Origin of the sequence: Paenibacillus nasutitermitis, from assembly GCF_014641075.1 — a bacterium.
Taxonomy (GTDB): domain Bacteria; phylum Bacillota; class Bacilli; order Paenibacillales; family Paenibacillaceae; genus Paenibacillus_Z; species Paenibacillus_Z nasutitermitis.
Map to the genome: position 1 here is coordinate 1 of NZ_BMHP01000012.1, position 57671 is coordinate 57671.

Here is a 57671-nt window from a genome sequence, read left to right on the forward strand (position 1 = left end):
AGAAATGCGTGCAGCTGACGAATACTAATCGGTCGAGGGCTTATCCTAACACATTCAACCTTCTAAACGTTTCGCAAACGTTCGTATCCAGTTTTCAGGGTGTAACTTGCCCGATTGATGATCGGTTAAGCCGATACATCCCGTTTGGTAGCAATGGCGAAGGGGAACCACGCGTTCCCATCTCGAACACGACCGTTAAGCCCTTCAGCGCCGATGGTACTTGGACCGCAGGGTCCTGGGAGAGTAGGACGTTGCCAAGCACGAGAAACCGACCGCAGTTTGCGGTCGGTTTTTTGTTGTTTCCGGGTTTATTTGTTCCCAGGTTTATTTATGTTTTTATTGTTTCCCTGTTTTTATTGTTGAAGATCTTTTTATTAAGAATGCCAGCCCGTTTTGCCGTTGATGATGATTGATGCGGCATGCATATGACCGCCTATGATCCCTAATACGTATAATTGTCTATGACCATTCTTACATAATAAAAAGCAGCCAGGAGCTGCTCTTTGATGTAGCCATTAATATGTACCGATATGCATCACCGATGGTAATAGCTTACATCCGTCGCCTGGATGCGAAGGACCCCGTCCCGTCGGCTTTTTCTCAGACTGTGCAGCAGGATCATCCGTGGTGCCAGCATCCATAGATGCCAGCAAATCATACTGATCATTTGGGCTTCATTGGCCCAAGGATAGGCCACGCCAATGGCGCATAACCCAAGCCAAAGCATATGACGGTGCAGGCGGCGAAAGAGAGCAAGTTCGATATGGGCAATCGGGATGTATCCGACCCAGGGTAATAGGATCCTCCAGCCCCAACGGCGATTGTCCGGTTCGTCTACTCGCACCAGAGTCAGACGGATAATGATAAACTGGATCAGCAGAGTCGCAACGATTCCAAGGACAATGGCTAGCGCTCCGTCTTTCTGATAAAGAACCAGCTGAAAGATCGAAATTATGAATGCTATGCTTAAATAGCTCCACATCAGCTCGCTTCGAATCATGATTTTACGAATTAGCTGATATTGATAAATTGTCGCTTTTTCCTGTTCGGCGAGCGTCCCTCTCATTGACTCTATGTCCCCTCCATCCTACTAGTGAATGTATCGGAAATTGGATGACTTTTATGAAGAGCGGGGGAGGCAAACAATATTTTGATATCCTTCACCCTTTTCACTCGTGTATCATATGATGTAGGGCTATTTGAAACGGGCTATGAAACAAGTATATGATGCTAGACTATGCGGCATACTAGTAGCAATGAGTAATTTTTGAAAAGTCGAGGTGAAGCAACGTGGAAGAGCCGATTGGAAGCTGCTGTATTATTTGTGGTCATGAAAAGTTGGAAGGTCTTCGTATTATTAATGAGTTTATTTGCGAATCCTGTGAATTGGAAATGGTCAGAACGGAAGTCCAGGATGCCAAGTATCCCTTCTTTATTCATCAGCTGAAGCAAATCTGGATTCAGAAGAATGCCTGATTGTTTAGTGAAGGGAAAGAAGCATCGACTTAAATCCCCGTTTACCCGAACAGCTGGCCTGTAATGGGGTGGCGGGGATATTTATTTGGCCTAACTCATACCAATGGCATCATCCCAATGATCGATGAAGGAGTATTATATTTGATATGAATACCAGTAAAACTCTCTCTCTCTTCCATGCTCCACTATATAAGGCATTAATAAATTTGTACGACTCAAACCCAGGCAGCTACCATGTACCTGGACATAAATATGGGCAATCGTTGGATATGCTGAAAGAACTTGATCCGGATGCCTTCCATATATTTAAGACGATTATGGCTCTGGATGTGACAGAGCTCTCTGTTACGGATGACCTTCATAGTCCGGCAGCGGTTATTGCGGAGGCCCAGAATTTGGCAGCTATGACCTTCGGTGCGGAGCAAACCTTTTTTTTGATTGGTGGCAGTACAGCAGGCAATCTGGCCATGATATTAGCCAGTTGCAATCCGGGTGATACGATTATTGTGCAAAGAAATATTCATAAATCGGTTCTGAATGGATTAATGCTTGCCCAGGCAAAAGTTGTTTTTCTCTCTCCGCAAACGGATCCGGTATCAGGGTTGCATATTATTCCGGAGTTGTCCGATGTTGCAGAGGCACTAACCCGATATCCGGAAACAAAAGCCGTATTTCTGTCGAATCCCAGCTATTATGGGCGAAGTGTGGATCTTCATCTGTATGCGGAGCTTGTTCACGAACATAACTGTCTTCTGCTGGTCGATGAGGCACATGGCGCACATTATGGGCAGCATCCTTCATTCCCTGTCTCTGCTCTGCAGGCAGGGGCTGATGCTGTCGTACAATCGACGCATAAAACGTTGTCGGCTCTTACGATGGGTGCGATGCTGCATGTTCAAGGCAGCAGCATTGATCGGGATGCTGTTACGTCAGCATTAACGATGATCCAAAGTTCCAGCCCGTCGTACCCGATAATGGCATCACTTGATATTGCCCGGGCAATGATCGATGTTTTTGGTCCTTCCTTGTTTGAAAAGGGGATACAATCGGCTCAGGCTTTCCGGCAATGGGTGAAGCAATCCTCGGCATGGTTGGAAGAGCCGGCAAATACTCTCAATGCGCAATGTGATCCCCTTCGAGTCATTGTGAAGGATCGAACCGGAAGATATACAGGGTATGATCTTCAGCAACGCTTGGAAAAAGAAGGATGCTGGGCAGAAATGGCGGATTCATCTCATGTGGTTCTTTTATTTGGGATGTCGAATTCAAAGGCGGATTATGATAAATTGATCGCTGCATTTATGAAAATAGAAGAAGAAGAACAACCATATAACGATTATTATTTTGCTGTCCAATCCCCCGATGTTGTAAACATGAGAAAATTCCTGTCATATTCGGCCTGTCCGATTTCCGAACCGGTTCTCTTCAGCAACAGGCGTATGAGGCGGGATCAAGTGGAAATGATTGCTGCCACAGAGGCTGCTGGCCGAATTGCGGCTGAAGCGGTCATACCATATCCGCCGGGCATCCCGATCTTGTATCCGGGCGAATTGATCCGGCCGGATGTCCTCCTTTTTTTGAAAGAGTTAGCGCGGACTGGCGCCAAATGTCAGGGTGTTTCCGATCCGACATTACAAAAACTTGCTGTGATCCGCAAGGACTAGCATTTATGAACCCTATACCACGTATAACGGCAGAAAACATTTACGCTTTGTACAGGCTTTGTTATGATAAGGACAAGGAAAACCATATAAAAGGGAGCTTTTTGATTGGAGCCAAGAAATTTTTTGACGATAGAGGGCGGTGAAGGCGCGGGAAAAACGACACTCATTGATGGGCTCGCGCGTACACTGACAGCAAGGGGCGTGCGGGTCATGACGACTCGTGAGCCTGGCGGCATTCCCATTGCCGAGCAAATCCGCAGTGTCATTCTGGATCAAGGCAATACCGCTATGGAAGCAAGAACGGAAGCCTTGTTGTATGCTGCTGCCAGGCGTCAGCATTTGACGGAGAAGGTCATACCGGCGCTCGCTGAAGGCATGTTCGTTATTTGTGACCGTTTTGTCGACAGCAGCCTGGCGTATCAGGGTCATGCCCGGGGACTTGGCATGGAGGAAATTTGGTCGATTAACCGTTTTGCCATTGAGGATACGATGCCGCAGCTGACCTTGTGGCTGGATATTTCCCCAGAAGAGGGACTTTCGCGTATTCATCAGGGGACCGGCCGGGAAATCAACCGCCTGGATTTGGAGGGACTTTCTTTTCACCGTCTGGTTAGAGAAGGGTATGAAAAACTGCAAGCGCAAAATCCGGAGCGAATTGTCCGTTTAAATGCCGAATGTGCCCCTGAGGTCTTACTGAGTGACTCCATCTCGATTATCATGGAGCGTTTTAAAGGATTATTTGCAAACGATGTCAAATTATAATAGTAGACCTTTTTTATTGCCGTAGAACATATCGTACACATATTGCAAACAGGTTGTCGGGTAAGATAATATTTTCGGGAGGGATTGGAATGAAATTAGTGGTCGCGATTGTCCAGGATAAAGACAGCAACAGATTGTCGAATGCACTCGTTCAAGAAGGGTTTAGAGCAACCAAGCTGGCCAGTACGGGCGGATTCCTGCGTGCAGGTAATACAACCTTTATGATCGGTATCGAGGATGAGCGGGTACATGAAGTTCTAAACGTCATCCGTTCCAACTGTAAAGTGCGCGATCAGCTTGTTTCGCCAGTATCGCCAATGGGCAGCACCACGGATGCTTACATCCCATTTCCAGTTGAAGTGCAGGTTGGCGGGGCAGCCGTTTTCGTTGTTCCTGTAGAAAGATTCGAACACTTCTGATTGGGCGTGATTCCATATGAAAATCAATCCGGGGTTTCGCCCGTTAGGGCAGGATCGCGCAAGACCGGATCCAGGATTAAAACCTGCCCAGACAAAAAACTTCACCGATGTCATGATGCATCAGGATGAGCAGCGGACGATGGAACAGCTCCAGCAGAAGCTGCAGGATATTCATAATCAGGGCGAGCGTTTGTCCAGATCCATGACCGTTCGCGAGCTGCAGCTGTACCGCAGGATGATCAAGAAATTTCTGGAGGATACCGTTAAGCGCGGTGTCGGCATGAAGGAAACAAAAGGATTTGACCGGCGCGGTCGGATTAAACGTTACAAACTGCTCGATGAGGTGGATTCCGCTCTCCTATCGATGGGGGAAGAGCTGCTTGATACGGAAGAAGGACGTTTGGAACTTTTGCAAAAGATCGGCGATATACGGGGAATTTTGATTAATCTGTTTTTTTAAATGGACTTCAGCTTCATGCAAGACCAGGCCATCCCTATAAGGCGATGGCCGCCGCTTCTGGCGGCTGAAGTGAAAGGCGAAAGGAATAATGTTATGAGTATCGCGCAACTGGCTGGACAGCCGACAGCGAAACGAATTTTACAGCATGCGCTGCGTACCCGAAAGGTCTCGCATGCTTATCTGTTTACCGGACCGACGGGAAGCGGAAGAATGGCGATGGCCAAAGCATTCGCGAAAGCCTTGTTTTGTACGGAGGGGCTGGATGATGCATGCGGGGAATGTCTGGCCTGCCGCAAGTTCGAACATGGCAATCAGCCGAACCTGCATATCGTGGAACCGGACGGGATTTCCATCAAAATTGACCAAATACGTGAGCTTCAGCGGGAACTTGCCTACCGCAGTACTGGAGCGGAACGAAAAATATATATTATGCAGCGTGCCGAAACAATGACTCAGCAAGCTGCGAACAGTCTGCTCAAGTTTCTGGAGGAGCCGCAGACGCCGGTTGTAGCCCTCTTGCTGACGGAAAATGGACAAGCTATGCTTCCCACCGTCCGTTCCCGAACGCAGTGGGTGCCTTTTAAGCCCCTCGCTCCTGCAGATATGCTTCAAACGCTGGTTGCAGAGGATGTGCCGCCACTGCTGGCTAGGGCTGCTGTTCATTTGGCTTCGGGACTTGAAGCATGCCGATCCATCATCCAACAGAATGAGTTTGCAGAAATGAGAAATGTAGTGATACAATTAGGCAAGGATAGTCTGAGCCGATTCACCGCGGCGATGATATCCGCCCAACAACAAGTGTTTAAGACGGGTCTGGGCGATCAGCCGCAGCAGCTGCTGTCCCTGCTCGTATTATGGTATAAAGATATGATACATTTTCAAGCTGGAAGACATGAGGCACTCGTTTTTATAGATCAGGTTGATTGGATCGGCAAACATGCATTCGGACGTTCAGCGGACGGTTGGGTACGATGCATGGAGCATACGCTCGAGGCAGGCAAACGAATGCGTGCCCATGTACCCCCGCAGTTAGCTCTGGAGCAAATGCTAATCCGCATACAGGAGGGGTGAAGGATTGTATAACGTCGTTGGTGTCCGCTTCAAGAAGGCGGGCAAGATTTATTACTTTGATCCTGTTGAGTTTCCCATCGATAAAGACCAGCATGTTATCGTGGAAACGGCAAGGGGCATTGAATACGGTAAGGTTGTGGTTGGGCATAAACAAGTCGGTGAATCGGATGTTGTCCTTCCACTCAAGAAAGTCATTCGTATTGCAGGTGATAGTGATGCCAAGATCGTTGACGAGAACAAGTCAGCCGCTCGAAATGCATTTAACACCTGTTTGGATAAAATAAAAGACCACCAGCTGAAAATGAAGCTGGTCGACGTCGAATTTACATTCGACCGAAACAAGATTATTTTTTATTTTACGGCTGAAGGCCGTGTTGATTTTCGCGAATTGGTAAAAGATTTAGCCAGTGTTTTTCGTACCCGCATTGAACTGAGGCAAATCGGTGTGCGGGACGAAGCCAAGATGCTGGGCGGGATTGGCCCTTGCGGGCGCGTTCTCTGCTGCTCATCCTGGCTCGGCGATTTTGAACCGGTATCCATCAAGATGGCCAAAGACCAGAATTTGTCGCTCAATCCGACAAAGATTTCCGGTTTATGCGGCCGATTGATGTGCTGTTTGAAGTATGAGCATGATAATTACGAAAGTGTCCGTGAAGAGCTCCCGGCGGTAGGGAAGGTCGTTGTCACTTCTTTGGGAGAAGGCAAGGTAACCGGAATAAACGTTGGCACCAAATCCGTTTATGTGCAACTATTTGATGGTGGGAAGCCGAAGGAATTGCCGCTGGATGATGTCGTAATTAAATAAGCGGAATCCGTGAGTCCGAAGCTGAACAGTCTTTGGGGTGGGAACTTGAATAAGAAGGATTTATTTAATCAAATGGACGAGCTGGAAACGAATATGGGAAATCTCCATGTCCAACTGGGCTCTCTTAAGCAGCACGTTAAATCATTGCTTGAAGAAAACAAACGGCTCAGTATCGAGAATCAGCAGCTGCGAAAAATCTTCAAGCGGGAAACAGCGATACTCTCCTCGCAGGCAGAGCCGGATCTGGCAGGAGCTGAAGAGGAGCAAGGCATGACGGAGGAGCAGAATCCGTATATGCCTGTAGATCAGGAGACAGCTGTTGGAGAGGGTTACGATAACCTGGCCCGGCTTTATCACGAAGGGTTTCATATCTGCAACTTGTATTACGGGCATTTGCGTACGGAGGGTGACTGTTTGTTCTGTCTATCCTTTCTCAATAAGGAATGATTACAACAAGACCCGGTCCTTTCGGGTCTTGTTTGTTTTCATCCCTGCAGAAGTTATGGATATGAAAAAGCGAGATGTGAATAAAAATGCATAATGAATAACATGCTTCATTTTTAGAACTTCTAAAAACCGGTTAAGAATGAATGAAATGAGGGCAACTCGCACGTGATGGAACAATCTAATGAAGAAACATTATTAAGCAATGAGCGATTGGATGATTTGTTGACGCATCAGCTGCACATCATTCAGAGCCGGGAAGTATTCAGCTTCTCCATGGATGCGGTACTGCTGGCGCGGTTTGCCGGTGTTCCCCCCAGGGGGAAAGTGCTGGACTTATGCACGGGAAACGGGGTTATTCCCCTTCTGCTGTCCACCCGCACAAAAGCAGCTATCACAGGTGTCGAGATTCAGCCGCGTTTGGCTGACATGGCAAGGAGAAGCGTGAAATGGAACAGGCTGGAGGAGCAGATTCATATTCATGAAGGCGATCTGCGCCTTTATATTGAGCACGGCGGTTATGGCAGTTTTGATGCCATAACGGTCAATCCCCCTTATATGCCGGTAGGAATCGGCGATAGGAATGAAAATGAACATATGGCAAACGCCAGGCATGAATTGAACGGGACACTGGATGAAATTGTGGCAGCCTGCGCCAAGCTGGTCCGTACCGGCGGACGGGTTTCCATGGTGCACCGGCCGTCACGGCTGATCGAAATTACACAAACGCTGCGCAAATGGAAACTGGAGCCGAAGAGGATCCGCTTTGTTCATCCCCATGCCAAAGCGGAGGCCAATATGGTATTGATCGAAGCGGTGCGTGACGGCAAGCCCGATGTCAAACTGCTGGCGCCTCTAATCGTCTATAATGAAGAGCGTAATTATAATGAAGAGATTATGGAGATCTATTACGGAAATCATCAGCCGGAAACGAGGATGGAGCCAACATGAAAGTTCAGCAAAGTTTTGTGACGCACAAGGATAAGGAGCATCTAAAAACAGGTACGCTTTATCTGGTGGCAACACCGATCGGAAATCTTGAGGATATGACCTTTCGCGCCGTTCGTACATTGAAGGAAGTAGATCTGATTGCTGCGGAGGATACACGCCAAACGCGCAAGCTTCTGACGCATTTTGAAATTTCCACCCGGCTGGTCAGTTATCACGAGCATAATAAGGCAGCAAGCGGCAGCGAGCTGATTCGTCTTCTCACGGAAGGTCAATCCATTGCGCTCGTAAGCGATGCCGGCCTCCCTGCTATTTCCGATCCGGGAGCCGATCTGGTTGCGGCCGCCGTAGAGGAGGACATAGCCGTCGTACCGATCCCTGGCGCCAATGCCGCGCTTTCGGCGCTCATTATTTCAGGGCTGCCAACAGAACGTTTTCTGTTTACCGGCTTTCCGCCGCGTGAGCGCAAGGGGTTGCAGGATTGGCTGCAGCGGCTGCGCAAACAGGATGGAACGATCATTTGTTATGAATCGCCGCACCGGGTAGCCAAAACACTTGCGGCCATGCTGGAGCAATGGGGCGACCGCGACATGGCGATGACCCGTGAGCTGACTAAACGATTTGAGGAAGCGGCAAGGGGGAAAATATCAGAATGTTTGGCATGGCTTGAGGAACATCCGCCTCTTGGCGAGTATTGCCTGGTTGTAGCGGGAGCAGGAGCCGCTGCGGCTGGCGATTTTGAAGGGGACGAGCAGGCATGGTGGACGGACTTGAATTTGGAGGAACATGTGGGACGTTATGAAGCGCAGAACATGGACCGCAAAGAAGCGATCAAACGCACCGCTGTTGACCGGGGCCTGGCGAAGCGGGAAGTTTACAATGAGATTATGCGTAAATAAACCCACCTTTCAGGATAGCAAGGGAAAAGAAAGCCATTTATGAGTGCGGATAAAAAAAGGACCTTCCTGATGATAGAACTCAGGAAGGCAAGGAGTATTAAAAAGGTTAGAATTAACAATTGGAAGTTTATTAAATACAGTATAACCTATAATTTCGGTTTTGTCTCTTATTTTGTTACAGGAGTTGGCATTTCGGATAAACAGGCATTACATACAATTTTTCCTTTGAAATAAGTGACATTCTCGGCATTTCCGCAAAAAATACAAGCGGGCTCGTATTTCTTCAACATGATGCGTTCACCGTCTACATAGATTTCCAGGGCATCCTTCTCACCAATTCCAAGCGTACGGCGCAGTTCGATAGGGATTACAACGCGTCCAAGCTCATCTACCTTGCGCACAATACCTGTTGATTTCATCATAATCTATCCGTGCCCCTCTCAAAATACTTAAATCGTCATTATTCGACAAAGTTCTATTTATTCTACTTTTTATAATACCAACGTTTCCCATAATAGTCAACCTTGATAATGCTTCAAATAGCTCCGTTTTAACCGTTTTCTCTATAACTTAGAGCATTAGAACGGTCTGCGATTACCACGTCGGGGCTGTCTGTTTTGGAAATGAATTTACGACATTATTCGACATTTACCTACAGAAATATGTCGAAAAATCGAACATAGGAGGGGAAAACAATGAATCCTAGCCCCCAATCGCTAGCGGAGGAAAAAGTATTTAAAGATCCGGTCCATAAGTACATTTACGTGCAGGATGAGACGATATGGAATCTCATTAATACCCGGGAATTCCAGCGCTTGCGGCGGATACGACAGCTTGGGACATCCTATTTGACTTTTCATGGGGCCGAGCATAGCCGGTTTTCCCATTCTCTTGGTGTTTATGAAATTACAAGGAAAATCATTTCCCAATTCGAACGGGGCGGTTATACCGACTGGCCAAAAGAAGAAAGGCTGGTAACCTTATGCGCTGCCTTGCTGCATGATGTTGGACATGGGCCCTTTTCCCATTCTATCGAGCAGGTGTTTGAAACCAATCATGAAGAATGGACATGCCGAATATTGCGGGAGAATACAGAAATCAACCAGGTTCTTAGTGAATGCGATCCTTCGCTTCCGGAGCGGGTGGCAGCCGTCATTTGCAAGACCTACCACCAGCCGATCGTCGTCAGTCTCATCTCCAGCCAAATGGATGCCGACCGCATGGATTATCTGCTGCGTGATGCGTATTTTACAGGCGTCAATTATGGAACCTTCGATCTGGAGCGAATTCTGCGGGTTCTGCGGCCCTACCAGGGGCGGATTGTTGTCAAAGAGAGTGGCATGCATGCCGTTGAAGATTATCTCATGTCGCGCTACCAAATGTATTGGCAGGTCTATTTTCATCCTGTCACACGAAGCTCGGAAATTATCCTTCGCCAGATATTTCGCAGAGCAACCGAGCTTTATGGGGGCGGCTATACTTTCTCATGGATGATTGAACCGCTTCGCCATCTGCTGGAGGATACGCTGGATGTGGAAAATTATCTCCTGCTGGATGAAGCATTGATGCAAACGGCCTTTACTCAATGGCTGAAGGAAGAGGATGCGCTGCTGGCCGATTTATGTGCCCGGTTCCTCAACCGCAAGCTTTACAAATACATTACAATGGACAAGGCCGATGAAAAATTGTGGCAGGAAATCCGTACGTATTTCCAAGCCATCGGTCTTCATCCCGATTATCATCTGGAAATCGACTTTCCTTATGATATGCCTTATGATGTATACCGACTGGGGCAAGATATAATGGACAAGGACGAACGGCCGCCGATTCTGCTGCTTGGACAAGATGAGCGCTTGTCTGAAATTTCGCGAAAATCAGATATAATTCGTTCTATTACAGGGATCCATCAGGGCAAATATCATTTGTATTACCCGGAAGAACCCCTAATTGAATCGGCACACCGGCTGCCGCCCCATATTCGTGAATTATTCGGGCTCTTACAATAGAACATTTCTTGGTGAAAGGGAGTTATACAAGGATGATAATCGACACACATACCCATCTGGATTCGAAACAATTCGACGAAGACCGCGCGGAAGTGATTGAACGGGCAAGAGCCGCAGGGATCTCAAAATTGATTAATGTCGGTTTTGACCGGCAGACCATCCCCACGACGATTCAGCTAGCCGAGCAGTACGACTTTATTTATGCGGTCGTCGGCTGGCATCCTGTGGAAAGCATCCATATGCTTCCAGGCGACCTGGACTGGATCGCAGCGCTTTGTGACCATCCCAAAGTGGTTGGAATCGGCGAAATTGGTCTTGATTACCATTGGGACACATCTCCTAAAGACGTTCAACAGCGCGTGTTCCGCGAACAGATTCAACTTGCGCGGCAGAAAAAAATGCCCATCTCCATTCATAATCGGGATGCGCATGAAGATGTGCTGCGGATTCTGAAGGAGGAGGGCGCCAAGGATGTGGGAGGGGTCATGCACTGTTTTTCCGGCAGCTGGGAGACAGCCCGGCAATGTCTCGACATGAATTTCTACATTTCCTTCGGGGGACCGCTTACATTCAAAAATGCACGTGTGCCGAAAGAGGTCCTGGCACAGGTTCCTCTGGACCGTATTTTGATCGAAACGGACGCTCCATATTTGGCCCCTCATCCCCATCGGGGGAAACGCAATGAGTCCGCATTCGTCCGTCTCGTAGCAGAAACGGTTGCAGAAATTAAAGGGAAATCGTTAGAAGAAATCTCGAAAATTACGACAGAAAATACTCTGAATTGTTTTTCATTTAAAGATAAAGGGCTATAAAGCGTAGTATTTCGGATATATCGGGTGATAAAACTAATTTTATTTCATCAAAACGCCTGTTTTTCACGTGATTTTCCTTAAAATTCGTTAAAATCGCGATTAATTTCATCTTTACAATGAAAGGCAAAAGACGGTATCATTCATCTCAGAGCTTCAAATCATCAATTCCTTTTCCATACTATCGCTTAATCTCCGAATGACGGAGAGCGGGGGAACCATTCGTTGAAACATTTCGTATCAAACACGAGACTTCAATGTTGAATTCTTCTTGGGGTGAATTTCCACGGGGCATATAAGCAAGATATGCCAGCCGGGAATAGGGCGACTCTCTCGCCCGAATCCGACAGCTAACCTCGCAAGCGTAAATAAGTTACATAGAGAGATCAACCTCGTGCTATTAATCCATGTCCCGTCGTCATTGGGAAGCCACGAAACAGATCCTCTGTCGTCGTTGGCTTCTTTTATTTTGAATATTGCGTAAAAAGACGACATAGGGTTTATCATGGAGGTACAGAGGAAGGATACAGGAGTGGCGTGCAATCACGCTAACAAAAACAATAGAACCGTCAAATGCAATCATGTAACTAGGCGGCGGGGCTATGAAGGAGGACCGAAGAAGTGGGCGCACTCCAGCTTAAGGATACCCATGGTAAACGATCATCCAGCATGTCTTTCGCATTGCGATGGAAGCATGAGAACGTGCGTTTAATATTACTTAGCGCTCTGATCTCAATCGCTATGACTTTCATGTTTCTGGTGTTGTTGTACGGAACGGCTAACAAGCACGTCTCCGTAGTAGTGAACGGACAAGAAACCGTTGTTTCGACAAAACAATGGGTCCTTCAACGCCTACTGGATGAACAAGCCATCACGATAGGACAGCATGACAAGGTGTCCTTACCTCTCAACGGAGGGATTAAAGACGGCGACCGTATTGTAATTGATCAAGCGGTGCCAGTCCATGTGAAGGCAGACGGCAAGGTAAGAACGTTGTACACGACAGAAAGAACGGTTAAAGCAGTGATCGATCAAGCGGATATATCGATACGAAGCGAAGATAAAATATGGCCGGCTCTGGAAGACAGAGTGAAATCGAATATGAGTGTTACCGTAACACGCATAGATAAGAAGATGTCCGAGAAGTCCTACACGGTACCTTTTTCCGTTGTGAAGAAGGAAGATCCCAAGCTGCTGCAGGGGAAATTAAAACTTGTCCAGAACGGCAACGAGGGCAAGATCGTCAAACAGTTTGAGAATGTCTATGCGGACGGAGTACTTGTGTCCCAGACTATGGTTACCAAGCTGACCAAAGCGGAATCGGTGGATAAAATCGTAGCAGTCGGTACGATGAAGCCGGAGCCTAAAGTTGTGGTGCTCTCGGCAAAAACGAAAGATGCTTCTATCGTTACCACCAAGAAGGGCCAAACGCTTAAAGCAAAGCAGGTTCTGAAGAATGTGACCTTAACCGCTTATGCGGCGGGAGTTGCTTCGACGGGCAAATCTAAGAAACATCCGCAATACGGGATAACGGCGTCTGGCACGAAGGTTCAAGAAGGCAGGACCATTGCGGTTGATCCCAAGGTTATTCCTATTGGCTGGTGGGTCTATATCGAAGGTATTGGATTCCGCCGGGCGGAAGATACGGGCGGTGCCGTCAAAGGAAAGAAAATTGACGTTTATTTTGAGAGCGAATCCTATGCAGAGAAGTTTGGTTTGAAGCGAGGGTATACGGTGTACGTCATCGGGCCCAAGAAACCCACAGCTCTCTAGACCGGCGAGACTGCAAGACCGTGAAGCAAACCCTCATAATAACGTTTACCTCATTCATATCGTAATTTAAACATAAATATGCCATGATAAGGAGAGGCGATCGCCTCTTCTTTTGTATGTTTGTCTGAAGGGAATGGATAGACGGCATGATTAAGGAAATCATTGTAGTAGAAGGCAAAGACGACACGGTAGCCATCAAGCGGGCAGTCGAAGCGGAAACAATCGAAACCGGCGGTTCCGCTATTGGCGCGGATGTCCTTCGCAGGGTAGAGCTTGCCCAGCAGCGGCGCGGGGTGATTATATTCACCGACCCGGACCATGCAGGGGAACGTATCCGCAAAATTGTAGCCCAGCGGGTGCCGGGCTGCAAGCATGCGTTTCTTCCCCAGGAGGACGCAAGCTACAAAGGGGATATTGGCGTCGAGAACGCATCACCCGATGCGATACGAAGAGCGCTCGCAAACGTGCGTACCGAGGCTGCAGCGGGCAGTGAAGGGACAAGCCTGCCGGAGATCGCCTGGGATGATCTGATGAAGGCAGGACTGCTGGTCCACCCCAATGCCTCCAACCGGCGTCTACAGATGGGCAACCTGCTCGGGATCGGCTATGCGAACGGAAAGCAGTTTTTTAAGCGCTGCTCGATGTTCCGCATAACGCGGGAGGAGTTCCAGCGGGCATTAACCACGATGGAGCAGCAAAACAGCGAAGGAGGCAACCCTTAAATGAGCAGAACGGATGGGTTTGACGTAGCTTCGCCAAGACGGACTCGCGATATTATTGACAAATACGGATTTTCTTTCAAAAAAAGCCTCGGTCAGAATTTTTTGATCGATCAAAATATTTTGCATAAGATTGTTTCGGCAGCCGGCCTCGACGAGACCAAGGGTGCTCTGGAAATCGGGCCCGGGATCGGAGCTTTGACCCAGCAGCTGGCCCAGCATGCAGGGCGCGTGACCGCGGTGGAAATCGATAACCGGCTCATACCCATTCTCAGAGATGTGCTCGCGGGTCAGGATAATGTTCATATCGAGCACGGCGATATTCTGAAGCTTGACCTTGGCGATTTGATCAAACGGCAATTTGCCGGTTTAAGCGGGGTCAGTGTAGTGGCCAATCTGCCTTATTATGTGACAACGCCAATTCTCATGAAGCTGCTTGAAGAGAAGCTGCCGCTTGAGCATATTGTGGTCATGATTCAGAAGGAAGTGGCGGAGCGTATGGCGGCCAAGCCCGGAGGCAAGGAATACGGCAGCCTCAGCGTAGCAGTGCAGTATTATTGCGAGCCGGAGCTGGTATGCATCGTGCCACACACGGTTTTTATCCCGCAGCCCAATGTTGACTCCGCTGTCATTAAGCTCACGGTCCGCAAGCGGCCTCCTGTCGATGTGGCCGATGAAAATCATTTCTTCCGCACGGTTCAGGGCAGTTTTGCCCAGCGGCGCAAAACGCTTTACAACAACTTGACGGCCCTGGTGGGGAAAGAAAACAGAGATCGTCTGGCTCCCCTTCTGGAGAGCTGCGGCATTGATCCCACGCGGCGGGGAGAAACGCTGTCGCTTGAGGAATTCGCGCGTCTTAGCAGGGCACTGCTGGAAGCCGGTATGCCGGGCTGATCATTCCCCGAATGGGGACCACTGACCCAACAAAATGCACCAATGGCGTTGTTCGCCCATAGGATAGACGAAGAGGTGATTTGCCCATGAAGCAAGGGGACCTGGTCGTCCGCAAATCGTATGGCGGGGACGTCCTTTTTCGTGTTGCCATTCTTGATCCGGAAATAGCGGTACTTAAGGGCACGGACTACCGGCTGCTTGCAGACGCTCCGATTCGCGACTTAACGGTTGTCCGTCATCCGGAAACTACCGGTGCGGCCAAAGAGGTCCGCATTAAGGTGAATGAATCGATGCGGCGTATGAAGGAACAGCGGGAGAAGCTGGTTATTCATAATGTTAGCGAGCTGAGGCGGGCAACTAATGAAAGCCAGCCCTATTTTGAAGTGCCCGGCAAAGTGCTCCATCTCGATGGAGATGGCAATTACATGAAAAAAAGCATGCAGCTGTATACCCAGATGAAAGTGCCTGCACATGGCCTTCATGTGCATGAATCGCAGATGCCAGAGCTGGTGCAGCGGCTTCTGCCACAGTTAAAACCGGATGTGATTGTAATTACCGGTCACGATGGCGTATTCAAAAACACTCCGCATCATGAGCTGATGAATATTAACAGCTACAAAAACTCACAAAACTTCGTCAACGCGGTACGCATCGCCCGGGAGTACGATAAAAACCGCGACAATCTGATCATCGTCGCGGGTGCCTGCCAATCCCATTATGAGGCGCTGCTGCAATCTGGCGCCAATTTTGCGAGTTCTCCCGGCCGGATTCTTATTCATGCTCTGGATCCCGTTTATGTTGCCATTAAGGCCAGCTATACCTCGATCCGGGAGACCGTTAATCTGGCCGATGTGATCCATGGGACAATAAGCGGAATCGATGGGGTAGGAGGAATCGAGACTTTAGGCAAATATCGCGTCGGGCTTCCAAGGCCGAGGACACTGACAGGAATCAAGCCAACCGTATAATATTCCGCTTTGCAAATAATATTATACATTTGCCTGAAAATTAGACTATTCATTATTGACAATTTGTTTACCACACTGTTATAATTATAATTTTTTGACAAACCACCTCTTTTTAGTTATAATGGACAAGGAAAGAGGTGGTAGTGGACAATGGCTAAGAATGCACTGATGGAGATCAAACGCAGTTTGGAAATCCATGTCGGCTCCAAAATACGTCTTCGCGCAAACGGTGGTCGACGGAAGACCATTGAAAGAACCGGAGTATTGGAAGAAATCTACCCTTCTGTATTTATTGTCAAACTTGACGAGGAGCAGCATGCGTTCAAGCGGGTCTCCTATAGCTACGCAGATATTTTAACGGAATCCGTTGAAGTGACTGTAGATAGCGATGATGGCCAAGTTCGCATTACGTATATGCAATAAAAGAATGAACAATTTGCTTATTCGAGTACGGAGACCCCAAAAAGTCCGTGCTCTTTTTTCTGCCCTTTTTAAGAAATGGATCATGCCGCCAAAGCGCCCGGTTTATCCCAACAGAGAACAGGTTGTCCGCATGCATGAAGATAAATAATTCAAGCATACTAACGGTAACTTGCAGATTTGAAGGAGGAGTTGATTCACATGGGCCGCAAACGCCGAAGCTTCATGAGCGATCAGTTGAAAAATGAATTGGCGAAGGACCTGGGATTCTACGAAACGGTCCAGCGGGAAGGCTGGGGGGGGATCAAAGCCAAGGATGCCGGCAATATGGTTAAACGGGCCATTCAATTAGCTGAGCAGGCTGCTGCCAAGCAGCATATCCAGCAGCAGCAGCCGGCTGCTGAAGCGCACCGTCCCTCCGGGCAAACTTACATGGCGCAAGCGACACCCGATCCCTATAAGCCACAGTCGTATACCTATAGGCCGCAGCAGCCTGCAAGAGGTTCGGGCAGCTCTTACGTCCCTGGCTATATGCAGACGCCGCCGTCCGGGCAGCAGTCATTTGAGCCTCGTCCATAACGGTTCTGTCGTGAAAATCAAAAGGGTAGTATGCCCATGGATAGCTAAGAGTCCTAAAGGACGGTGGAAACCCGTTTGAAGGACATCTTAGCTTTTCTTATGACCTTTTGTTAAAATATAAAAAAGATTCTATTCTTCTATATACAACGAACGGGTGACACTAATGAAGGTTTATGAAAAAGCGCCGGCAAAAATCAATTTGCTGCTTGATGTAATGCGCAAACGCGATGATGGCTTCCATGAAGTGGAAATGATTATGACGATGGTGGATTTGGCCGACCGTCTGGAAATGGAAGAGCTTCCGCGGGACACCATCATCATATCGAGCCAGGCAGGGTACATTCCCCTGGACGAGAAGAACCTTGCCTTTCAGGCGGCAAAGCTGATCAAGGACCGTTACGATGTATCCAGAGGGGTGTATATTCATCTGGATAAGAAAATTCCGGTTGCCGCAGGGCTTGCTGGGGGCAGCAGCGACGCTGCAGCCGCGCTTCGAGGCCTGAACAGGCTCTGGGAGCTTGGAATCTCGGAGGACGAGCTGTGTACCCTGGGAGCGGAGCTTGGGTCTGACGTTCCATTCTGTGTCACCGGTGGCACGGCGATTGCGCGCGGCCGCGGCGAAAAGCTGGAACCGATCGGCAATCCGCCTCAATGCTGGGTTGTGCTCGCCAAACCGCCGATCAATGTCTCGACAGCCGATGTATACGGCAAGTTCAGAGCTTCAGAGCTGAAGCACCACCCGTCCACCCCGGCTATGCTTTCGGCGATTGAACGCGGCTCCTTCGCCGATGTTTGCGCCAATTTGGGAAATGTTCTGGAGACGGTGACGCTGCATGCGTATCCGGAGGTCCTCCAGCTTAAGGACATCATGTACCGGCTGGGCGCTGATGGCGTCTTGATGTCGGGGAGCGGCCCTACGGTTTTTGGTCTTGTCGGCAAAGAAGCGAAGGTGTCGCGGATTTACAATGGACTGCGCGGTTTTTGTAAAGAGGTGTACGTGGTAAGAATGCTGACATGAAGGATACGTTTTCCTTGATTAAATCCGTATAAAAATGATATATTATCATTATAATATTCGGATTTAGCTAGGGGGATGATGCTTTGAAGAAGTTTAAACGAAGTGCCCGGTTAGTAGAGATGACGCAGTACCTTCTTGCCCGCCCCCATACGTTAATTTCTTTAACAGCTTTTGCCGATCGTTATCAGTCTGCCAAGTCTTCCATCAGTGAAGATCTGGCGATTATCAAAGAGGTGTTTGAGGAAGAAGGTCTAGGCGAACTTCATACGCTGGCCGGTGCGGCTGGCGGAGTCAAATATACACCGAAGATGGGCAAGGCAGAAGCGCTTTCCATTATAAATCATATTTGCCGCCAGCTGGAACAGCCTGAGAGAGTCCTTCCCGGCGGCTACTTATATATGACTGATATGCTTGGCTTACCCGGGCTGATGGCCGATGTAGGCCGTATGTTTGCAACCGCCTTCGCCGTCTCCGATATCGATGTCATCATGACGGTGGAGACCAAGGGAATACCGCTTGCCCATGCAACGGCTTCCTGCATGAATCTGCCCGTAGTGATTGTCAGACGCGACAATAAGGTGACGGAAGGTTCCGCAGTGAGCATTAACTATGTATCAGGGTCCAATAAACGGATCCAGACGATGTCTCTTGCCCGCCGCGCGCTCAAGGAACAGTCGCGGGTGCTGATTATCGATGATTTCATGAAAGCAGGCGGGACCGTTCAGGGAATGATGGATTTGCTGCATGAATTCAATGCCAAAGTGGCTGGCGTTGGGGTTTTTGTGGAATCAGGAGAACTGGGGACCGAGGAGCGGCTGCTGGAGGATTATGTATCGCTCGCCAAGCTTACGGCAGTCGATATGAAAAGCAAACAGACGACAATCGTTCCGGGAAATTTTTTCGAAAACCATTAGGGACGACGGAAGAGCCGTAAGTCCCATCATTTTTAGGAGGGAAATTTCAACTATGAAGCACAATCCGCGTATTATCTCATCCGACAAGGCTCCGGCAGCGATCGGACCTTATTCCCAAGCCGTTGTAATTGGCAATTTAATGTTCACTTCCGGTCAGATACCGTTGGATGCAAGCGGCCAGCTGGTGGAGGGCGGTATTGAAGAGCAGACCCACCAGGTATTCCGCAACTTGCAGGCTGTGCTTGCACAGGCAGGAGCGACGTTGTCCGATGTGGTAAAGGCGACGGTTTTTATCAAGGACATGAATCAGTTCGCACCGCTAAATGACATTTACGCATCCTATTTCGGTGACCACAAACCCGCTCGTTCCACAGTAGAGGTCGCGAGACTGCCGAAGGATGTCCTTGTCGAAATAGAGCTGATTGTATCGATTGAAGTCGAATAAAAGTCGAATGGAATCGAATTGTAGGAACTGGAAAAATTTATTTTAAAATTAGGTACTTATTTTCCAAAAACATGAAGGAATTTGCATTGCAATGTGGAATTATACACCAAGTCTTTGATAGGCAAAGGTGGTGAACACAAGTGCAAATTACTGATGTCAGACTCCGCCGTGTAAATTCTGAAGGACGTATGAAGGCAATCGCATCCATCACTATTGACAATGAATTTGTCGTTCACGATATTCGTGTGATCGATGGTAACAATGGGATGTTTGTGGCAATGCCGAGCAAACGGACTCCGGATGGAGAATTCCGCGATATCGCTCATCCAATTTCTTCAACTACCCGTGAGAAAATCCAAGCAGCCGTTCTTGCTGAATATGAGCGTGCCGCAACGGAGGAAGAAGAAGTGATTGAAGAAGGAGCGTAATTGACGAAATTGGGGAGAGTGCGGATCAGGGTGCAGGATGCTCAAGCCCTTTTATCAACCCGGTCTGCAAGAGGAGAGGGAGCCTTTGGGCTCTCTTTTCTTTTTGCCCCGAATACGCTATATTCATTAGAGAAATTTACAAGGATGGTTATCATCTAAAAAAACAGATCATAGCAGACAGGCAGGCATGTGCAGCTTAGAACTTTTTGTATCCATAAGCCAGGAGGGAACTTATATTGAAGAAGATAATGGCCATTATACTTGCTGCGGGGCAAGGCAAGCGGATGAAATCGAAACTCTATAAAGTGCTCCACCAGGTATGCGGCAAGCCGATGGTTGGCCATGTCCTCCAGACTGTGAAAGAGTCGGATTGTCAACGCACGGTGGTTGTTGTGGGACATGGAGCGGAAGCGGTTCAGGGCTATATCGGGGATGGGGCGGAATTCGTGCTTCAGGAACAGCAGCTCGGCACCGGTCATGCCGTCCTGCAAACCGAGCAGCTGCTTGGCTCTGAAGAGGGAACGACGGTAATCCTGTACGGGGACACGCCGCTGGTCACCTCTGACACCATCAAGGCGCTCCTGGAGCTGCACAACCGCAAAGAATCCGCGGCAACGGTGCTCACGGCTGTTGTGCCCAACCCGCAAGGGCTGGGTCGCATTATCAGGAATGAAGCGGGCGCGGTACAGCGTATCGTGGAACAGAAGGATTGTACGCCGGAGCAGGCGGCCATTCATGAAATTAATACCGGCATGTACTGCTTTGACAATCGCAAGTTGTTTGAAGCGCTGAAGCGGGTAACCAATGACAACGCGCAAGGCGAATATTATTTAACGGATGTGATGGAGATTATCCGGGAAGCCGGCGATGTTGTGGAAGCCTACTGCGCGACTGATTTCGCCGAGGGGATCGGTGTGAACGACCGGGTCGGACTGGCGGAAGCCGAGCAGCTCATGCGCGCCCGTATTGTCCGCAAGCATCAGCTTGCAGGCGTAAGTATTATCGATGCGGCTGCTACCTATATAGAAGCGGATGTTATAATCGGCCCCGACACGGTTCTTCTCCCGGGCACCCTGCTGCGCGGACGCACGGTGATCGGCGAGGATTGCGTGATTGGACCACAGGCGGATATTACCGATACCGAAATCGCCGACAGAGTCACGGTCAAGCATTCCGTAACATGCGAAGCGGTTATTGCTGATGAATGCTCGGTAGGTCCGTACGCTTATCTGCGTCCGGGCTCGCGCCTTGGAGTCGGCTGCAAGATCGGTGACTTCGTGGAGATCAAGAACGCCGAGCTGGGTGCGGGCAGCAAGGTGTCCCATCTGAGTTATATTGGCGACGCCATACTGGGCACAGAAGTCAATATCGGCTGCGGAGCGATTACCGCTAATTATGATGGCTATAATAAATCACTCACACAGATCGGCGACAACGCCTTTGTGGGCAGCAATGTCAATCTGATCGCCCCGGTCAAAATAGGGAACGGCGCTTACGTGGTTGCAGGGTCTACCATTACGCACGATGTGGCGGAGGGAGACGTTGCCATTGCCCGTGAGCGTCAGGTCAACAAATCCGGTTATGCGGATAAGCTTCGCGCCAGAGCCAAAGCAAAGAAGGAAAGCTCCAAGCAGGAGTAAAGAGAGCGCAGTCCGCCCTGGCAGCATATAATCTGACATATTGAATAGGGCTGCTATAAGCCGCATGCTTCGGTCATCCACGGACCTGGCATGCGGCTTGTTTAATTATCCGGGGGAGTGGGTAATATGAATATACTATGTACGACCATTTCAAATCATTCAGTACGAACAAACTCAGGAGGTTCCATTTATGGCTATAACTTTCAAAGCGGAACAACGGACGTCAGGCTCACAGGGGCAATTGCGGAAGCTGCGTCATACGGGCAAAATACCCGGCGTGGTCTACGGAAAGAAGCTGGAAAATCCAATCAGTATTTCGGTTGATGAGAAGGAGCTGCTTGCGATTCTGCGTTCACATCCCAATGCACTATTGGAAGTGGACGTGCCGGGTGCCGGCAAACAGCCTGTTATGATGACAGAAGTACAACGTGATTCACTATCCCGCAATGTGATGCATATTGATTTCCACCAGGTGAATATGAATGAGGAAATCAAGGCGCAGGTGCGGATCGACTTGGTCGGCGAAGCGCAGGGTGTGAAGGAAGGCGGTATCCTGCAGGTGCTTCTGCATGAAATCGACGTGCAATGTCTTCCGAATGCCATTCCGGACGCTATCGAAATCGATGTGTCGTCCCTGCTGGTCGGGGAGAATTTGCTCGTAAGCGATCTGAAGCTGCCCAAGAATGTTTCTACCCGCGTAGATGGTGAGCAGGTTGTGGTTGCCGTTCTGGCACCGCAGAAGGAAGAGGTTGAACCTGAAGCTGCTGAAGACGAGAGCGCTGAGGTTACGGCGAAGGCTGAGGATTCGGAGAAAGAAGCCGAATAATTGGCGTGGTTGGCGAAGCGAAAGCAGAAGAAGCCCCTTTGTCACGGGGCTGAAAATATAGTATGGTGAAAGGGCTGCAAGCTGCAGCCCTTTTTGCTGCGTATAGGGGTCCGGCAGGCTCGTAATCCGTGCCGTGATGCTGTTTACGTTTTTATTTTCAATACCCAGGTCGGGAAACAAAGGTAAATTGCCTTCTGTTGTAGAACACATTGTTAATCTTCACATACTGCGGGCTGCATTGCTCGACGAAGCCGATGTCGCTATGCTCGGTGCCCCAGTAGATCTGAACCGGAACATGATGCTCCGTGTGATCCAGAAAATGAGAATCATCATAAATCAGTTGACCGTTCAAATACATCCAAATCGTCTCCCTTATGTAGACTAAATTTATTCCCTGGCTATCTGCCGTCTATATAAATATGACAATTACCAAGGATGATTCGTTGCATCATTACAAAAAGTTTACAAAAAAATATTTTTTTCGGTTCTATTTAGGGCTAAAGCCCCCAGTTAACAATTGTAGGAGTTGAAATCACCATGAAATGGATTGTCGGGTTAGGCAACCCTGGTACGGCTTATCAGGGGACAAGGCATAATATTGGCTTTATGGCCGTCGATGCCCTGGCCAAACGATGGGGAATCAGTATGACGCAAAGTAAATGCAGGGGACTCCTCGGAGAGGGAAATGTGGGCGGAACCAAGGTGGTACTGATCAAGCCGATGACCTATATGAATTTGTCGGGAGAAACGGTACGCGGGTTCATGGATTATTTTAAAGCCGATCTCGAGGACGCTATCATTGTCTACGATGATCTGGATACGGAAATCGGCAAAATACGGCTTCGCTATCAAGGCAGCGCGGGCGGCCATAACGGGATCAAATCCATTATCGGACATACCGGCACCCAAATCTTTAACCGGGTCCGAATGGGGATATCCAGACCGCAGCCGGGGATGAATATTGCGGATTACGTGCTCTCTAATTTCCCTAAAGGTGAAGGTGACAAGGTTTCAGCGATGATCGAGGACACGTGCGACGCCATTGAATTTGCGCTTAAACACCCCTTTGACCAGACAATGGCCAAATTCAACCGTTAAATATTGCCCCGGGCGGGCATACTGGGGGTATAACGAACCTTCAGGAGGCATAATATGGCTGTACATTACGTTTGTCGTCACTGCAAATCGGCGATCGGCTCTATTCACAATCACCTCGTATCGGAGACGCAGCTGGGCTTCCATTTCTTGACCACTGAAGAGCGCAGCGATATAATAGCGTATAATCCAAACGGCGATATCATGGTCAAGGTAGTTTGCGACTATTGCCGTGAAGCGATTGAGAATAACCCGGAGCTTGTGCTTATGACAAGTCCCTTGCAGTAGCAGGACTCCCTTTTTTTTTTGGATCGGGAGCTGAAGAGCCTTGGCGATTGGCTGAGGCTCCTTTTGTGAACGGATTTTTAACTTTTTACGAAAGAGCAGACGTCTGGATGCCTTTTTCCTTGGGCTTTCAGCCCGGAACGTGCCGTCCGCGCTACCGCAAATCGTGTTAATGTTCTCCTGATTTCAAGAAAGTAAACCGTCGGTACTCTATTTATTATTTATATCGTTCCTCCCGGGCAAGGTCTTCACTTAGGGGCTTTGAATTCTGGGGGAATGAAACGAGGTGCAGTAAACGTTGAAAGCATTACTAGAGGCTTACGCCGCGGATACGGATTTTCAGTCCATCGTGTCCGGATTACGAAAAGGAATGCGGGAACAGTTGGTATCCGGTCTGGCCGGATCGTCGCGGCAGGTGATGATTGCTGCTCTCTCCAGAGAAATGGACCAGCCTATGCTGGTTGTCACGCACAATATGTTCGCTGCGCAGAAAATCGCAGAGGATCTCGTGGAATGTCTTTCGCCAAATGAAGTGCTGCTTTACCCGGCGAATGAATTAGTTGCTGCGGAAGCCGCCATATCGAGCCCGGAAACGCTTGCCCAGCGGATGGATGTCTTGATCCGTTTGTCGCAAGGCTTTCGCGGGATTGTTGTCGTGCCTTTCTCCGGGGTGCGCCGTTATCTGCCGGTCAGCAGCGTTATGGCCGAGGCTCGCATTCCGGTCAAAGTAGGCGACACGCTGCCTATGGAAGCGTTCTTACATCAGATGGTAGAGCTCGGCTACGTCCGGGCCGACAAGGTAGAAGCCAAAGGCGAGATGAGCGTGCGCGGAGGAATAGTCGATTTCTATCCGCTGACTACCGCTCATCCTTACCGAATTGAATGGTTTGATGATGAGGTCGATTCGATCCGCACGTTTGATATTGCCGATCAGCGGTCGGTGGAGAAGCTGGAGCGGTATGTGGTTCCTCCTTGTCAGGAGCTTCTGGCTGACAGCAGGCGGTTTGAAAATGCGGCGCAGCACGCCTCAGAGCTGCTGGAGCAGCAGCTTCTGAAGATGAGCGACCGCACGGCCAAGGACCGGCTGCGCACCGAAATGGGCGCAGAGATCGAAAGACTCCGCGAGCATCAATATTTTACAGAAATCTATAAGTACATTTCCTTGTTGTATCCGGAGAGGCAGACGTTGTTCGATTACATGCCTGAAGACACGCTGCTTATTTATGATGAGCCGACACGGCTGATTGAAACCGGGCGCCAACTGGAGCGGGATGAATCGGAATGGGAACTGCATCTGCTGCAGAACGGCAAGTCCCTTCCGGGGCTTGCGCTTGCCCGTCCCTCTGACGAGATTTTATATCACCGTCCGTTCCCGACTTTGTTTCTTTCTCTGTTTCTAAGACAAATTCCGCATACGCAGCCGCAGAACATCCTTAATGTTGTCTGCCGCTCGATGCAGAATTTCCATGGGCAAATGAATGTGCTGAAGGCGGAGATGGACCGCTGGCGCAAATCCGGCGCGAGCGTCATGATGCTTGCCGGCAGCACGGAGCGTATGGACCGCATCAGACGGATTCTGAATGATTACGGCATCGAGCCGCCGACGCTCATCGAAGGCAATTTGCAATCCGGATTTGAGCTGCCTTCGATTCATCTTATTGTCATAACCGAGGGGGAAATGTTCTCGCAGAAGCAGCGCAAAGCGCGCCGCGTTGACAAGAAGATTGATAATGCCGAGCGGATCAAGAATTATACCGAGCTGAAGGTCGGCGATCATGTCGTTCATCAGAACCACGGCATCGGCAAATATATTGGTATCGGCACGCTGGAAATTGCCGGTATTCATAAAGACTATATTCATATTTTGTATGCCGGTGGCGACAAGCTGTCGGTGCCGATTGAGCAGATTGATCTGATTCAGAAATATGTCGGTTCCGAAGAGAAGGAGCCCAAGGTCTATAAACTGGGCGGCAGCGAGTGGACACGTGTCAAAACAAAGGTCCGTTCCTCCGTGCAGGATATCGCGGACGAGCTGATCAAGCTGTATGCAGAGCGTCAGGCGACCACCGGCTTTGCTTTCGGAGGCGACACCTCCTATCAGCAGGAATTTGAAGCGATGTTCCCGTATGACGAAACGCGTGACCAGCTGCGTGCGATAGAGGAAATCAAGAAGGATATGCAAACGCCGCGTCCGATGGACCGGCTGCTGTGCGGCGATGTCGGTTATGGCAAAACCGAGGTCGCAGTTCGTGCTGCCTTCAAATCGGCAATAGAAGGCAAACAGGTCGCCATACTTGTGCCGACGACCATTCTCGCGCAGCAGCATTACGAAACCTTCCGTGAGCGTTTCTCGGGGTTCCCTTTCAATGTGCAGGTGCTCAGCCGGTTCCGCTCCAAGAAGGAACAGACCGATACGATGAAGGGGCTGAAGGCGGGGACGGTGGATGTGGTCATCGGTACCCATCGTCTGCTTTCGCAGGATATTATATTCAAGGATCTGGGTCTGCTGATTGTGGACGAGGAGCAGCGTTTTGGAGTCTCCCATAAGGAGAAGCTAAAGCGGCTCAAAACCAATGTCGATGTGCTGACGCTGACGGCAACGCCGATCCCGCGCACCTTGCACATGTCCATGCTTGGGGTACGCGATCTGTCGGTTATCGAGACGCCGCCTGAGAACCGGTTCCCGGTACAGACTTATGTGGTGGAGTACAGTCCGTCCCTTGTCCGGGAGTCCATCGAACGGGAGCTGGCACGGGGCGGGCAGGTGTATTATCTGTTTAATCGCGTGCAGGGAATCCACCAGATGGCGGAGCAGATCCATGCGCTGGTTCCGGATGCGCGCGTGGCGGTCGGGCACGGCCAGATGTCTGAGCAGGAGCTGGAGAAGACGATTCTCGACTTTCTGGACGGCGAGTCCGATGTGTTGGTCAGCACGAGTATTATTGAGACGGGCGTGGACATTCCGAACGTCAATACGCTGATTGTCCATGACGCGGATAAAATGGGGCTTTCCCAACTCTATCAGCTGCGCGGCCGCGTCGGTCGCTCCAACCGGATCGCCTACGCTTATTTTACGTACCAGCGGGATAAAGTGCTGACGGAGGTCGCAGAGAAACGGCTGCAGTCCATCAAAGAATTCACGGAGCTGGGTTCAGGCTTCAAAATCGCCATGCGCGACTTGTCCATACGCGGTGCCGGCAATCTGCTTGGAGCGGAGCAGCATGGCTTTATCGCCTCTGTCGGGTTCGATCTGTATTCCCAAATGCTGGCCGATGAAATTGCCCAGCGCAAGCTTGATATGGGCGGCGAAGCGGTGGAACCGGTAAAAGAAGTGAGCACAGTTATCGATATGAGCATTGATGCGTACTTGCCCTCGGCTTATATTTACGATAGCATACAGAAGATAGAGATTTATAAAAAGGTGGCGGCGTTACGCTCTCTTGAAGAAGCGGAAGATTTGCGCGAGGAACTCGTGGACCGCTTTGGCGATTTACCGCAATCGGTTGATAATTTGCTTTCCGTGGCCAGGCTCAAGGTACTCGGAGCGGCTTGCGGAATCGAACAGATAAGCGGCAAGGGCGATGATATCAGCTTGAGGTTCGCGGAAGCGGAGAAACGGCGGTTCGATACAAAGAAGGTCGACCGGCTGTGTCTGCAATTTGAGAACCGGATCAAACGCTCAGCTGGCAACGAGCCGTATCCGCTGGTGCAGTTGAGGGGCAAAGGTCTTGAAATGGATCAAAGGCTTGAAGTGCTGGAACGTTTTGTGCTCCACTATAAAGAAACCATACAATCGAAAGGGGAACTACAGGATGTCGCGCACTAATTGGAAGAAAGGCGTCCTGCTGCTCTTTGCGACCATGTTGGTCGTTGTGCTGGCAGCGGGATGCGGCAAGAAGAAAAATGAAGAGGGAACGGCTCCCGGAGAAACGGAAGGCAAAGTGATCGTAACCTATAAGGATGGTACGGTTACAGAGAAGGAGTTTGACAAATATGCGACTTTCTTCGGTATTGTACAACCGCAAACCGAAATGTATCTGAGCATTCCGCAGCTTAAAGAACAGTTTCTGCGGGAATATGTGGGCTACAAGATCCTGAAAGCGCGCATTGGGGACAAAGAAGACAAAGCGTTGGAAGAAGAGATCAACACCTTCTATACCCAAATCAAACAGCAGATCGATGCTACGCCTGAAGTTAAAGCCAAAGCGGACAAGGTCGGTCTGACCGAAGCGGATATCAGGTATTTCTACACCATGATTACCTCGATTATGAAGGATGAGGAAAGCAAGGTTACAGACGCGGATGTTAAAGCGCAATTTGACAAAACAAAAGATGACTATAATGTGATTAGCGTACGCCATATTCTGATCGGAACCGTTAATCCGGAGACAGGCGAAGAGACGCGTAAAGAAGAGGAAGCGCTCAAAATTGCCCAGGATGTGAAGAAGAAGCTGGATGCAGGCGGCGACTGGAAAGCGTTGGCCAAGGAATTCTCTGACGACACCGGCTCCAAGGAAAACGGCGGCTTGTACGAGAATGAACCGGCAAAAAGCTGGGTCGCTGAATTTAAAGAAGCGGCAAACAAACAGGAAATCGGCAAGGTGGGCGAGCCGGTTAAATCCTCTTACGGTTATCATGTCATGAAAGTGGAAAAACGCGAGGCTACTTCCTTCGACAAGCTCACCGAAGAAGACAAAGCGGAATTGAAGCAAATCGTTGCTTCCGAGAACCTGAATACATTTATGACCAAAGAACTTCCGGATCTGATCACGAAGGTTGATCTTCCGGCAGCCGATGCCGGAGCAGCCAATGGAACCGAGGGCGGTGCCACGAATGGTGAAACCGATGGAACCAAAGACAATGGCGCCGCGGGCGGCGACGAAACTCCGGATGCAGGATCAGCCGGCAACAAGGAAGAACCAACAAAGTAGCGCTTTGCAGCAGCTAGAGCAATAACAATAACACCTACGAGAAGCAACCAACTCCGCCACGACTAAAGTGGCAGCCGCCGTTCTTCTTTGAAGGACAAGCCCGGCTAAATGGCCGGGCTTGTTTTTGTTAACCTTATAGAATTTATAAGTTTCACTCTTGCAAATTTCTATAAGGTCTAAGGGAAGAAACCACCTTTGCCGCCAGAGAATGGCGCAGCCGGTTCTTCTTGCAGCTTGTAGTTTTTTTAATGTTTCACCAGCACCTCCGGTTCTTCTTGGAGTTTGGAGGGTAAAGGCAAGAATGAAGTACGGGCGAATGGGAAGATGAAAATCAGGGAGGGAATGGATTTGGGGAAAATGCAGGTGTTTGTCGGTTCTTATTCCACAAAGGAAGCGGAAGGAATTACGCTGATTGAATTAAACACGGATAGCGGAGAGTTGAAAAGGGTCTCCGGTACGGAAGGGCTGGACAACCCATCCTATCTGACCATGAATTCTGCGCGGACCCGCTTGTATGTGGTCACCGAGACCGGGGATCGCCCGGGGAATGTGACAAGCTTTGCCGTTGAGCCGGCAAGCGGCTCTCTATCGCTGCAGAATGAACGCTCCACACTCGGAACGGCCGCTTGTCATGTCATTCTGGACCGGGATGAGCAATTTCTGTTTGTGGTTAATTACAGCAGTGGGAATATATGCCTTTTCCCAGTGGCCGAGGATGGTTCTGTAGGGCCTATGGCGGATAATGTCCAGCATACGGGGACGGGACCGCAAACCGACCGTCAGGAAGCCGCCCATCCGCATTCGGCAATTATCGATCCAACAAATGAATATGTGACGATAGCAGATTTAGGGACCGATGAGCTGGTGCAGTACCGGATAAACCGGGATGCAGGAAAGCTTGAGCGTGTGAGGCAGACCGCTGTAGCCCCCGGAGCGGGTCCCAGGCATATGGCTTACCATCCGAACGGTCAGCTGCTGTATGTGGTAAACGAGCTGAACAGCACGGTTTCGGTGTTTCAGGTACAGCAGAATATGGACCTCGAGCTGCTGCAAACGATTCGTACCCTGCCGGAATCCTTCACCGGCTCCAGCACCTGCGCCCATATTCTAGTCAAAAGCTGCGGGCGTTTCTTATATGCCTCCAACCGGGGCCATGACAGTATTGCCGTCTTCCGTATCAGTGAAGACGGCAGGCTGGAGCTTGTGGATATCGCCACAAGCGGCGGACGCGAGCCGCGTAATTTTACCATTACACCGGATGACCGGTTCTTTCTCTCCGCAAACCAATTATCCGACACGCTGGTCAGTTACTGGATAGACCAGGATACGGGGCGTCTGCTGCCCACCGGCCACCAGATCGGAATATCCAAGCCGGTCTGTGTATTTGTGCAGTAGAACATAAAGGCTACAAGGGAACTTGGACGAACATCCACAACAAAGCGTTAGAAAGGCTGCTCCAGGGAGTGGTGTTCTGGCGCTTTTCTTATTTGATTCATGAAAATCCATATAAGGAGAATAGCACAGCGGATCCGGATAAGGTCTTGACGTTGCCGATGGAAAAGCTGAGAATGAGAATAGAAAAATAATGGGTAAATAATCCGTGTCGATCAAAATGCCGAAGCCGATTTAGTGAACGACAACCAGATGCTTCTGCTTTTGGCGGCAGGTACTTTTTTCAAGGAGGAATGCGGACAGATGCATATTCCAGACGGCTTTCTTGATACCAAAGCATGGGCGTCCACAACGGTTGCCGGAGTGGCCGCAGTCGGCTACAGTCTGAGAAGGACCAAGCTGGCGCTCCAGCCCCGGCAAGTTCCGATGATCGCGCTCATGGGCGCGTTTGTGTTTGCCGCGCAAATGTTGAATTTCCCCATTGCCGGGGCAACATCGGGCCATTTTCTGGGAGGCGCGCTTACCTCCATCCTGTTTGGTCCGTGGATTGGAACGATCGTCATGGCGGCGGTGCTGGTCATACAGGCGCTTGTCTTTCAGGACGGTGGAATCACGGTGCTTGGCGCCAATATTCTATGCACGGGGTTTATCGGTTGTTTTGTCGGGTATGGGGCTTTTAAGGCAGGGATGACGATCATGCGCGGCAGGGGCCGGGCAGCCGTCACCTTCATCGCCTCCTGGCTGTCGATCGTGTCGGCGTCTGCTGGCGTTGCGCTTCTGCTCGCCTGGTCCGGGACCTTCGAGCTGGGTCTGGCGCTCAAAGCGATGGTCGGCTGGCACAGCCTGATCGGCATCGGAGAAGGCGTTATTACGATGCTGGTGGCGAATTATTTGCTGGAGCGCAATATGCCGGCTGTGAAGGAAGTGACCCAACATGGCTAAGCCAGGGCTATCCAACGAAGAATCCGGTAAACCGGGGCAGACCCCCGGTGACAACCAGTTTCGCGTCACGATGAGCCGAACAAAATGGGCGGTAATTCTCGCTGTAACTTTAATCGCTGCGGGCCTGCTTGCGCCCTGGGCTTCCTCGTCGCCTGACGGTCTTAACCGGGTGGCTGAGGATCATGGCTTCAGCCATTTGGAAGGATCCATCAACAAATGGGCTCCGCTGCCTGATTATGAATGGACCGGTTTGTCCAGTTCGGTTGTGAAAGTGGGCGGCCTGATCGGGGTTGTCATCATGATCGTTGCCTTGTGGGGGTTCTCACGGGCATTAACACGCATAAACAATAGACGATTGCATAAGTGACCGATAACGAGAGAGAGGGAGATGCGCATGTCTGCAACCGGTCCCTTTCATGAGGCGGAGAAAGGCGCACAAGTGAAGCTGCCCTTTCTGCGCCGGGTTAACAGACGGCTCATGACGGTTCTCGGTCTGCTGGTTACGGTGATGTTGTTCAAACATCCTGCGGCTCTTTCGGGAGCGGCGGGATGTTTTCTGTTTTTTATGCTGTGGTCGGATATTTCCCTGCGCCACATCGTGAAACGGCTGCTTCTCATTGTGCCGTTCGGCCTCGGGGCCGTTGTGTTTATACCGTTCCAGGGGGATGGCACTCCCTTGTTTGAGCTGTGGAGATGGACGGCTACCGGTGAAGGTGTCCGTCATGCGCTGGTCATATTGCTGAAAATCGTCTGCGCAAACCTGCTTATCACTTATTTGCTCGCCGTCACGCCGCTTTTTGATTTGATCAAGGGCTTGCGGACGCTTGGCATTCCATCGATTTTTATTGAAATGACCGGGTTGATGATGCGTTACTTCTTCCTTTTGAAAGATGAGGCGTACAGCATGGTCAAAGCCCAGCGCTCCCGGGGCATGAAGATGGAAGGCTGGTTCTGGAGCAAACGAACATATAAACGCTTCGGCGAACTGCTTGGCGTGCTGTTTCTGCGGGCTTACTGGCGCAGTCAGCGGATTTATCTGTCGATCTCGGCGCGCGGCGGCTTTGCCGGGGGGACGGAAGGTACCTCTGCGTCACCTCCCGCGGCAGCAAAGTGCAAAGTTCAGGAGGAGAGCCAAATGGTGATTGACGTCAAGGAAATCACGTACCGCTACGGTGCTATTGAAGCGCTGCGCGGGGTCAGCTTTGGGATCGAGCAAGGGGCAAAGACGGTTCTGATGGGCCCGAACGGCGCCGGAAAATCCACTCTGATCTCGCTGCTTAACGGGCTGGAGCAGCCGGCAGCCGGTGAAATCCATGTGCTGGGGGAGAAGCTGACGCAGGAGAGCGGCAGGCTTGTGCGGCAGCGGGTCGGGGTTGTGTACCAGGATCCGGACGATCAGATATTTTCCACCACTGTGGAGGAGGATGTGGCCTTCGGCCCCCGGAATCTCGGGCTGGGGGAGACGGATGTGGCCGAACGGGTTCGTGAGTCTCTGGATTCGGTGGGAATGGGCGAGCTGCGGGGGCGTTCTCCATTCGAGCTGAGCTATGGCCAAAAACGCCGTGTGGCGATCGCCGGGGTACTCGCTATGCAGCCTGAGGTAATTATTCTGGATGAGCCGATGGCGTTCCTGGATCCCAAAAGCCGTGACGATCTGCAGGCACTGCTGGAGAAGATGCATGAGATGGGGATAACGCTTATGATTGCAACGCATGATGTGGATTTTGCGGCGGAATGGGCCGATCAGGTGCTGATTCTCAAGGATGGCCGTATGCTGGCGGCAGGAACGACGGACCTGCTGTTCGACGATGGGCTTCTGATGCAGGCCGATCTGCATCTGCCGCGGCTGGTCAGGCCCTTCCGGATGCTGGAAGGCACGAAAGAGATGCGGCCTCGAACCGTGCGCCAGGCGGCCCAGTATATCTGGAAGCTGATGGCGGCAAGAGGGACGCAGTCGGACATGCAGGAGACAGAGCGCCGGGTGCCCGGCAAACGCGAGGGGAAATAGCTTAACGCCCGATTGCTTGCGTAACGCATTGTGGGTTGAATCTGCTGGTGGATATTTAAGGGCTGTGATCGATTGCCACGTGCATAAGAAAATGGGAGTGGATGAATACTATGGTCAGATTCGAATGCACCTTACTTACACGTCCTCTCCTCATGTGCAATAGAAAGGCAGCAAGGTATCCAGTAGAATTCAAAACCTTCAATGAAAGCGGGGCAACTAGAACATGAAAGCAACTGGAATTGTTCGTCGAATTGACGATTTGGGCCGGGTCGTCATCCCAAAGGAAATCCGCCGTACGCTGCGTATACGCGAGGGAGATCCGCTAGAAATCTTCGTTGATCGCGACGGGGAAGTTATTTTGAAAAAATATTCGCCGATCGGAGAGCTTGGCGAGTTTGCCAAGGAATATGCAGAATCTCTTTCGGAGAGTACCGGCCATATTACGTTGATTACGGATCGCGACAACATCATTGCCGTAGCCGGAACATCAAAGAAAGAATATATGGAGAAACAAATCGGGTCCATTCTGGAATCCTGTATGGAAAACCGCAAAACGGTTGTGGAAACCGGCAGCGGATCTTATGAGGTTGTCAAGGATATCGGTGAAGCCTTCAGCTCTTTCGTAGCGGCGCCGATTGTGGCGGGAGGCGATCCAATCGGTACGGTTGTGCTGCTGAGCAAGGACGAGAACGTCAAGATGGCCCAGATGGAAACCAAGATGGCTGAAACAGCGGCCGGTTTCCTGGCCAAACAAATGGAGCAATAACAGGCAAGCTGTCTGCACAGTGAGGAGGAACACTGGCAGCAGCTTGTTTTTTTGTGAAATCAGCATCCATGCCTCCTCCGTCCTTGAGACAGAGGACAGCGGAGGGCTTCCTGCTATATGATAAAAAGCGGCAGGAGTCGCAAGCTGTCCGTTGAGGAGGAGATGTTGATTATGGCTGTTATTATTATGACTGGAACATCACAGGGGATCGGCGCCGCTATGGCTCACGTGCTGCTGGAACGGGGGCACCGATTGGTGGGCATATCCCGTAGGCGCAACGATGCTCTTATACAAGCCTTCCCCACAGAGCTTGTTTGCATGGAGGCTGATTTGGCGGACACCGCGGGTCTGGGTCCGCTAATGGAACGCATTTTCCAACAGATGGGCACAGATGAGGAACGGGTCTGTCTGGTGAACAATGCGGCGGTGCTGGCCCCTCTGCGCAATGCGGAACAATGCGATAGTGCGGAGATTGCCCGCCATATGCAAATCAATCTGATTGCGCCCATGATTCTCACATCCTTGTTCGCCAAACACACGAGCGGGCTGCGGGGAGAGAAGCGGGTATTGAACATTTCATCGGGGTCGGCCCGCTATCTGCTGCCCGGAATGAGCTGCTACTGCACGGCGAAAGCGGGGTTGGACACCTTTACCGCGTGCGTGGGGCTGGAGCAGCAGAATAAAGAATATCCGCTGCAAATTGCATCGGTATGGCCCGGCATGAACGAAACGCAGATGCAGGAGGAAGCCCGTAGGCAGGATGGCGGTTTTCAGAACGCAGAAATGTTCATCGAGGCCAAGAAGAATGGAAGGCTTCATTCTCCTGACGAAACGGCCCGCAAGCTGGCGGATTTGCTGCTCGGCGAATCTTTTCCCCATGGGACCATCGTGGAAAGCCTGTATTAAGAAGCCCGGCGCAACCTGGCGCTCAGGGCCCGTTCACTGTCATGGGCTTTCGGGTATAATAAGGAAAGGATGACAGATAGGCAGGTGCAAGGCTTGTTGGAACGTGGGAAACAACATCATACAGGCGGCCCCGGGCTTTCCGGCGGAAGCAGCGGGCTGGCGGATAAGGATACGAACGAAACTCCGGAAGAGGAAACAAACGGCAGTTCCAGGCGGGGCAACATGCCGAAAGCCCGGGAGAACCGGCGCATCCGGGGACCGCATATGCTCCATGGAGCGGCGCTTATGGGAGCAGCTATGCTGATCAGCAAGACGCTCGGCACCTTGCAGAAAATCCCGCTGCAGAATATTGCGGGCGACCGGGTTTTCGGTATTTATAATGCGGTATATCCGCTGTATCAGATGCTGCTGGTAATGGTTACGGCGGGGTTCCCCGTTGCGGTATCCCTCCTGGTTGCGGAGCGTCAAGCCGGGGATGACAGGAGCGGCGTCCGCCTTGTGCTGCGGGCCAGTGTTCTTCTGCTCAGCTTAAGCGGTGCGGCGGGATTTGCCGCGATGTGGCTGGGCGCCGGGCATATCGCGCAATGGATCGGCGATCCGGGTACGGCTTCCGCGGTCCGCAGCGTCTCGCTGGCGCTGTGGGCCGCGCCGGTGATGGCCGCGCTGCGCGGGTATTATCAGGGTTTGGGGAGGATGCTGCCTTCGGCCGTATCGCAGCTGTCGGAGCAGACGGTACGTGTAGCCGCGATGCTGAGCTTGCTGGCAATCGGCTGGCATTGGGGTTGGAGCGACGAGTCGCTGGCTGCCGGGGCAACGGCAGGCTCGGCATTCGGCGCTGCCGCAGGGCTTACGTATATCGCAGGCTATTGGCTGCGGGAACGGGGCATCTTGCGGCGAGAGTCTGCGCCCGCAGGAGACGGCCATCGTCAAGATGTGCCTGGCCCTCGCGCGGGATCCGAGAAGGGGCATGGGCAGATGACAGCACTCAGCCCCTCCCTTAGTCCTAAGGGCGGAGGCGTACTTATGATGATGCGCAGGCTGGCTGGCCTGGCGCTGCCCGTCACGCTTGGCGCGCTGGCGGTTCCGGCGCTTGGAGTCGTGGATGCGTTCACGGTGCCGCGCCTGCTGGGCGCTGCGGGGATGGAACCGGCCTCGGCCATGGCCGGATTCGGGCTGTACAGCAGGGGCCAGCCGCTTGTGCAGCTGGTGGTGATGGTGGCGGGCGCTATAGGCGGCGCGCTGGTTCCGGCGCTTGCCACAGCGCGGCTGCAGGGCGACCTGACCGGCGTGAAGCGGCAGGCGGCCCTCATGCTGCGGGCCGCCTGGGCTATCGGCGGCGCGGCAGCGGTCGGGCTCGTCCTGCTGGCCGAGCCCATCAATGTCATGCTGTACGCAAACGCGGCGGGTACGCGTACGTTTGCGCTTGTGGGCTGCACGGCGCTGGCGGGCACCGTCGCCGCCGTGGCGGCAGCCGCGCTGCAGGGACTGGGCAGCGTGCGCGCCCCGGCCCTGTTCATGCTGGCCGCAGCCGTGCTCAAGGCTGCGCTTAACGCGCTGCTCGTCCCGCCGCTGGGCATCGCGGGCGCGGCCTGGGCGGGCATCGCCGCGCTCATGGCGGCGGCTCTGCTGAGCGCGGGCGCCGTCCGCCGCGCCACAGGCGCGGGTATGCCCGTGCGGAGGGCCGCGGGCATCGTGCTCGCGCTCGCTGCGCTGGCTGCGGCGCTGGCGCTGGCCGGGCGCTGGGGCGCGCCATCGCTCGGGCTCGCCCTGCCGCCCCGTGCGGCTGCCACGGTGCTTGCGCTCGGCGGCACCGCGGCCGGCGGCGGGCTGTTCGCGGCCGCGGCGCTGCGCTTCGGCGCGATAAGCGCCCCCGAGCTGCGTGCGCTGCCGGGCGGCGCGGCCATCGCGGCCCGCCTCAGACGCTGGCGCTTGCTCCCGCCGGGGGAGTAGCCTGCGCGGCGCTAAGCGCGGCCCCGCCCGGGCCATTCGCACCGCGCCCCGCTCCAGGGGCACGTGCGGCATTACTCGCCGACGGTTGCCGCATACAAGGATGCGCGGACGCTTAACTGACGAGCCCGGCCTTGTCGTTACATAAACCAACCATGATTCACCAAGGAGGATATAATGATGCAACCAACCATTACCGTTGTCGGGCTTGGTTCCGGCGATGCGGATCAGCTGACGCTTGGCGTATGGCGCAGGCTTCAGACAGCCGGGCGCCGGTTTGTGCGTACGGATCAGCACCCGATGATGCGGATTTTTAGTGAAAACGAGTGGGTCTATACTTCGTTTGACCATCTGTACGAGCAGTTGGATTCCTTTCCTGAGGTCTATGCCGCGATTGCGGAAGCTTTAATCGAACAGGCGAAATCGATTTCTTCGTCTTCCTCGCCCGCCAATACCTCGACAGATGCCGCTTCTGTAAATGAGCTGATCTATGCTGTACCCGGACACCCGATGGTGGCGGAGCGGACGGTTCAACTGCTGCGCGAGCGCTGCCCGCGGGAGGGCATCGGCTTGACGGTGCTGGGCGGAGAGAGCTTCCTCGACCAGGCCTTTACCCGGCTCGGCTTCGATCCCATCGAAGGGTTCGCGCTGCTTGATGCTGCTGAGTTGAAGCCGTCGCAGCTGCGGCCGGAGCTGCATACGCTGATTGGCCAGGTCTATGATGAATTCACCGCTTCGGATGTGAAATTGACCCTGATGGAGCAGCTGCCCGACGACCACCCGATTATTGTCGGGCATGCGCTGGGTGTCGAGGGGGAGGAGCGGATTTTGAGCATCCCGCTTTATGAGCTGGACCGGACACCGGGCTTTGGCAATCTGTCGCTGGTTTATGTGCCGCGATCAACGGATGATAAACTGCGCAACCGTACCTTTGAGAGGCTGCATGAAATTGTAGGCATTCTCCGCAGTCCCGAAGGCTGCCCATGGGACCGTGAGCAGACGCACGCCTCGATCCGCAAAAACTTCATCGAAGAAACCTATGAAGCGCTTGAAGCGCTGGATGAAGACGATCCCGATGGCATGCGCGAAGAATTCGGCGATGTCATTCTGCAAGTGATGCTGCACAGCCAGATGGAGGAAGAGGTCGGCTCCTTCTCTGTCTACGATGTCATTCAGACGCTGAACGAGAAGCTGCTGTTCCGCCATCCACATGTATTTGGCGATTTGGCAGCCAGGGATTCGCAGGAGGCGCTGCAGAATTGGGAGCAGATGAAAGCGGAAGAGAAGCGCCGCAAAGGCGTGAATCCTGAAGACAGGTCGCAATTGGATGGCATTCCGCCAGAGCTTCCGGGGCTGTTGAAAGCCTATAAGCTGCAAAAGAAAGCGGCCAAGGTGGGCTTTGACTGGGATGATATTTCCCCGGTGCTGGACAAGATTCAGGAGGAGTTGTCCGAGCTGCGTGAAGCCATTGCCTCCAAAAGCGCGGACGAACAGGCCGATGAGCTGGGCGATCTGTTATTCGCGGCTGTTAACGCTTCGCGGTTCATCCACGCCGATCCGGAAGAAGCGATTGCCCGGACAAACCGAAAATTCAAAAAACGATTTTCATATATTGAGCAGCAGCTTCGTATAAGTGGCCGAACCTTTGACCAAACTGATTTAATAGAGATGGACCGGTACTGGGAAGAAGCCAAGCGTTTGCCCTGATGAGCTAAAGGCAAGCTCCAGGGGAGGATGCCTGCCCGCTTGAGCATGCTGCGCCAACGGATTCGGGCCGTCTTTTCCATAGAGGTTCGTCAAAATTCGCCTAAAATCGTTAGAAACTGCAAAAAAAATTTACAATGGGGCAGGATTTATTCAGAATCAAGCAGAATAGGTACAAGCGGGGCAAGTTAACTTAAAGTTGAAGTCTAGTGGCTATCTGCTATGATAATTGAAAATTTAGGAGGCTATGATCATGAACAAAACAGATCTGATCAACAGTATTGCAGCAAAAAGCGGACTTACCAAACGCGATGTTGAGTCGGTGCTCAATTCCTTTATGGGAGAAGTGACCGAGGCACTGGCAGGCGGAGAGAAAGTGCAACTGATCGGTTTCGGCACCTTTGAAACACGCAAGCGTTCAGGCCGCACAGGCCGCAACCCGCAGACGGGCAATCCTATCACCATTGCGGAATCCAAAGTTCCAGCATTCAAAGCCGGCAATAAATTAAAAGAAGCCATTAAGTAGACCATGCGTCTTGATAAATTTCTCAAAGTCTCCCGGCTGATCAAGCGGCGTACAGTCGCAAAGGACGTATCCGATCAAGGACGCGTCTGGATCAACGGCCGGGAAGCCAAAGCGAGCAGCACCGTCAAAGCCGGCGACGAGCTCATGATTCAATTCGGCCAGAAGGTCGTCACCGTCCGCATCGAGCGGCTTGCGGAGACAACCAAGAAGGACGAGGCGAGCGGCTTATACACTTTGTTGAAAGAAGAATCGCGTCAAGCCGAGAACAAGATGGAGTGGCAATAATAGACGGACGGCCTTCCCAGGTAATGGGCGGGTCGTCTTTTTTTACGTTCATTGTCCAAGCCTGTAAGGTTCTAAAACCTGTCCCACATCCATAGGCTAGTCTTAAAGGAGGGGACGAGGCAATGAGTGATCAGGGAAAAGGACAGAAACGTCAGGAAATTAAAATGCTGAATCGTAAAATACTCGAAATTACAGGTGTTATGAATGTGGAAAGCTTTGATGTAGAAGAGTTTCTACTGGAAACCGAGCTGGGCTTCCTGGCGATTCGCGGCCAGAACTTACATATGAAGCATCTGAGCTTGGAGCAGGGTCTTGTTGCCATTGAGGGGCTCGTCCATTCGCTGACTTACCTGGACGGAAATACCACGGGCAAATCCAAAGGCATATTCGGGAAGATCTTTAAGTGAGTCTCAGCGTACAGTGGTGGACGATGGCGACGATGCTGCTGTCCGGTATTGGGATGGGCGTAGTTTTTGACGGGTACCGCGTTGTGTCGGACGAGCTGCGGATCGGGCGCCTGTGGATTCCGGTTTTTGATCTGCTATATTGGATTGCCGCGACGATAATCGTATTCCAGGTGCTCTCGGCCAGCAATGATGGCGAGGTGCGGGCTTATGTGTTTCTGGGGCTTCTGCTGGGAATCGGCTGTTATTATTGGCTGCTAAGCAAGCCTGTGGTGAAACTCGTACATTTTTTAATTTATGCGGTCCGCACCCTGTTTCAAACCCTGGTTAAGATGTTTATATATATAGTCTTACGTCCTCTTGGACTGATCTATCGGATGGTTAAGGTAATTTTTTCCTTTGCCATTGCCCTTGCTTTGTTCCTCTTAAAAATTGTGATACAATTAATTCGTCCGCTTTGGGTCATGGTCCGCTGGATGCTCAGCCCCCTTTCCAAGCCGTTAATCCGGTGGGTGGCAAGCTGGTGGGTTCCATTCACGGCCAGGTGGCGGATTTCAGAGAAATGGCATTCCGCGTCCGATCGGGCGGCGGGATTATGGAAGCGATGGACGACCTGGAAGAAACGCAAGGATGAATAGGATATGATATGATCGGAGGTCAATGAATTGATGACGGCTACCGGGACAACTCCTACAACTGCATACGCAGGAACGAAACGTCGGCTGAGGCTATGGATTATCGTCATCGCTTTATTCATGGGCTGGGCATCTTATACGTTTATTTCTCAGTTGGAGCGGCAGGGACAATCCGAGCTCAAGATCGCCGAGGCCCAGCAGAAGCTGGATGCGGCGACGACTCAGATCAATGATCTCAAGGCTCAGGTCGCAAAACTGAATGATAAAGAATATATTGGTCAGCTGGCTACCAAAGAGCAGGGAATGGTAAAAAAAGGAGAACAGCAGATCGAGGTCATTGAAGATTGAAACGGGCCTCTAATCGGGTATCCGTCTGTTGCCTTGCATCTCTCATTCGGTTATAATCACCTTAGTAGCAGCATTTATCATTGTGGTTGTAAGGCCATCAGAAGCTAAGAGCTTCACATAACGGTTAGGGAGGAACATTTTTACCTATGGCAATTGAAGTGGGCGCCAAGTTAGAGGGCAAAGTGACAGGTATTACGCATTTCGGGGCATTCGTCGATTTGTCGGGAGGTGTCACGGGACTCGTTCACATCTCAGAGATTGCCGATAATTACGTCAAGGATGTTAAGGACCATCTTAAACTGGAAGATGTTGTAACAGTAAAGGTCATTAATGTGGACAAAGACGGGAAAATCGGACTTTCGATCAAACAGGCAGTCGACCGTCCGGAGGGCTCTGCTCCACCTCAACGCGAACGCAGCGCCAGCGGCGGTGGCGGGTTTAACCGTACCGGAGGCGGCAGCGCAGGCGGAGGCGGCGGATTTAATCGCCCTAGCGGAGGCGGAGGCGGGGGTGGCTTCAATCGTGCAGGTGGCGGTGGAGGCGGCGGACGTCCCTTCAATAAAGCTGCAGGCGGTAAACCTTCCTTTGGCAAACCAACCTTTGAGGATAAAGTATCGCGCTTTCTCAAGGATAGCGAGGAACGTATTTCTTCGATCAAGAAGAATACGGAATCCAAACGTGGCGGACGCGGAGCGAAGCGTGTTTAATAGTATAGGATTCTTTGCAGGCAGGGCCCTTTTTGGGGGTTCTGCCTTTTTTGATTCTCATTTACCCGTTTCCCCCCCTCTCTTAACCGGCTAATTTGAATATTATGCCTCTTTTACAAAAAAACTTTTCCCTTCTTCTCCTGTATTCCCGACAGGTTCGGACGGCATTTCACCACTTTCCGCTTCCCAACGGGCAATATATTTTGTTGAACGATGGGCCGCCGTAAATGCCAGCGGCAGGTCCAATGCCGCGTGGTTCTTGAAATCGCGCCCGGCGCGCTTCCCATTTGCGGCGCATGTGTTTTTGTCGGAAAAAACTTTCCGGATGACAACGCCTTCTGACAAACTTTTATATGGACATGCTCCTATACTGAGAACACACAAAATTGTGAATGGGTGGTGTCCTTGTGATGAGAGATAAGCAAAACGTAGTGTTGTTCCCCGATGTTAAACGGACAAGCATACAAACAGCGATTCAAAAAGGATGGAGCGGCTCTTTCATGCGAAGGATCGCGACCTTGCTTTCTTCGAAGAAATGGGTATTTGTTCTGATGGTTGTCGGTTTTTTGCTCGGTCGCGCTGTTATTTTGGAATCCCTTGCACCTTTTGCGGTGGCGTACTTCACGGTTGTATATTTCCTTAGACGGGATTCCTATCTGCCGGTAGGGCTCTCGATTGTCATAGGAAGCTGCTTTGCGATATCGCCGGAGCCGATGTGGATTGCGATGGAGCTGGCAGTTGTCTACCTGCTTATGAAGGGGCTTGAAGCCTACGAGCGGGCGGAATTGTCTTATGCCCCTCTGCTGGTGTTCATCTCCACCCTGCTGGTGAAATTGTTCAGCGTCGTTATTGTCGATACGCTTGGCTGGTATCAATTCATGATGGTGGGGGTGGAAGCCTCGCTGGGCTTTGTTCTTACACTGGTCTTCGTGCAGGCGCTTCCCGTTCTGACCATGACCCGAAAAACCTCGTCGCTGAAGAACGAAGAATTGATATGCCTGATGATTCTGCTGGCTTCGGTTATGACCGGAGCAGTCGGCTGGGCGGTTTACGGGCTGTCGGTCGAGCATATGATGTCGCGTTATATGCTGCTGCTGTTTGCTCTGGTCGGAGGAGCGCCGCTTGGCGCCTCGGTGGGCGTGGTGGCCGGGCTGATTCTCAGTCTGGCAGACTTAAATGCTATCGTACAGATGAGCCTGCTTGCTTTTGCCGGGCTTCTGGCCGGCCTGCTGCGGGAAGGCGGACGAATGGCGGTTGCCTTCGGCATGCTGCTCGGATCTTGTATTCTCTCCATTTATATAGGCAATCAGCAGGATGTAATGGCATCCACTTGGGAATCGGTTGTCGCGGCCGCGTTGTTTCTGGTAACTCCCCGTTCCATCATGCGCACAATAGCCAAATATGTACCGGGGACGCAGGAGCATGTGAAATCCCAGCATGAATACGCAAGGCGGGTGCGCGATGTGACGGCTCAGCGCGTCACGCAGTTCTCCGAAGTTTTCCGGCAGTTGTCGCGAAGCTTCGGGCAGGTCAATCTTGTGGACGAGAGTGTGAAGCGCGAGGAAGCCGTCGGCCATTTCATGAATGCGGCTGCGGAGAAAACATGCGCTACCTGTCACCGCAAAGAACTTTGTTGGGAGGGACGATTCTATGATACGTACAGGGTAATGACGGGCATGATGACCGCTGTAGAAGAAGGAAAGAGGGTGGGGCCAAAGGATATACCGAAGGAATGGAGCAATCATTGTATTCGATCGCCGCAGGTTCTGAGCGTCATGCAGCAGCAGTATGAGATGTATAAACATGACCAGCTGTGGAGGAAACAACTCAGCGATTCCCGGCAGCTTGTCGCCGAACAGTTATCCGGCGTATCGCAGATCATGGAAGATCTGGCTTACGAGATTAAGCGGGAAGGCCAACAACTGCATTTACAGGAAGAACAAATCCGAGAAGCGCTGGAAGGGCTCGGTTTATCCATACATGGCATTGATGTCGTTAATCTGGAGGAGGGAAAAGTTGAAATTGAAGTCTACCATACGTATGCCAGGGGCTATGATGAATGCCGCAAGATCATCGCCCCGCTGCTCTCAGATATTCTGGGAGAACCGATTGCCGTGATTTCCGAGCGTTATTCAGAGAAAAGCGGCGAGCCGGCGCTTGTTGTATTCGGTACGGCTAAGGCGTTTGAGGTGGAGACCGGCATAGCCGGCGTAGCCAAAGGAGGGGATTTATTATCGGGTGACAGTTTTAGTACCGTGGAGCTGGGCAATGGCAAATTTGCCGTGGCAATCAGCGATGGTATGGGCAATGGGGAGCGGGCGAAGCTGGAGAGCAGTACCGCCCTGACCATTTTGCAGCAGCTCCTGCAATCCGGTATGGATGAGAAGCTGGCCATCAAATCGGTCAATTCTGTCCTTCTGCTGAGATCTTCGGAAGAGATTTTTGCAACGGTGGATGTCGCGCTTATCGATATGTACACAGCCAAAACAACCTTTATGAAAATCGGCTCAACCCCCAGCTTTATCAAACGCGGCAGCGAGGTCATTCCCATCTCCGCGAACAATCTGCCGGTTGGCATTCTGCAGGAAATCGACGTCGACCTGATTCGGGTCCAGCTAATGGCGGGCGATACCCTGATTATGATGACCGACGGCATCTACGACGCTCCCGGCCATGCGGTCAACAAAGAATTATGGATGAAGCGGGTCATTCAGGAGATTGCCGCCGATAATCCGCAGGAAATCGCCGATGCGCTCCTGGAGACGGTCGTTCGGTATCATAAGGGCGAAATTCTCGACGATATGACAGTCGTGGTCGCCAAAGTGGACAAACACCAGCCGGAATGGGCAACCTTCCGCTGGCCGGGGCTCGCCAAAGTGGAGCGCCCAAGGACGGTGAGTTAGAGACATATAGGTCATTCGAGCCTGCCGGGGGGCGGGCTTTTTGCCGTTCATGAGAAGGGAGAGATGTCTTCTGGCACCTGACTGTGCCCACTGATCGTAAATATCGCTTGGCTGGCCGGCTTTCTTTATCCCGTCTGCTTCCCGCTTGAGGTCGAGTGATCCGGCAAGGGATGTGATTGTCACCGTATTGTCATAGTTGACCATTTCTATCGATTCGCCCAAGGCGAAAAACGGGTAATGTCCAGGCAGGACATGCCGTTACATAGGGTTAAAGCCTCTCAAAACTGGGAACGCTGATAGAGATAATACTCGTTATCCCTGTCAGTAGATTCTGAAGTTTGTGGAGGTTTGTGAGAATGAAACAGATTCTATTAATTACCGACGGATGCTCCAATGTGGGATTAAGTCCGGTCATAGCGGCTGCCCAGGCCTATGCCCAGGGTGTTACGGTCAATGTGGTGGGCGTGGTGGACGAGGGCGATCTGGGTGAATTCGGAACCGCTGAAATCGAGGAAATTGCCCGTGCCGGAGGAGGGTTGAGCCGCTTGGCGCAAACCAAGCAACTGTCTCATACGGTTCAAATGCTCACCCGTAAAACCGTGGTGCAGACGATTCAGCATGCCGTCCAACGGGAGCTTAAGCAGGTGCTCGGCACCTCTTCAATTGAAGCGCTGCCGCCGGAAAAACGCGGTGAGGTGGTGCATGTCATTGATGAACTCAGCGAGACCAGCAAGCTGCGCGTCGCCCTGCTTATTGATGCGAGTGCCAGTATGAAGCCAAAGCTTGCGGCAGTGGAAGAGGCGATCCGCGATCTGTCGCTTAGCCTGCAGTCACGTCAAGGCAGCAGCGAAATCGCTGTGTTCCATTTCCCGGGCTCAGCATATGGCGAAGATTGCAAGCTGGATCTGGACTGGACGGGAAATATCAGCGGCGCCGCTTCACTTTTTCCCCGGCTGCAGATGCGCGGAACAACCCCTACGGGTCCTGCGCTGATGCATGTCATTGATTTTTACCGAAAAGCCGATTATGGTAATAGGAACAATGATGAAACGGACGGGATGATGAGTGACTACGTCGTTTGAATGGAGTTTACCCCGGGGAACGGTAATCAAGGGCAAATGGAAACAGGGCATCTACAAGGTGGAGCGGCTTCTTGGCGAAGGAGCGAACGGCAAGGTGTTTCTGGTCGAGAACAGGCAGAACTGGTATGCGCTGAAGATTGGCGCCGACGCGGTAGACCTGCAGTCCGAGGTGAATGTGCTAAAGTCCATCGCAGAGCAAAAACGCACCTCGAAAGAGGAGTCCTATCTGATTGACGTGGATGACTTGCGAATGGCAGACGGGAGGGAATACCCGTTCTATGTGATGCGTTATGTTCGCGGCGTGACGCTATTCGATTATTTGGCGCGGCAGGGGTCAGAATGGTTTCCGGTGACACTGTACAGTCTGCTCGGCAAGCTGGCCCAGCTGCATGAAGCGGGTTGGGCCTTTGGCGATCTGAAAGTGGAGAATGTGCTGGTGGGCGATTACGGCCGCGTTGAACTGGTGGACTATGGCGGTGTTACGGCCTTTGGCAAAGGGGTCCGGCAGTTTACCGAAATTTATGACCGCGGCTATTGGAATGCCGGTACGCGAAGCGCCGATGCGGGTTATGACCTGTTTTCGTTTGCTGTACTTTGCCTTCAGCTGTACGAAAGTAAGCGGATGGCCCAACTGACCGCTGCCTTGCTGCCCCAGAACCGTGTGCCTGAGGAACTGCTGAGAATCGCTTATGCCAATCCCGTGCTAAAGCCGCTTTGCGGGTGGCTGCGCAAGGCGATGGGCGGGGAATTCAAGAACGCGCGAGAAGCGGCGGCTGCCTGGCAGCAGTGGATGCACCGTACCGGCGGGCGCTCTTCCCCTCCGGTGCCGCGGTGGATTAAAGGATTATTCGTTGCCTCTGCGACTGTGCTGGCCACAACAATTTATTGGTTGCTGCGCACAGGGCTATGAGCAACCTTGCCTTGCAAGGGATGAATCCCAGCGCTGCTACAAATGTTAGCTTATGCTTCCGAAGTGAGTTTCCAGCTCGCTTGGGGTAATCCAGGAAGTTGCGCCAGAAACTCTTAGGGGGTAAGGATGAAGATGGATGAATGGCTCGTCGAACTGTCAGAGCTTGCTGCGGAGGAACAGCTGTGGCTGCCTGGGGAGACCATCATCGTGGCCGTATCCGGCGGTCCGGATTCAACTGCGCTGCTGCACATGCTGAGCCGGCTTGCCCCGGCAGAACAATTAACTCTGGTTGCCGCCCATATGAATCATGGCTTCCGCGGTGAGGAGTCCGACCGGGAGGAACAAGCGGTTCAGCGGTTTGCGGCAGAACTTGGTGTCTGTTACGAGTCCGTATATATCGATATGCCAGCCTATATAGAAGAAACAAAGATGAATTCGCAGGCTGCTTCGCGCGAGCGGCGTTATGCTTTTCTCCATAAAGTGGCCAAGAAGCACAGCGCTTCCCGCATTGCGCTTGCCCATCATGCCGATGATCAGGCGGAGACTGTGCTTATGCGCATCCTCCGGGGGACGGGTCCCGGCGGCCTGGCAGGCATCCCGATAAAGCGTTCGGAAAAAAACGTGGAACTTATTCGTCCTCTGTTGCGTAGAAACAAGGCAGACATCCTCCACTACTGTCATCAATGGGGACTCGCGTACAGCCAGGACAGCAGCAACGGAAAAAGGACCTATGTCCGTAACGCCATCCGTCTCGATGCGCTGCCCTATTTGGCACAATTCAATCCGCAGTTGTCCGATGCGCTCGTCCGGCTGTCCGGACTTGCGGCAAGTGAAGACGACTGGATGGAACGGGAGACACAAGCGGCTTTTGAACGCTGCATCATGATTAGCCGTGAAGGATGCCAAATGACCCGCAAAGCGCTGCTAGAGTTGCATGTCGCTTTACAAAGGAGATTGATTAAACTAATATTAAACCATGTTGGGCTGGAAACGTCGACCATCTCATTCGACAGTATTGAAACCATTCGACAAGCGGTTTCTGATCGTGCCCCGACCACCTGGAGTTTTGATGCGGGCAGTGGCGTGAGATTCGTCCGTGAATACGACAGCTTGCATTTTGTACATGCAGACGTTATGGCCGCCAGGGAACAATCGGAGGCGGATTACGCTTATGTGATCATGGAAGGCATGGACCGGTTGGAGCTGCCGCAGGCCAAGGTTGTAATCATGCTGGATATGCTGCATCCTCCTTGTGAAGGCAAGTCTGCCGACCGCATGGAATCGCGTTTTGATGCCGAGCTGATTCAATGGCCGCTGACGGTGCGCAACCGGCGTCCGGGAGACCGTATGCAGGTGCTTGGTTTAAATGGCACCAAAAAAGTACAAAATATGTTCGTTGATGACCGAATCGCTCCATCGCAGCGCAATACGCTGCCGCTGCTTGTTGACGCCGAAGGTCGCATACTCTGGATCCCGGGTGTAAGACGTTCGCGGTTTGCGCAGGTTACAGGTGCATCGCAGCGAGTTTTGCGTATACGGGCGGATTTTGGGGACGAATGAAAGAGGTCTTGAATAAGTTGCACTGATCTAATCATAAGTATTAGGAAAAAAGTAGGAGGTCCCGGCATTGCTGAAAGACATAAAAGAAGTATTGTATGACGCAGATCAGATTCAGCAGAAAGTAAGCGAGCTCGGGGCAACACTCAGCCGGGAGTTTGAAGGACGCAATCCCCTTGTGATTTGTGTCTTGAAAGGCGCATTTATTTTTATGTCGGATTTGGTCAAAACCATTACGATTCCGCTCGAAATCGACTTTATGGCGGTATCCAGCTATGGACAGTCCACCAAAACCTCCGGTGTCGTCAAAATCATCAAGGATCTCGACTCGCCTGTCCAGGGACGGGATATTATCATTGTCGAGGATATTATTGACAGCGGCTTGACCCTCAGCTATCTAATCGATGTGCTGGAACGGCGAAATGCCAAATCCGTCACACTCGTTACGCTTTTTGACAAACCGACCGGCCGCAAGGTGGAGCTGGAAGCGGATTACAAGGGCTTTGTTTTGCCGGATGCATTCGTGGTCGGTTATGGGCTTGATTATGCGGAGAAATATCGCAATTTACCGCTCATCGGCATTTTGAAGCCGGAGATTTATGAAAAATAACGACAAACCAGCCGTCAGCAGGATGAACAATGGCCTCAGATGGTGCAATACACCAGCTTGGCATGCCTCTTCGCAACCGACCCGGATTTGTGACGGTAATCATGCTGTGGTAAAATATTTGGAACGTCTTGAGAGGAGGTAGGGGATGAATCGGATCATCCGGAACACTGGATTTTATTTGATTATTTTTTTGGTGACTGTCGGGATATTCCAATTTATCAGCAGCCAGAACGATACCACCGTTGAAATTCGATACGACCAATTGAGACAAGCGTTGAACGATAACAATGTCGCCAGTATCGATCTCCAATTTGATGGCTACTCCTATTTGGTTACAGGTAAATATAAGACAAAACCAGATGGCGCGGAATCGGAACAATTCTTTGCCCATTCCAACGTAGAAGAATTTGCAATCAAAGAAATTCACGACGCCCAGATTAAGAACGGATTCGAGATGGATATCAAGCCAACGGAAGGTCCCAGCATTTGGCTGACTTTCTTAACTTCGATCATCCCGTTCGTCATTATTTTCATCTTGTTCTTCTTCCTTATCAATCAAGCGCAGGGCGGCGGCGGCAAAGTCATGAACTTTGGCAAAAGCAAAGCGCGCTTATATAACGAAGAGAAGAAGCGCGTCACGTTCGAGGATGTGGCGGGCGCGGACGAAGAGAAGCAGGAGCTTGTGGAGGTCGTTGAGTTCCTCAAAGATCCCCGCAAATTCGCGGCGGTCGGTGCGCGGATCCCGAAAGGGGTTCTCCTTGTAGGACCTCCAGGTACAGGTAAAACCTTGCTGGCCCGTGCGGTTGCAGGGGAAGCCGGCGTGCCGTTCTTCAGCATATCCGGTTCTGACTTCGTCGAAATGTTCGTCGGTGTCGGTGCCTCTCGTGTACGCGACTTGTTTGAGAACGCAAAGAAAAATGCACCTTGTATCATCTTTATCGATGAGATTGACGCCGTAGGCCGTCAGCGTGGTGCAGGGCTTGGCGGCGGTCACGACGAGCGTGAGCAAACGCTCAACCAATTGCTCGTTGAGATGGACGGATTCGGAGCCAATGAAGGAATTATTATCGTGGCTGCGACCAACCGTCCGGACATTCTCGATCCGGCACTGCTTCGTCCAGGCCGTTTCGACCGTCAAATTACCGTTGACCGTCCGGATGTTAAAGGACGCGAAGCCGTACTGAAAGTCCATTCCCGCAACAAACCGCTGACCAAGGATGTGAAACTGGACATCATTGCGAAGCGGACCACAGGATTTACCGGTGCCGATCTGGAGAATTTGCTTAATGAAGCGGCGCTTCTTGCAGCAAGGCGCAACAAGAAAGATATTGCGATGGTCGAGGTCGATGAAGCTATTGACCGTGTCCTTGTCGGAACCGAGAAGCGCAGCCGCGTTATCAGTGACCGCGAGAAGCGGATTGTTGCTTATCATGAAGCAGGCCATACGATAGCCGGTTATTTCCTGGAGCATGCCGATGTGGTGCATAAAGTCACGATTATCCCGCGCGGCAAGGCGGGCGGTTATGTCATCATGCTTCCTAAGGAAGGCGACCGTATGCTGTCGACCAAGAAGGAGCTGCTTGATAAAGTAACGGGACTGCTGGGCGGGCGTGTAGCCGAAGAGCTGTTCATCGGCGAAATCGGTACAGGCGCATACAGCGACTTCAAACAAGCAACCAGCATCGTGCGTGCCATGATTATGGAATATGGCATGAGCGACAAGCTCGGACCTATGCAGTTCGGAAGCTCGCAGGGGCAGGTCTTCCTGGGCCGTGATATCGGACATGAGCAGAATTATTCCGATGCCATCGCCTATGAGATTGATCAGGAAATGCAAAGCTTCATTCAAACCTGCTACGATCGCGCCAAAACACTTCTCACCGAGAAAAGCAAAGAGATGCATCTCATTGCTCAAACGCTGCTCGAAGTGGAAACGCTGGAGCTTGACCAAATCAAGCGCCTGATCGAGACAGGTTCCATGGATGCAACAGGTACCGATGCTAATTTGGAAAAAACACCGGATGAGCCGCACGCTGAGCCGATTATTGATACAATCGGCGGTGTAAAGGTTCGCATCCAGTCCAAAGAAGCGGGAGATTTGACACCTCCGGACGATCCGGATGGCGGAAATGACACCGAGCCTAAATAATTGAGCCATGAAGGCTGTTCGCTAGCAGACAACTGCGCGGACAGCTTTTTCCTTTTTGAAGATTAACTTTGTAGGAATCCGCTACCTGCTGTACGTCAGGGAGCTTTATCCATGAAAGCAGGCCTCCGTGGGAGGTCCGGTAAGATTTGCCGCCCCTGTGTGTTCCATCGGAGGCAGGTCTGTCGCAAATCGCTTAAAACAGCTTCTTTTGTTGGTTGACAGCAGGTTGCACACTGTGTAAATTAAATGTTAAACAATCGAAAACGCGTTGTCATGATTGTGAGGCGGACCAAACACCGATACGTGATGTAGAGGTATGTGCATCTGTTCACAAAGTCAGCGAAAAGAGGAGACCTACGACTATGGAAGCATTGGCTCTCGAGCGCAAAGCGGAGCAAAACCGCGAGCTGCGGGAACGTTTAATGCAGCTTAAGAAAGAACGCAACGCCATTATCTTAGCGCATTATTATCAGCGTGATGAAATACAGGAGGTGGCTGATTTCCGTGGGGACTCGTTCCTGCTGGCTCAGAAAGCCGCTCAGACGGATGCGGATGTAATTGTTTTCTGCGGCGTGCATTTTATGGGGGAAAGCGCAAAAATTTTGGCTCCGAACAAAACGGTTATTATTCCGGATGAGCGTGCCGGTTGTCCGATGGCCGATATGGTTAATGTGGATGGCCTGCGCAAGCTGAAGGCGCAGCATCCTCATGCGAAGGTTGTCACGTACATCAACTCCTCAGCCGAAATCAAAGCGGAAACGGATATCTGCTGCACATCAGCCAACGCTGTGCGCGTAGTCAATTCGGTGGATTCCGATGAGGTTATTTGGGTGCCGGACAAGAACCTGGGCCATTATGTTCAGCAAAATACCGACAAAAAAATGATCATTTGGGAAGGCTATTGCAACACTCATGACATGTTGACCGTCAAAGATGTAGAAGAGATGAAAGTAAAATATCCGAACGCGCAATTTGTCGTGCATCCGGAATGCCGGCCTGAGGTTGTGGAACGCGGTGATTTTGTTGGAAGCACAACGGCGATTCTGAAATATTGCAAGGAATCCGACAATAAAGAGTTTATTGTGGGCACCGAGGATGGTACCGGCTACCAGCTGCGTCTGGACAGTCCGGACAAGACCTTCCATTTTGCTTCCAAATATCTGGTTTGCCCGAATATGAAAGTCAACAATCTTAAGAAGCTGGTAAAATGTCTGGAAACGATGCAGCCGCAAATTTACGTTCCCGACCATGTTGCCGACCAGGCCCGTCTATCTCTGGAGCGCATGCTGCAGGTGAAATAAAGAATCAACATTAGAGAGGAAAATCTATTGCGATGATCCCACGATATTTAGTTGATGTATCGCTTGCAGATCTGCCTATTATCGATAAGGATGTTATCGTCATTGGGGCCGGCATTGCCGGCCTTTTTACCGCTATTAAGTCAAGCAGCGATAATGATGTCCTGATGATAACGAAGAAATCTCTGCTCGACAGCAATACGCGTTATGCCCAGGGTGGAATAGCGGCTGTCATCTCGGAAGACGATTCTCCCGAATATCACAGGCAGGATACGCTCATTGCCGGGGCGGGGCTTTGTTCGCCTGCAGCAGTCGATGTGTTGGTTCATGAGGGGACGAAGGGCGTTCAGGACCTGGTGCAGATGGGCACCCGGTTCGATCAGGAGAATGGCGAATTTGCTCTGACCAAAGAAGGAGCTCACAGCCAGCGGCGTATTTTGCATGCCAATGGGGATGCGACCGGTTTCGAAATTGTCCGGGCACTTTCCCAGAAAGCAGTCGAAAATCCGCGTATCGAGGTCTGGGATGATCATTTTGTCATCGATCTCATTATCGACAACGGGCAGTGTATCGGTGCACTTGTGCAGAAGCCCGAAGGCGGGCGGGTATTCGTACGCGGAAAAGCAACGATTCTCTGCTCTGGCGGAACCGGTCAGCTTTACCGTTACACAACGAATCCGGACGTGGCTACAGGCGATGGTATTGCAATCGCCTACCGTGCGGGCGCCTACATACAGGACATGGAATTCGTCCAGTTTCATCCTACTTCGCTGTGTTACCCCGGGGCGCCGCGATTTCTGATTTCGGAGGCGGTACGGGGCGAGGGCGGCGTACTGCGTAATATTAAAGGTGAACGCTTTATGGAGAAATACCATGAGCAGCTGGAGCTGGCTCCACGGGATGTTGTGGCCAGGGCCATCGTGTCGGAGATGGAAGAAACCAAATCCACCTTCGTCTATATTGATGTGACGCATGAATCCGCAGATATGGTGAAGCATCGCTTTCCGAATATTTATGAGTTTTGCCTGAGTTTTGGTCTGGATTTGACAACCGATTGGATTCCAATCGCTCCCGCAGCACATTATATGATGGGGGGCGTCAAAACCGATCTTAACGGGGAGACCAACATCGGCCGGCTGTTTGCCTGCGGTGAATGCTCGTCGACCGGAGTGCATGGCGCAAACCGGCTGGCCAGCAATTCATTGTCCGAAGCGATTGTGTTCGGCCGGCGTATTGTGGAGCGGATCAATAATCTGCAGCCGTTGGAGCCAGGGTTAATCATTGAGACGCCGGCAATTCCGCGGAGCGGATCCTCCATGCAAGCAGTTGTAGAGAAACGTCTGAAGCTGCAAAAAATTATGGTCCGCTACGCCGGGCTGCGCCGCGATGGCAAGGGACTGAACAAAGGCTTGGAGGAGCTGCGCAGGCAGCTGCCGATTTTCCAGTCTGTGCTTACAAAACGTGAAGAATATGAATTTGCCAATTTGCTCACCTGTGCCTTGCTGACGACCGAGGCGGCATTGGTAAGGGAAGAAAGCCGGGGGGCGCACTCCCGTGAGGATTTCCCGGAACGCGATGACCTGGTCTGGCGCCGACATACGGTTCTGCATCGCGAGCATGGTGTAACGGAGGGACTAATCGATGAGATATGATGCGAAAGCTGATCTTTTTGCCGTCGGGAGCAGCGAGCATGCCCTTAAGGAGCAAATCCGTGCATGGCTTGCCGAGGATATCGGAGCGGGCGATGTCACCAGCTGGACGACCATTCCTGCTGGTAGCCAATCCAAAGCGGTTATTCATGTCAAGGATAATGGGATTTTGGCAGGGATGCCGATTGCCCGGCTTGTCTTTGAGACCGTGGACCCCTCACTGGTCTTCCATGCGCTCGCCGCAGATGGAGACGCAGTACAGCGGGGTACCGTGCTGGCCGAAGTGGAAGGCAGCACGCACAGCCTCCTGACCGGTGAGCGCCTTGCGCTCAACCTGCTGCAGCGCTTGTCCGGTATTGCCACCAAGACGCGCGCTTTTGTGGATGCGATCGAAGGGCTTCCTGTCCGGCTCGCCGATACCCGCAAAACAACGCCGGGGCATCGATTGCTGGAGAAATATGCCGTACGCATAGGCGGTGGTTCCAATCACCGCTTCGGATTATATGATGCGGTCATGATCAAGGACAATCATATAAAAGGCTCGGGGGGCATCTCCGCAGCTGTTGAAGCAGCACGGAGGCAGATTCCGCATACGATGAAAATCGAAGTGGAAACCGAAACGCTGGAGCAGGTGGAAGAAGCGCTTGCATGCGCAGCGGATATTATTATGCTGGACAACATGCCGCATGAGCGAATGAAAGAAGCGCGGCAGCGGATCAAGACGCATTCGCCGCATGTGATTGTCGAAGCTTCCGGCGGCGTAAATTTAAGCACGGTGAGGGCCATAGCGGAATGTGGCGTTGATGTCATCTCCGTTGGCGGTCTGACTTACTCCTTTGACTCGCTTGATATCAGTCTTGATTTGGACGGGAAGAAAGGAGTGCCGGAAGCGTGATCCTAGTGATTGACGTAGGAAACACCAATATCGTCATCGGGATTTACCAGGAGAAAACGCTGGTGCAGCATTGGCGTCTGAGCACCAACCGGTCGGCAACCGTAGATGAGTACGGGATTATGATTCACAATCTGTTTCAGTTTGCCGGGTACCGTCTGGAGCAGATGGAAGGGGTCATTATTTCCTCGGTTGTCCCGCCCCTGATGCGGATGCTTGAACAGCTGTGCGCGAAGTATTTGCGCAAGACCCCTCATATTGTGGGGCCAGGCGTTAAGACCGGTCTGAATATCCGGTATGAGAACCCGCGCGAGGTTGGGGCGGACCGGATCGTCAATGCGGTCGCGGGAATCGAGAAGTATGGCGCTCCCTTGATTATTGTCGACTTCGGAACGGCAACGACCTTCGATTATATCGATGCGGCAGGCGATTATATCGGTGGGGCGATTGTGCCGGGCATCGGCATTTCAACGGAAGCGTTGTACCAGCGGGCGGCCAAGCTGCCGCGTATTGAATTGGTCAAGCCCAAGAGTGTGATAGGGCGCAATCCGGTTACCTCCATGCAAGCTGGCATTATTTACGGCTATGCCGGTCAGGTGGACGGTATTGTTAGACGTATTTTCAAGGAGTTTAATGTGAAGCCCCATGTGGTCGCCACAGGCGGACTGGCGGAGCTAATCGCAACCGAGTCGGAGACGATTGAGGAAGTGGATCCGCTGCTGACCCTGGACGGTCTGCGAATTATTTATCAGCGCAACCAAGAGCATTAGCCGCATAAGAGACAGCCGGCAGGTCAGGCTGTACGTGCAGGACAGATGAAGGGGGAGATAAGATGGAAGAAACGTTGGGGAAAGATTTCCTGGTGCGAGGAATGGCCTGGGGCGGAAAGCTGCGTGTGTTTGGCGTGAAAACAACGAATTTGGTGGAGGAGCTTCGCAGGCGGCATGGGACTCTTCCTACAGCAACGGCTGCTCTGGGGCGGACTGCTACGGCGGGAGCCATCATGGGAGCCATGCTTAAAGGAGAAGAGAAGCTTACGATTCAGGTGAAAGGCGACGGCCCTATCGGACAAGTTGTCGTAGATGCCAACGCTGTGGGAGAGGTGCGCGGCTACGTGGATAATCCGCAAACGCAGCTGCCAAGCAACGAGCTCGGCAAGCTGGATGTTGCGGGAGCTGTAGGACGCGAAGGCCATATCCATATCATCAAGGATTTGGGGCTCAAAGAACCTTACCGTGGCAGTATACCGATTGTTTCCGGCGAGCTTGCCGAGGACTTCACCTATTATTTTGCCACATCGGAACAGACGCCTTCGGTCGTCGGTTTAAGTGTTCTCGTGGACGAATACGGACAGGTCATGAACGCCGGAGGCTTTATCGTACAATTGATGCCTGGCGTTACAGAAGAAGAGATCGCCCGGCTGGAGCAGGCGATCACGGCACTTCCGCCAATATCCGCCTTGCTGGACCAGGGAGAAACGCCCGAAGGGTTGCTGCGCTGGGTCGTTGGTGACGATATACAGCTTATGGATACGCTGGATATTGTGTTTGCGTGCAAATGCTCCCATGAGAGAGTCGAACGTACGCTGATCAGCATGGGGGAGCACGAATTGAAACAGTTGATCGAAGAAGACGGCCGAGCTGAAATTGTATGCCATTTCTGCAACGAGACCTACGTATTTGAACGGCCGCAGCTCGAGAAGCTGCTCGACCAGGCAAAGCCAAAACCGATTCAATAATCGAAGGGCCGAGGCGAATATGAAGAAAGATCGGGTATTGAAGAGTGTGCTGCTGCTTCAAGCCGCATGTATGATCATTCTGGCCGTTGTGGTTGTCATCCGGGTGTTAGCACCAGGAGATCAAGTCCCTTCGTCCAGCGATGAAGCCGATGACGCCAAGGATCAGCCCCCCGTCATGGATCAAGCGGCTGCCATGGTTGGAGAGGAGCAGATTACAGCTTCCGAGCTGAATCGGCAGTTGCAAAGCCAATATGGGGAAACGGTACTGCATGCCCTGATGGTCAGAGCGGCGATAAGGCAGGAAGCCAAGACATACGACTTGAACATTTCTCCCTCCGAGCTTGAAGAAGAACAACAGGCGATGATGGCCGGCTATGAGAGCGAAGAACAGTATTATAAATCAATGAAGGAGCAGCTTGGATTAACCCGTGAAGCCATTCAGAGCGATACGGAATACCGGCTGCTGCTGGAGAAAATCGCCACAAGATCGATTACCGTGAGCGAAGAAGAGATTGATCAATATTTGAAAGAAAATAAAGACCAGTTTGCGCCGCGCAATCAATACCGGATTTCCTGGATTGTGTCGGAGAACAAGAAAGATGCGCGCGCGATCATGGAGCGTCTGTCGAAGGGGAATGATTTTGCGCTGATGGCCAAAACCTACTCCATCGATGAGAACACTTCGGAGAGCGGCGGGGATCTGGGCTTGATTGATGAAGCCGATCCATTTGTGGATAGCGAAGTGTTGAAGAGTGCCGCCGGGCTTGAGGTCGGAGAAGTGGCCGGCCCAATTGAGCTGGAAGAAGGACAGGCCGTCATACAACTGACGGAAAAACATACGACGCGGCAGATAGAAGGACAGACATTGAGGGCACATGCACGCAAACAGCTTGAGCTTTCCAAAGCCAGTCCCCTGGGACAGGTCGAGGAGGAACTTCTAGCCAAATACAATGCCAAAATCATGCCTTGAGTGCATGTTCACAAATAGCAGGACCAAAGACATTCTTTTTCCCATTCTGGTTAAAACCAACTCTTGACAGCGGGTAGTTTTGACTGATAAAATGTAGGTAAAACCAACTGATTTAGTCGGAATAAGGAGGAGCTCTTATCATGGCTAGAATTGTACAGAATATAACCGATCTTATAGGTGACACGCCTCTGGTGCGTTTGAATCGGCTTGTGCCTGCGGGAAGCGCCGAAATCTACGTGAAGCTCGAGTATCAGAATCCGGGAGCGAGCGTGAAGGATCGTATCGCGATCAGCATGATTGAAGTAGCCGAGAAAGAAGGGCTGATCAAACCGGGAGACACAATTATTGAGCCTACAAGCGGCAATACCGGTATCGGTCTTGCGCTTGTCGCAGCTGCCAAAGGCTATAAAGCGATTCTGGTTATGCCTGAAACGATGAGTCTTGAGCGCCGCAACCTGCTTCGCGCTTACGGTGCAGAGATCATCCTGACGCCAGGCTCCGAAGGCATGAACGGTTCGGTCCGCAAGGCGGAAGAGCTTCAGAAAGAGAATCCTTCTTATTTCCTGCCTCAGCAGTTCAAGAACCAGGCGAATGTGAAAATTCACCGCGAAACGACTGGACCGGAAATTGTTGAAGCGATCAACT

The 57671-nt window shown here is 51.7% G+C and carries 58 protein-coding genes, 1 rRNA gene, 1 pseudogene and 1 riboswitch (1 of these 61 running past the window's edge); of the genes and pseudogenes, 56 read left to right on the forward strand and 4 right to left on the reverse strand.

Annotated elements, in window-relative coordinates; all coding sequences use genetic code 11:
• Positions 1 to 143 precede the first annotated feature (143 nt).
• Positions 144 to 260 (forward strand): 5S ribosomal RNA (rrf, locus tag IEY46_RS33495).
• Positions 261 to 535: 275 nt separating this feature from the next.
• On the opposite strand, the gene IEY46_RS33500 is transcribed toward rrf, so the two are convergent.
• A complete protein-coding gene (locus IEY46_RS33500) occupies positions 536 to 1066 on the reverse strand; it encodes a transposase (RefSeq protein WP_188999972.1) in 531 nt (176 codons plus the stop codon).
• 224 nt (positions 1067 to 1290) lie between these two features.
• On the opposite strand from IEY46_RS33500, the gene IEY46_RS33505 reads away from it, so the two are divergent.
• From IEY46_RS33505 to rsmI, 10 genes are all read left to right on the forward strand, one after another.
• On the forward strand, positions 1291 to 1476 hold the full coding sequence (locus IEY46_RS33505; protein ID WP_188999975.1) for a sigma factor G inhibitor Gin: 186 nt from the start codon (positions 1291 to 1293) through the stop codon (positions 1474 to 1476).
• 146 nt (positions 1477 to 1622) lie between these two features.
• The gene (locus tag IEY46_RS33510; protein WP_188999979.1) at positions 1623 to 3140 is read left to right on the forward strand and encodes an aminotransferase class I/II-fold pyridoxal phosphate-dependent enzyme; all 1518 of its coding nucleotides are present in this window, start codon (positions 1623 to 1625) and stop codon (positions 3138 to 3140) included.
• A 105-nt stretch (positions 3141 to 3245) separates the two neighbouring features.
• Positions 3246 to 3902 (forward strand): dTMP kinase, encoded by a 657-nt coding sequence (tmk, locus tag IEY46_RS33515; RefSeq protein ID WP_188999982.1) that lies wholly within the window; start codon positions 3246 to 3248, stop codon positions 3900 to 3902.
• Positions 3903 to 3991: 89 nt separating this feature from the next.
• Positions 3992 to 4321 carry a cyclic di-AMP receptor DarA gene (gene darA, locus IEY46_RS33520; protein WP_188999984.1) on the forward strand — a complete coding sequence of 110 codons (330 nt, stop codon included), beginning with the start codon at positions 3992 to 3994 and terminating at the stop codon, positions 4319 to 4321.
• A gap of 16 nt (positions 4322 to 4337) precedes the next feature.
• Positions 4338 to 4781, forward strand: coding sequence for a YaaR family protein (locus tag IEY46_RS33525; protein WP_188999987.1), 444 nt, complete (start codon positions 4338 to 4340; stop codon positions 4779 to 4781).
• 93 nt (positions 4782 to 4874) lie between these two features.
• Entirely contained in the window at positions 4875 to 5852 is a 978-nt protein-coding gene (gene holB / locus IEY46_RS33530) for a DNA polymerase III subunit delta' (protein WP_188999989.1), read from the forward strand.
• A gap of 4 nt (positions 5853 to 5856) precedes the next feature.
• Complete coding sequence (locus IEY46_RS33535) at positions 5857 to 6657, forward strand: PSP1 domain-containing protein (protein WP_188999992.1); 801 nt, start codon at positions 5857 to 5859, stop codon at positions 6655 to 6657.
• Between the two features lie 45 nt (positions 6658 to 6702).
• Positions 6703 to 7104 carry an initiation-control protein YabA gene (locus tag IEY46_RS33540; protein ID WP_188999995.1) on the forward strand — a complete coding sequence of 134 codons (402 nt, stop codon included), beginning with the start codon at positions 6703 to 6705 and terminating at the stop codon, positions 7102 to 7104.
• A 168-nt stretch (positions 7105 to 7272) separates the two neighbouring features.
• The gene (locus tag IEY46_RS33545) at positions 7273 to 8052 is read left to right on the forward strand and encodes a tRNA1(Val) (adenine(37)-N6)-methyltransferase (protein WP_189000137.1); all 780 of its coding nucleotides are present in this window, start codon (positions 7273 to 7275) and stop codon (positions 8050 to 8052) included.
• Positions 8049 to 8948, forward strand: a complete 900-nt coding sequence (rsmI, locus tag IEY46_RS33550; protein WP_188999997.1) for a 16S rRNA (cytidine(1402)-2'-O)-methyltransferase — start codon at positions 8049 to 8051, stop codon at positions 8946 to 8948. Before IEY46_RS33545 ends, rsmI begins: the two co-directional genes overlap by 4 nt.
• 167 nt (positions 8949 to 9115) lie before the next feature.
• On the opposite strand, the gene IEY46_RS33555 is transcribed toward rsmI, so the two are convergent.
• A complete protein-coding gene (locus tag IEY46_RS33555) occupies positions 9116 to 9370 on the reverse strand; it encodes an AbrB/MazE/SpoVT family DNA-binding domain-containing protein (RefSeq protein ID WP_188999999.1) in 255 nt (84 codons plus the stop codon).
• A 273-nt stretch (positions 9371 to 9643) separates the two neighbouring features.
• Here IEY46_RS33555 and IEY46_RS33560 point away from each other — a divergent pair, with 273 nt between their 5' ends.
• The 14 genes and pseudogenes from IEY46_RS33560 to IEY46_RS33625 all read left to right on the forward strand — a co-directional run bounded on the left by IEY46_RS33560 (position 9644) and on the right by IEY46_RS33625 (position 22387).
• The gene (locus IEY46_RS33560; RefSeq protein ID WP_189000001.1) at positions 9644 to 10954 is read left to right on the forward strand and encodes an HD domain-containing protein; all 1311 of its coding nucleotides are present in this window, start codon (positions 9644 to 9646) and stop codon (positions 10952 to 10954) included.
• A gap of 32 nt (positions 10955 to 10986) precedes the next feature.
• Complete coding sequence (locus IEY46_RS33565) at positions 10987 to 11766, forward strand: TatD family hydrolase (protein ID WP_189000003.1); 780 nt, start codon at positions 10987 to 10989, stop codon at positions 11764 to 11766.
• Positions 11767 to 11938: 172 nt separating this feature from the next.
• Positions 11939 to 12143, forward strand: a riboswitch (cyclic di-AMP (ydaO/yuaA leader).
• A 241-nt stretch (positions 12144 to 12384) separates the two neighbouring features.
• The gene (locus IEY46_RS33570) at positions 12385 to 13536 is read left to right on the forward strand and encodes a resuscitation-promoting factor (RefSeq protein ID WP_229750723.1); all 1152 of its coding nucleotides are present in this window, start codon (positions 12385 to 12387) and stop codon (positions 13534 to 13536) included.
• Positions 13537 to 13682: 146 nt separating this feature from the next.
• Positions 13683 to 14258 carry a ribonuclease M5 gene (rnmV, locus tag IEY46_RS33575; RefSeq protein ID WP_189000005.1) on the forward strand — a complete coding sequence of 192 codons (576 nt, stop codon included), beginning with the start codon at positions 13683 to 13685 and terminating at the stop codon, positions 14256 to 14258.
• The gene (gene rsmA / locus IEY46_RS33580) at positions 14259 to 15149 is read left to right on the forward strand and encodes a 16S rRNA (adenine(1518)-N(6)/adenine(1519)-N(6))-dimethyltransferase RsmA (protein WP_189000007.1); all 891 of its coding nucleotides are present in this window, start codon (positions 14259 to 14261) and stop codon (positions 15147 to 15149) included.
• 86 nt (positions 15150 to 15235) lie between these two features.
• Entirely contained in the window at positions 15236 to 16117 is an 882-nt protein-coding gene (yabG, locus tag IEY46_RS33585) for a sporulation peptidase YabG (protein ID WP_189000008.1), read from the forward strand.
• A 150-nt stretch (positions 16118 to 16267) separates the two neighbouring features.
• On the forward strand, positions 16268 to 16540 hold the full coding sequence (veg, locus tag IEY46_RS33590) for a biofilm formation stimulator Veg (RefSeq protein WP_189000010.1): 273 nt from the start codon (positions 16268 to 16270) through the stop codon (positions 16538 to 16540).
• Positions 16541 to 16738: 198 nt separating this feature from the next.
• A pseudogene (locus IEY46_RS33595) lies at positions 16739 to 16912 on the forward strand (small, acid-soluble spore protein, alpha/beta type); the annotation flags it as partial.
• 367 nt (positions 16913 to 17279) lie between these two features.
• On the forward strand, positions 17280 to 18134 hold the full coding sequence (gene ispE / locus IEY46_RS33600) for a 4-(cytidine 5'-diphospho)-2-C-methyl-D-erythritol kinase (RefSeq protein ID WP_189000012.1): 855 nt from the start codon (positions 17280 to 17282) through the stop codon (positions 18132 to 18134).
• Between the two features lie 83 nt (positions 18135 to 18217).
• Complete coding sequence (gene purR, locus IEY46_RS33605) at positions 18218 to 19048, forward strand: pur operon repressor (RefSeq protein WP_189000015.1); 831 nt, start codon at positions 18218 to 18220, stop codon at positions 19046 to 19048.
• A gap of 52 nt (positions 19049 to 19100) precedes the next feature.
• Entirely contained in the window at positions 19101 to 19493 is a 393-nt protein-coding gene (locus IEY46_RS33610; RefSeq protein WP_189000018.1) for a RidA family protein, read from the forward strand.
• Between the two features lie 140 nt (positions 19494 to 19633).
• Positions 19634 to 19921 (forward strand): septation regulator SpoVG, encoded by a 288-nt coding sequence (spoVG, locus tag IEY46_RS33615; RefSeq protein ID WP_189000021.1) that lies wholly within the window; start codon positions 19634 to 19636, stop codon positions 19919 to 19921.
• A gap of 248 nt (positions 19922 to 20169) precedes the next feature.
• The gene (gene glmU, locus IEY46_RS33620; protein WP_189000142.1) at positions 20170 to 21561 is read left to right on the forward strand and encodes a bifunctional UDP-N-acetylglucosamine diphosphorylase/glucosamine-1-phosphate N-acetyltransferase GlmU; all 1392 of its coding nucleotides are present in this window, start codon (positions 20170 to 20172) and stop codon (positions 21559 to 21561) included.
• Between the two features lie 190 nt (positions 21562 to 21751).
• Positions 21752 to 22387, forward strand: coding sequence for a 50S ribosomal protein L25/general stress protein Ctc (locus tag IEY46_RS33625; RefSeq protein ID WP_189000023.1), 636 nt, complete (start codon positions 21752 to 21754; stop codon positions 22385 to 22387).
• A gap of 157 nt (positions 22388 to 22544) precedes the next feature.
• Here the strand turns inward: IEY46_RS33625 and IEY46_RS33630 are convergent, their stop codons facing one another.
• Positions 22545 to 22745, reverse strand: coding sequence for a hypothetical protein (locus tag IEY46_RS33630; RefSeq protein ID WP_189000026.1), 201 nt, complete (start codon positions 22743 to 22745; stop codon positions 22545 to 22547).
• Between the two features lie 179 nt (positions 22746 to 22924).
• Here IEY46_RS33630 and pth point away from each other — a divergent pair, with 179 nt between their 5' ends.
• The 18 genes from pth (at position 22925) to IEY46_RS33725 (ending at position 41268) form a co-directional block, all read left to right on the forward strand.
• A complete protein-coding gene (pth, locus tag IEY46_RS33635) occupies positions 22925 to 23485 on the forward strand; it encodes an aminoacyl-tRNA hydrolase (protein WP_189000029.1) in 561 nt (186 codons plus the stop codon).
• Between the two features lie 54 nt (positions 23486 to 23539).
• A complete protein-coding gene (gene fin, locus IEY46_RS33640; RefSeq protein ID WP_189000032.1) occupies positions 23540 to 23770 on the forward strand; it encodes an anti-sigma-F factor Fin in 231 nt (76 codons plus the stop codon).
• Positions 23771 to 24065: 295 nt separating this feature from the next.
• On the forward strand, positions 24066 to 27593 hold the full coding sequence (gene mfd, locus IEY46_RS33645; protein ID WP_189000035.1) for a transcription-repair coupling factor: 3528 nt from the start codon (positions 24066 to 24068) through the stop codon (positions 27591 to 27593).
• Complete coding sequence (locus IEY46_RS33650) at positions 27580 to 28698, forward strand: peptidylprolyl isomerase (protein ID WP_189000038.1); 1119 nt, start codon at positions 27580 to 27582, stop codon at positions 28696 to 28698. The genes mfd and IEY46_RS33650 overlap by 14 nt, the downstream gene beginning before the upstream one ends.
• 357 nt (positions 28699 to 29055) lie before the next feature.
• Positions 29056 to 30093 (forward strand): lactonase family protein, encoded by a 1038-nt coding sequence (locus IEY46_RS33655; RefSeq protein WP_229750726.1) that lies wholly within the window; start codon positions 29056 to 29058, stop codon positions 30091 to 30093.
• A gap of 300 nt (positions 30094 to 30393) precedes the next feature.
• Positions 30394 to 31032, forward strand: a complete 639-nt coding sequence (locus IEY46_RS33660) for an energy-coupling factor ABC transporter permease (RefSeq protein WP_189000144.1) — start codon at positions 30394 to 30396, stop codon at positions 31030 to 31032.
• The gene (locus IEY46_RS33665) at positions 31025 to 31399 is read left to right on the forward strand and encodes a PDGLE domain-containing protein (protein WP_189000043.1); all 375 of its coding nucleotides are present in this window, start codon (positions 31025 to 31027) and stop codon (positions 31397 to 31399) included. Before IEY46_RS33660 ends, IEY46_RS33665 begins: the two co-directional genes overlap by 8 nt.
• A gap of 27 nt (positions 31400 to 31426) precedes the next feature.
• The gene (cbiQ, locus tag IEY46_RS33670; RefSeq protein ID WP_189000045.1) at positions 31427 to 33040 is read left to right on the forward strand and encodes a cobalt ECF transporter T component CbiQ; all 1614 of its coding nucleotides are present in this window, start codon (positions 31427 to 31429) and stop codon (positions 33038 to 33040) included.
• A gap of 223 nt (positions 33041 to 33263) precedes the next feature.
• Complete coding sequence (gene spoVT / locus IEY46_RS33675) at positions 33264 to 33806, forward strand: stage V sporulation protein T (RefSeq protein ID WP_189000047.1); 543 nt, start codon at positions 33264 to 33266, stop codon at positions 33804 to 33806.
• Between the two features lie 171 nt (positions 33807 to 33977).
• Positions 33978 to 34712 carry an SDR family NAD(P)-dependent oxidoreductase gene (locus tag IEY46_RS33680; RefSeq protein WP_229750724.1) on the forward strand — a complete coding sequence of 245 codons (735 nt, stop codon included), beginning with the start codon at positions 33978 to 33980 and terminating at the stop codon, positions 34710 to 34712.
• Between the two features lie 264 nt (positions 34713 to 34976).
• Complete coding sequence (locus tag IEY46_RS33690; protein WP_268239555.1) at positions 34977 to 36662, forward strand: polysaccharide biosynthesis protein; 1686 nt, start codon at positions 34977 to 34979, stop codon at positions 36660 to 36662.
• Positions 36663 to 36839: 177 nt separating this feature from the next.
• Positions 36840 to 38366 carry a bifunctional methyltransferase/pyrophosphohydrolase YabN gene (gene yabN, locus IEY46_RS33695; RefSeq protein WP_189000147.1) on the forward strand — a complete coding sequence of 509 codons (1527 nt, stop codon included), beginning with the start codon at positions 36840 to 36842 and terminating at the stop codon, positions 38364 to 38366.
• A 250-nt stretch (positions 38367 to 38616) separates the two neighbouring features.
• The gene (locus IEY46_RS33700; RefSeq protein ID WP_189000055.1) at positions 38617 to 38889 is read left to right on the forward strand and encodes an HU family DNA-binding protein; all 273 of its coding nucleotides are present in this window, start codon (positions 38617 to 38619) and stop codon (positions 38887 to 38889) included.
• Positions 38890 to 38892: 3 nt separating this feature from the next.
• Entirely contained in the window at positions 38893 to 39174 is a 282-nt protein-coding gene (locus IEY46_RS33705; RefSeq protein WP_189000057.1) for an RNA-binding S4 domain-containing protein, read from the forward strand.
• A gap of 122 nt (positions 39175 to 39296) precedes the next feature.
• A complete protein-coding gene (gene yabP, locus IEY46_RS33710) occupies positions 39297 to 39581 on the forward strand; it encodes a sporulation protein YabP (protein ID WP_189000060.1) in 285 nt (94 codons plus the stop codon).
• On the forward strand, positions 39578 to 40216 hold the full coding sequence (yabQ, locus tag IEY46_RS33715) for a spore cortex biosynthesis protein YabQ (RefSeq protein WP_189000063.1): 639 nt from the start codon (positions 39578 to 39580) through the stop codon (positions 40214 to 40216). Before yabP ends, yabQ begins: the two co-directional genes overlap by 4 nt.
• A 30-nt stretch (positions 40217 to 40246) precedes the next feature.
• Positions 40247 to 40561 carry an FtsB family cell division protein gene (locus IEY46_RS33720; RefSeq protein WP_229750727.1) on the forward strand — a complete coding sequence of 105 codons (315 nt, stop codon included), beginning with the start codon at positions 40247 to 40249 and terminating at the stop codon, positions 40559 to 40561.
• A gap of 146 nt (positions 40562 to 40707) precedes the next feature.
• Positions 40708 to 41268, forward strand: coding sequence for a S1 domain-containing RNA-binding protein (locus tag IEY46_RS33725; RefSeq protein ID WP_189000069.1), 561 nt, complete (start codon positions 40708 to 40710; stop codon positions 41266 to 41268).
• A 102-nt stretch (positions 41269 to 41370) separates the two neighbouring features.
• On the opposite strand, the gene IEY46_RS33730 is transcribed toward IEY46_RS33725, so the two are convergent.
• Complete coding sequence (locus IEY46_RS33730; RefSeq protein WP_189000072.1) at positions 41371 to 41514, reverse strand: hypothetical protein; 144 nt, start codon at positions 41512 to 41514, stop codon at positions 41371 to 41373.
• Positions 41515 to 41678: 164 nt separating this feature from the next.
• Here IEY46_RS33730 and spoIIE point away from each other — a divergent pair, with 164 nt between their 5' ends.
• From spoIIE to cysK, 13 genes are all read left to right on the forward strand, one after another.
• Positions 41679 to 44171 carry a stage II sporulation protein E gene (spoIIE, locus tag IEY46_RS33735; protein ID WP_189000075.1) on the forward strand — a complete coding sequence of 831 codons (2493 nt, stop codon included), beginning with the start codon at positions 41679 to 41681 and terminating at the stop codon, positions 44169 to 44171.
• A gap of 356 nt (positions 44172 to 44527) precedes the next feature.
• Positions 44528 to 45253 (forward strand): vWA domain-containing protein, encoded by a 726-nt coding sequence (locus tag IEY46_RS33740; protein ID WP_189000079.1) that lies wholly within the window; start codon positions 44528 to 44530, stop codon positions 45251 to 45253.
• Entirely contained in the window at positions 45237 to 46163 is a 927-nt protein-coding gene (locus tag IEY46_RS33745) for a protein kinase domain-containing protein (RefSeq protein WP_189000082.1), read from the forward strand. Before IEY46_RS33740 ends, IEY46_RS33745 begins: the two co-directional genes overlap by 17 nt.
• A 126-nt stretch (positions 46164 to 46289) precedes the next feature.
• Positions 46290 to 47723, forward strand: coding sequence for a tRNA lysidine(34) synthetase TilS (gene tilS, locus IEY46_RS33750; protein WP_229750725.1), 1434 nt, complete (start codon positions 46290 to 46292; stop codon positions 47721 to 47723).
• A gap of 67 nt (positions 47724 to 47790) precedes the next feature.
• Positions 47791 to 48330, forward strand: coding sequence for a hypoxanthine phosphoribosyltransferase (gene hpt, locus IEY46_RS33755; RefSeq protein ID WP_189000085.1), 540 nt, complete (start codon positions 47791 to 47793; stop codon positions 48328 to 48330).
• 145 nt (positions 48331 to 48475) lie between these two features.
• Positions 48476 to 50479, forward strand: coding sequence for an ATP-dependent zinc metalloprotease FtsH (ftsH, locus tag IEY46_RS33760; protein ID WP_189000087.1), 2004 nt, complete (start codon positions 48476 to 48478; stop codon positions 50477 to 50479).
• A gap of 362 nt (positions 50480 to 50841) precedes the next feature.
• On the forward strand, positions 50842 to 51780 hold the full coding sequence (gene nadA / locus IEY46_RS33765; protein WP_189000090.1) for a quinolinate synthase NadA: 939 nt from the start codon (positions 50842 to 50844) through the stop codon (positions 51778 to 51780).
• A gap of 32 nt (positions 51781 to 51812) precedes the next feature.
• Complete coding sequence (gene nadB / locus IEY46_RS33770) at positions 51813 to 53429, forward strand: L-aspartate oxidase (protein ID WP_189000093.1); 1617 nt, start codon at positions 51813 to 51815, stop codon at positions 53427 to 53429.
• A complete protein-coding gene (nadC, locus tag IEY46_RS33775; protein WP_189000096.1) occupies positions 53419 to 54321 on the forward strand; it encodes a carboxylating nicotinate-nucleotide diphosphorylase in 903 nt (300 codons plus the stop codon). Before nadB ends, nadC begins: the two co-directional genes overlap by 11 nt.
• The gene (locus IEY46_RS33780; RefSeq protein ID WP_189000099.1) at positions 54318 to 55088 is read left to right on the forward strand and encodes a type III pantothenate kinase; all 771 of its coding nucleotides are present in this window, start codon (positions 54318 to 54320) and stop codon (positions 55086 to 55088) included. The genes nadC and IEY46_RS33780 overlap by 4 nt, the downstream gene beginning before the upstream one ends.
• Before the next feature lie 62 nt (positions 55089 to 55150).
• A complete protein-coding gene (hslO, locus tag IEY46_RS33785) occupies positions 55151 to 56056 on the forward strand; it encodes an Hsp33 family molecular chaperone HslO (RefSeq protein ID WP_189000102.1) in 906 nt (301 codons plus the stop codon).
• 19 nt (positions 56057 to 56075) lie between these two features.
• A complete protein-coding gene (locus tag IEY46_RS33790) occupies positions 56076 to 57026 on the forward strand; it encodes a peptidyl-prolyl cis-trans isomerase (protein ID WP_189000104.1) in 951 nt (316 codons plus the stop codon).
• A 140-nt stretch (positions 57027 to 57166) separates the two neighbouring features.
• Positions 57167 to 57671, forward strand: the 5' portion of a protein-coding gene (cysK, locus tag IEY46_RS33795) for a cysteine synthase A (RefSeq protein WP_189000107.1). The gene runs 434 nt beyond the window's last position; only the first 505 of its 939 coding nucleotides appear in the window; its start codon is at positions 57167 to 57169; the stop codon falls past the right edge of the window.

Bases quoted from the DNA above. Each gene is read 5' to 3' on its own strand.
- IEY46_RS33500 (WP_188999972.1), bottom strand. From the start codon at position 1,066: ATGAGAGGGACGCTCGCCGAACAGGAAAAAGCGACAATTTATCAATAT.
- IEY46_RS33510 (WP_188999979.1), top strand. From the start codon at position 1,623: ATGAATACCAGTAAAACTCTCTCTCTCTTCCATGCTCCACTATATAAG.
- darA (WP_188999984.1), top strand. From the start codon at position 3,992: ATGAAATTAGTGGTCGCGATTGTCCAGGATAAAGACAGCAACAGATTG.
- IEY46_RS33525 (WP_188999987.1), top strand. From the start codon at position 4,338: ATGAAAATCAATCCGGGGTTTCGCCCGTTAGGGCAGGATCGCGCAAGA.
- holB (WP_188999989.1), top strand. From the start codon at position 4,875: ATGAGTATCGCGCAACTGGCTGGACAGCCGACAGCGAAACGAATTTTA.
- IEY46_RS33545 (WP_189000137.1), top strand. From the start codon at position 7,273: ATGGAACAATCTAATGAAGAAACATTATTAAGCAATGAGCGATTGGAT.
- rsmI (WP_188999997.1), top strand. From the start codon at position 8,049: ATGAAAGTTCAGCAAAGTTTTGTGACGCACAAGGATAAGGAGCATCTA.
- IEY46_RS33555 (WP_188999999.1), bottom strand. From the start codon at position 9,370: ATGATGAAATCAACAGGTATTGTGCGCAAGGTAGATGAGCTTGGACGC.
- IEY46_RS33560 (WP_189000001.1), top strand. From the start codon at position 9,644: ATGAATCCTAGCCCCCAATCGCTAGCGGAGGAAAAAGTATTTAAAGAT.
- IEY46_RS33565 (WP_189000003.1), top strand. From the start codon at position 10,987: ATGATAATCGACACACATACCCATCTGGATTCGAAACAATTCGACGAA.
- rnmV (WP_189000005.1), top strand. From the start codon at position 13,683: ATGATTAAGGAAATCATTGTAGTAGAAGGCAAAGACGACACGGTAGCC.
- rsmA (WP_189000007.1), top strand. From the start codon at position 14,259: ATGAGCAGAACGGATGGGTTTGACGTAGCTTCGCCAAGACGGACTCGC.
- yabG (WP_189000008.1), top strand. From the start codon at position 15,236: ATGAAGCAAGGGGACCTGGTCGTCCGCAAATCGTATGGCGGGGACGTC.
- veg (WP_189000010.1), top strand. From the start codon at position 16,268: ATGGCTAAGAATGCACTGATGGAGATCAAACGCAGTTTGGAAATCCAT.
- ispE (WP_189000012.1), top strand. From the start codon at position 17,280: ATGAAGGTTTATGAAAAAGCGCCGGCAAAAATCAATTTGCTGCTTGAT.
- IEY46_RS33610 (WP_189000018.1), top strand. From the start codon at position 19,101: ATGAAGCACAATCCGCGTATTATCTCATCCGACAAGGCTCCGGCAGCG.
- glmU (WP_189000142.1), top strand. From the start codon at position 20,170: ATGGCCATTATACTTGCTGCGGGGCAAGGCAAGCGGATGAAATCGAAA.
- IEY46_RS33625 (WP_189000023.1), top strand. From the start codon at position 21,752: ATGGCTATAACTTTCAAAGCGGAACAACGGACGTCAGGCTCACAGGGG.
- IEY46_RS33630 (WP_189000026.1), bottom strand. From the start codon at position 22,745: ATGTATTTGAACGGTCAACTGATTTATGATGATTCTCATTTTCTGGAT.
- pth (WP_189000029.1), top strand. From the start codon at position 22,925: ATGAAATGGATTGTCGGGTTAGGCAACCCTGGTACGGCTTATCAGGGG.
- fin (WP_189000032.1), top strand. From the start codon at position 23,540: ATGGCTGTACATTACGTTTGTCGTCACTGCAAATCGGCGATCGGCTCT.
- IEY46_RS33650 (WP_189000038.1), top strand. From the start codon at position 27,580: ATGTCGCGCACTAATTGGAAGAAAGGCGTCCTGCTGCTCTTTGCGACC.
- IEY46_RS33655 (WP_229750726.1), top strand. From the start codon at position 29,056: ATGCAGGTGTTTGTCGGTTCTTATTCCACAAAGGAAGCGGAAGGAATT.
- IEY46_RS33660 (WP_189000144.1), top strand. From the start codon at position 30,394: ATGCATATTCCAGACGGCTTTCTTGATACCAAAGCATGGGCGTCCACA.
- IEY46_RS33665 (WP_189000043.1), top strand. From the start codon at position 31,025: ATGGCTAAGCCAGGGCTATCCAACGAAGAATCCGGTAAACCGGGGCAG.
- cbiQ (WP_189000045.1), top strand. From the start codon at position 31,427: ATGTCTGCAACCGGTCCCTTTCATGAGGCGGAGAAAGGCGCACAAGTG.
- spoVT (WP_189000047.1), top strand. From the start codon at position 33,264: ATGAAAGCAACTGGAATTGTTCGTCGAATTGACGATTTGGGCCGGGTC.
- IEY46_RS33680 (WP_229750724.1), top strand. From the start codon at position 33,978: ATGGCTGTTATTATTATGACTGGAACATCACAGGGGATCGGCGCCGCT.
- IEY46_RS33690 (WP_268239555.1), top strand. From the start codon at position 34,977: ATGCTCCATGGAGCGGCGCTTATGGGAGCAGCTATGCTGATCAGCAAG.
- yabN (WP_189000147.1), top strand. From the start codon at position 36,840: ATGCAACCAACCATTACCGTTGTCGGGCTTGGTTCCGGCGATGCGGAT.
- IEY46_RS33700 (WP_189000055.1), top strand. From the start codon at position 38,617: ATGAACAAAACAGATCTGATCAACAGTATTGCAGCAAAAAGCGGACTT.
- IEY46_RS33705 (WP_189000057.1), top strand. From the start codon at position 38,893: ATGCGTCTTGATAAATTTCTCAAAGTCTCCCGGCTGATCAAGCGGCGT.
- yabP (WP_189000060.1), top strand. From the start codon at position 39,297: ATGAGTGATCAGGGAAAAGGACAGAAACGTCAGGAAATTAAAATGCTG.
- IEY46_RS33720 (WP_229750727.1), top strand. From the start codon at position 40,247: ATGACGGCTACCGGGACAACTCCTACAACTGCATACGCAGGAACGAAA.
- IEY46_RS33725 (WP_189000069.1), top strand. From the start codon at position 40,708: ATGGCAATTGAAGTGGGCGCCAAGTTAGAGGGCAAAGTGACAGGTATT.
- spoIIE (WP_189000075.1), top strand. From the start codon at position 41,679: ATGAGAGATAAGCAAAACGTAGTGTTGTTCCCCGATGTTAAACGGACA.
- IEY46_RS33740 (WP_189000079.1), top strand. From the start codon at position 44,528: ATGAAACAGATTCTATTAATTACCGACGGATGCTCCAATGTGGGATTA.
- tilS (WP_229750725.1), top strand. From the start codon at position 46,290: ATGAAGATGGATGAATGGCTCGTCGAACTGTCAGAGCTTGCTGCGGAG.
- ftsH (WP_189000087.1), top strand. From the start codon at position 48,476: ATGAATCGGATCATCCGGAACACTGGATTTTATTTGATTATTTTTTTG.
- nadA (WP_189000090.1), top strand. From the start codon at position 50,842: ATGGAAGCATTGGCTCTCGAGCGCAAAGCGGAGCAAAACCGCGAGCTG.
- nadB (WP_189000093.1), top strand. From the start codon at position 51,813: ATGATCCCACGATATTTAGTTGATGTATCGCTTGCAGATCTGCCTATT.
- nadC (WP_189000096.1), top strand. From the start codon at position 53,419: ATGAGATATGATGCGAAAGCTGATCTTTTTGCCGTCGGGAGCAGCGAG.
- hslO (WP_189000102.1), top strand. From the start codon at position 55,151: ATGGAAGAAACGTTGGGGAAAGATTTCCTGGTGCGAGGAATGGCCTGG.
- IEY46_RS33790 (WP_189000104.1), top strand. From the start codon at position 56,076: ATGAAGAAAGATCGGGTATTGAAGAGTGTGCTGCTGCTTCAAGCCGCA.